Raw genomic sequence first — 57671 nt, forward strand, 5'->3', positions numbered from 1 at the left:
GAGCCGTACCACCGAAGGGCATGCTGTACTGATTACCGGAAGCTTATCCGGATTCTTGCTTAAATACTCCCGGGTTGCCTCACTGACCAGTTCCGCCGCCGCACTCACTTCAAATACATCATCAAAGCCCATGAGCAGCAGTGCATTTAGCACAATATTCACATCATCTAAGTTATTAAACTGGCTGTATAAGGATGGTGCCGGCAGGGCAACCGTGTATTCAAACTGCTTTAAATCCTCCATGGTATCGTAAATGGCATGTTTGGCGTGATGAGGGCATACACGGATGCACTCACCGCAGTCAATACAGAATTTACTGTTAATCTGTGCTTTTTTATTTCTGACCCTGATCGCCTGGGTGGGGCAGCGTTTAATGCAGTTAATGCAGCCCATGCAGAGATCCTCATCAAGTCTTACAGAATGATAAAATTTATCCAATGGCTCACCTCTTTTTAGCAATCCATATTTTTTGCGGCTACAGATTCACCACCATCCGAATGGTGGTTCCTTCTCCTATCACCGTATGTATCTCCATCTCATCGGAATACTTTTTCATATTGGGCAGTCCCATTCCCGCACCGAAACCAAGGGAACGCACCGCATCCGGAGCAGTGGAATAACCCGCCTGCATGGCAAGACCAATATCCGGAATGCCGGGACCAACATCTTCTAAAACCATCTCAATCCGTTCGGTTGATATATGTACCGTGATCTCCCCGCCTTTGGCATGTATTACCATATTGATCTCTCCTTCATACATGGCAATGGCAACCTTGCGAACGGCTTCCGGTGTAACACCCATTTTTTTCAATTTGCTCTTTACATCGCTGCTTGCCTCTCCCGCTCTTGTAAAATCATCCGGAGAAATCGTATAATGAAATGTAATGACATCCATAATTAAATCGCACCTCCGTGTAGTCCTGCCTCATAGAGCATTCCGCAGGCAGAAAACATGCGGTGCCCGGTGGACAGAAGAATAATCCCCCTCTCAGCCGCCAGCTGGAGCATGGCTTCATCCGGCTTTTTCCCTCTTACAAACACGATGCACACAATATCAAGCATTTCAGCAGTCCGAACTACCTGGGGGTTACATAGTCCTGTGAGCAGTACAGAATGATCCTTTGAATAAGCAAGCACATCACTCATCATGTCAGAACCGCAGGCGCTCTTCACCTCCTCAGACAGATGCTCCTCTCCAACCAGCACTTTTGCACCCAGTATTTTCCTGATATCTTCGACTGTCATATGGCCCTTTTCCTCCATCCATTCACGCTATTCACACAATTCAAGACATTATTAATAATTATATCATAAATAGTGCCTCAAGTGTATAAATTTCCCACGTAATGTTTGTTATTTTTTTGTCGAATCTTGATTAAAACTATAGATTTTTTCTCAATAACATGATAAAATATCAGTTACATTGCATAAGCAACATTGAAGGAGGTTATCAAATGACTTGTAAAAAACAAGGCGTCCAGTTTAACGGGACAAAAGAGCAGGAAGTTGCTTTGAAAGAAATGATTTCCCAGCTCAAAGATACAAAAGGATCTCTTATGCCTATCATGCAGAAGGCACAGGATATCTATGGTTATCTTCCAATTGAAGTTCAGACCATAATTTCTGATGAAACGGGTATTCCCCTTGAGAAGATTTATGGTGTTGCCACTTTTTATGCCCAGTTTGCACTTCAGCCTAAGGGCAAATATCAGGTATCTGTCTGTCTTGGAACCGCATGCTACGTAAAAGGCTCCGGTGACATTTTCCATAAAATTGAGGATATACTTGGCATCACCAACGGAGAATGCACTCCGGATGGAAAGTTTTCTTTAGACTCCTGCCGCTGCGTAGGCGCCTGCGGTCTGGCTCCTGTCATGATGGTGAACGGAGAAGTTTACGGAAGACTGACAGTCGATGATGTTCCAGGTATTTTAGCCAAATACGAATAATTACATACGCTTATGATGACAGAGATTTCTTTAAATATTTTGGATGTGGCAGAGAACTCCACACGGGCAGGCGCCAGCCTGGTTACCATTCTTGTTTCTGTGAATACCTCTACAGATGAATTGACCGTCCAGCTTTCTGACGACGGCTGCGGAATGACAAAAGAACAGTTAGAACACGTAACAGACCCGTTTTTTACCACCCGCCAGACCAGAAAGGTCGGTCTTGGTATTCCGTTTTTCAAATATGCAGCGGAATCCACGGGAGGGAGCTTCTCCATCGAATCGAAACCGGGTATCGGAACGAAGACAACTGCTGTTTTCGGACTCTCCCACATAGACCGAATGCCCTTAGGTGACATGAACAGTACCATTCAGACACTGATCACCTGCCATCCGGATACAGATTTTCTCTATATCTATCGTTATAACGAAGCGTCCTTTGAGCTGGATACCAGACTCTTTCGGGAGATTCTGGGTGAGATTCCCTTTGACTCACCAGAGGTAGCCGCTTACATAAAGGAATATTTATTTGAAAACAAATTGGAGACTGATGGAGGCGCGGTCATTTAGACCCGTCAGAATTGGAGGATAAACATGAAGACTCTTGAAGAATTAAAAGCAATTCGGGAGAAGATGCAGAGTCAGGTCAGCATGCGCGGAGAGGATCACGCCCGTACCCGTATTTTAGTAGGTATGGCAACATGCGGAATTGCAAGCGGAGCAAGACCTGTTCTTAATAAATTGTCAGATCTGGTTCAGGAGAACCATATGACAGACCGTTTTTCTGTTACCCAGACAGGCTGTATCGGTTTATGCCAGTACGAGCCTATCGTAGAAGTGTTAGAACCGGGCAAAGAAAAAGTAACCTACATTAGGATGACAGCGGAGAAGGCAGAGGAAGTTTATAAAGAGCATCTTCTGGGCGGACACGTTGTTCAAAACTACACATTATCATCTGCTGATATCAAATAAGGAGGAATCAGGATGTATCGTTCACATGTATTGGTTTGCGGCGGCACCGGATGTACTTCCTCCGGAAGCCAGCAGATTATGGTTAAATTAAGAGATGAATTAGGAAAGCAGGGTCTTTCTGAAGAAGTATCAGTGGTACAGACAGGCTGTCATGGTCTTTGTGCTCTGGGTCCCATTATGATTATCTATCCAGATGCTACTTTCTATGCAATGGTAAAAGAAGAGGATATTCCGGAGATTGTCAGCGAACACTTATTAAAGGGACGTCCGGTTGAACGCCTTCTTTATGATGAGACAGTAACTCCTACTGGAATCAAAGCCTTAAGTGATACAGATTTCTACAAAAAGCAGCACAGAATCGCTTTAAGAAACTGCGGTGTTATTAATCCGGAAGAAATCGAAGAATACATAGGTACCGGCGGATATCAGGCACTTGGTAAGGTTCTTACCGAGATGACTCCTGATGACGTAATCCAGGTTCTTTTAGACAGCGGATTAAGAGGACGCGGCGGCGCTGGCTTCCCTACCGGAATGAAGTGGAAACTGGCGAAGCAGAATGATGCTGATCAGAAGTATGTATGCTGTAACGCAGATGAAGGTGACCCAGGCGCATTCATGGACCGTTCCGTATTAGAGGGCGATCCTCATGCATTGCTGGAAGCCATGACCATTGCAGGTTACGCAATCGGTGCATCTCAGGGCTTTATCTACGTTCGTGCTGAGTACCCAATCGCTGTTGACCGTCTTAAAATCGCCATTGAACAGGCCAGAGAGATGGAACTTTTAGGCGATGACATCTTCGGAACAGGCTTTTCCTTTAACATTGATCTTCGTCTGGGTGCAGGTGCATTCGTATGCGGCGAGGAAACTGCACTGATGGTATCCATCGAAGGAAACCGTGGTGAACCAAGACCAAGACCTCCTTTCCCTGCTCAGAAAGGTTTATTTGGCAAACCAACCATTTTAAACAATGTTGAAACTTATGCAAATATCCCACAGATCATCTTAAACGGCCCGGAATGGTTTGCAGCCATGGGTACAGAGAAATCCAAGGGAACAAAAGTATTCGCTTTAGGCGGCAAGATCCACAACACCGGTCTGGTAGAAGTTCCTATGGGTACCACACTGCGTGAAATCATCGAGGAAATCGGCGGCGGCATTCCTAACGGAAAGAAGTTTAAAGCTGCTCAGACCGGCGGACCTTCCGGCGGCTGTATTCCTACCGAGCACTACGATATTCCAATTGACTATGACAACCTTCTTGCAATCGGCTCCATGATGGGTTCCGGCGGTCTGATTGTAATGGATGAAACCGACTGTATGGTTGATATCGCGAAGTTCTTCTTAGAGTTCACCGTAGAGGAATCCTGTGGTAAATGTACTCCATGCCGTATCGGTACCAAGCGTATGCTTGAGATACTTGACAAGATTACAAAAGGACAGGCAAAACCGGAAGATATTGACCGTTTAGAGGAACTGTGCTATTACGTGAAAGCCAACTCTGCATGCGGACTTGGCCAGACAGCTCCAAACCCGGTACTTTCTACCTTAAAGTACTTCCGTGACGAATACAACGCCCACATTTATGACAAGAAATGTCCGGCTGGTGTATGTAAGGCACTTCTTTCCTACTACATCGATGCTGACAAGTGCAAGGGCTGTACGCTTTGTGCAAGAAACTGTCCTGCTAACGCCATTACCGGCTCCGTTAAGAACCTGCATGTGATTGATCCTGAAAAATGTATCAAGTGCGGCGTTTGTATGGAGAAATGTAAATTCGGCGCTGTCTATAAAAAATAATGGAGGGAGATTGTATCATGGAGAATATCACTATAAAAATCAATGGCATGGACGTAAGCGCTCCGGCAGGCTCCACCATTTTGGAAGCTGCCAGACTTGCCCAGGTAGAGATACCGACTTTATGCTTTTTAAAAGATACCAATGAGATTGCAGCCTGCAGACTCTGTACCGTTGAGATCAACGGAGGAAGACTTGCTGCTTCCTGCGTATACCCAATCAATCCGGGCTTAGAGGTAAAGACCAATACTCCAAGCCTTCGTGAATACAGAAAGAAAACACTTCAGCTGATTCTTTCCAACCATGACCGTTCCTGCTTATCCTGCGTACGCAGCGGAAGCTGTGAACTGCAGACTTTATGTAAGGAAATGGGCGTGGATGCAGATGACTACTTTGACGGCGACAAGACTCCTTCCGTTCTGGACGAGAGTGCCGCTCACATGGTCAGAGACAACAGCAAATGTATCCTCTGCCGCCGTTGTACTGCAGTTTGTGAGAAAGTACAGGGAATTGGCGTAATCGGACCAAATGATCGTGGATTTGCCACATTTATCGGTTCTGCCTTTGATATGGGACTGGGAGAAACCAGCTGTGTTTCCTGCGGACAGTGTATCGCAGTATGTCCTACAGGAGCTCTTTACGAAAAATCCAGTATTGATGAAGTAACTGCTGCCATAGCAGATCCTGCAAAGCATGTTATCGTTCAGACTGCACCATCTGTACGTGCTGCTCTTGGTGAGGAATTTGATTACCCGATCGGAACCAACGTTGAAGGAAAGATGGCTGCTGCTCTCAGAAGACTTGGCTTTGATAAAGTATTTGATACCAACTTCAGTGCAGATTTAACCATTATGGAAGAAGCACACGAGTTCATCGAGCGTGTACAGAACGGCGGCGTTCTCCCTATGATTACTTCCTGCTCTCCAGGCTGGGTTAAATACTGCGAGCACTACTTCCCGGATATGACAGAGAACTTATCTTCCTGTAAATCTCCGCAGCAGATGTTCGGTGCCATTGCCAAATCCTACTATGCAGAAAAGATGGGCATTAAGCCGGAAGATATCGTTTCTGTCAGCATTATGCCATGTACTGCAAAGAAATTTGAGATCGGCAGAGAAGATCAGGATGCCAACGGCGTTGCTGATGTAGATTATTCCTTAACTACCAGAGAATTAGCCAGAATGATCAAACAGGCTGGTATTCGTTTTAACAATCTTCCTGACGAAGAGTTTGATGCTCCTCTTGGAATTTATTCCGGTGCAGGCGTAATCTTCGGTGCTACCGGCGGCGTTATGGAAGCTGCTCTTCGTACTGCTGTAGAGACATTAACCGGTGAGGAACTTAAGAAGCTGGATTTCACTGATGTCCGCGGTACAGAAGGGATCAAGGAAGCCACCTATCATGTTGGCGATATGGATGTAAAAGTTGCTGTTGCTTCCGGCCTTGGCAATGCAAGAGACCTTTTAAACAAGGTTAAATCCGGCGAAGCTGATTACCACTTCATCGAGATCATGGGCTGCCCAGGCGGTTGTGTAAACGGCGGCGGTCAGCCTCAGCAGCCAGGATATGTGCGCAACACCACAGATATCCGCACACTGCGTGCAAAAGTACTCTACGATACCGATGCAGCTGCACCGATTCGTAAATCTCATGAGAACCCTGCGATCAAGGAACTCTATGCTACCTATCTTGGGGAACCTGGAAGTGAAAAGGCACATCACCTGCTTCACACCAGCTACGTAAAAAGATCAATTAATAATAATTAGTTCATTTTTAAACTCCTTCTGCCTGGTCAGAAGGAGTTTTTTTGTCATAAAAAGGAAATGAAATGAAAAATGCATGGATCGTCTTAAATTCTCCATACTATGACTGGAGGTGATGAGACATGAGCCCAAAAGAATTAAATTATATTGAAGACGCTCTCGGACATGAAAATTTCTTAAAAACCCAGTGCCAGGATGCTGCACAAAATTTACAGGATCCTGAATTAAAAGCCTGCGCACAGCAGCTGCAGCAAAAACACCAGCAGATTTTCGATAACATCTATAAATTAGTGTAAGGAGGAAGCAAGATGGACGATAAGTGTATTATGGAAAACTTACTCAACGTCACAAAGGGTGCCTGTGATTTATATCTGCACGGAACCATCGAGTCCCCTACCATGAATGTACACCAGGCATTTGACAATGCGTTAAATGATACGCTGTGCATGCAGGACGATATCTATAAAAAGATGTCCGCCAAGGGATGGTATACCACAGAGCAGGCAGAACAGCAGAAAATTTCCAAAATAAAGAATCAGTTTGCAGGAATGTAAGCAGATATATGATTAAAAAAGTCCCTGCCGGGTTATAATCCGGCAGGGTTACTTATATCTGTTACTCTTATCTTATTTAGTTGTTTCTATGCATCATAACAGCCTCAAGACCCTGATTTTTCAGATTCTCGTGCACCATTCTGGAATCGGCCTTGCCAAGAAGTAAATCCCTTGCCTTTTTGGCCTCTCCCTCACTCTTATGCTTGCTTGGGCCTCCTACGCAGCCGCCCACACAGGCCATTCCTTCCACGAAGTCTGCAGGAAGCTTTCCAACCTTTAGAAGCATCAGCGCTTTCTTGCATTCCGCAGCACCGTTGCACTTCATGACCTCAATCTCTGTATTTTCTCCTGATTCCTTGAGACATTCTAATACAGCAGCGGTAACTCCGCCTCCATTGCCAAACCGCTTTCCAAAAATAGAACCTGCCTGATATGTATTCTCCTCCGGCTCCAGCTCTACTCCCTTGGCCACCATCATGGCATGAGCCTCTCCAAGGGTTAACACGTAATCCGCATTTCCCTTCACATTCAGATCCAGAGCTTCACTTTTTTTGGCAATACAGGGTCCAATAAAGACAGCGATGGTTTCCGGATCTTTCTCCTTCAGCATTCGTGATACCGCGCACATGGGAGAAACCGTTGTGGACATATTCTCCAAAAGCATGGGGTAATGCTGCTTTATCATATTTACAAATGCCGGACAGCAGGAAGTAGTCATCTTCTTCCCTTCCTTATAAGCCTCTGCCCATTCTGCAGCTTCTGCGGCAGCTGTTAAGTCTCCCCCAAGGGCAACCTCAACCATATCTTCAAATCCGATCTTCTTAAGCGCTGTTCTCCAGCTTGCCATGGTGATATCCGCTCCATACTGACCCTCTGTTGCAGGCGCCACCATAGCCACTACCTTTTTCCCAGCCTTAATCAGATTAATTACGTCTACCATAAAGGTTTTTGATCCAATTGCGCCAAATGGGCAACTGTGAATGCATGCCCCGCACTGAATACATTTACTCTCATCGATTACAACGATTCCGTTATCATCCATGGTAATTGCATCTACCGGACAGCTTCTTTTACAGGGTCGTGTTAAATCTGCGATAGCATTATAAGGACATGCCTGAGAACATTTTCCGCATTCCTTACATTTGTCAGGATCGATATGGGCCCGGTCGTGCCCCATGGTAATGGCTCCGAAATTACAGGAATTCTGGCAGGCCTTGCCCATACAGAGCTGGCAGTTATCTGTCACTACATATCTGGCAATGGGGCATCCCTCACAGGCAGAATTAATTACCTGCACTACATTTTTAGTGTCTCTGCCACTGGGACAGAACCCCTCTGCCAGCCTGACTCTCTCTCTGATAATTTCCCTCTCCCTGTAAATACAGCACCGAAACTGTGCCTTTGGCCCCTGAATCATATGATAGGGAATCTCATCCCTTTTCTGTTCCAATGTACCTTCCCAGGCAAGCTTCGCCACTTCATTTAAAACCTGATGCTTGATGCGAAGTAAGGTTGCATCATTCGTTACCATATCGTTCCTCCTTGAAGCTTCCACAAAATGTGGCTGTGTGAATATTCTCTATTAATAATAAGCAACTGTAACCGTCTTCCCCATCTCTTCCACCGCATGCTTCAACTGCTCTACAAGATTTTGCCGGATTCCCAAATCAAAGGGAAGCCCCGGATTCTGGTAAGCGCTGTTAATCGCTTTTCCCACATACAGTTTTAATTCCGTACAGTCCTCAATAATCATCTTTGCTACCATGGATGCGCCGTTTGGTTTATCCAGTTCCAGGAAAAATTCCTCCGTTACTGATTCATTTTTAACATACCGCTTTAAGAGTTTTAAAACACGGTTTAAAGTCAATACCCCTTCTGTGACAAGTTCAATGCCGTCAATGTAAGCCACTGGCGGTAAATCCGGATCGTTATACTCCAGGGATACCGTCAGCTTCTTATCCATGGTCCTGGAAACAATATTGGCACTGGTTCCTCCGCAGACAATCCTCTTGGTGGTATCATCTCCGGATAAGAAATCCGTTACCATACAAACATCATCTTCCGGGTCCTTTGGCGGTCCTGTCATTAAATGAACCGGTTTGCTGTCTATGATCCGCATAACAGCAACGGTTGTATCATCTCCGGGCCGGTACTGGTAAAGTTCATCACACGCTCTGCATAACGCATTGGCCAGACGAACAGCCGATATGGTCATACGATACTGTTTTACCGCATAAGCAGCCACATCTTCCCAGAGCCAGCCAAAATTTAAAAGCTGCCCTACACCTGCATGAATGGTTCCGTCACTAAGCAGAATCAAAGCATCTCCTTTTTTTACCCGGAACCGGTATTCATTAATTTTCTTATCCCGTATCACCCGCATGCTGTGTGGAATGGGAACCAGACTCCCGTCCCGGATAAAGATACAGCCCGGGTTATCAAACTCCACCAGATAGGCATCTCCATTGTGGAATACCTGAAGTATACTGAAGGTAGAATATGCAATCTGTCTCACCTGACAGACAGGAAGGGTCTCTACAATGGTCTCCACACACTCTTCCAGGGTTGCACCGTTTAAAAACATGGTGCCCAGTATCTTGGAAGTCATGGTTGCCAGTATGTTTGCCTTTACTCCACTTCCCATACCGTCGGCAAGGATCATAATATTGGAGTCATCCGTATGAAGGAGCTCCACCTTATCCCCACAAAGTACTTCACTGAATTTATTTAAGCTTTTATAAGCAACGTCGACGGTAACTCCCATTATTTAACCTCGCTTTCGCTGCCCTCATCTAACAGAGACTTGCACAGCTTGGTCAGTGTGGTTTTCGTTTCTGCCGTAGTCTCTCCCAGAAGCCCTGCGATTTCCTGGGCCACCATCATCTGCTTATGAATTACCTTCTGAGCCAGATCAATGGTTTCTAACTTCTTTTCATACTCCTGTCTGGCCTGTTCTTCTTCCTTTGTAATATCAATAAACGTAGCCAGCACCACATCTTCCTTGTTTACATAAACAATGTTCTGGAGAGTAGAAATTCTGTATTCTCCATATGTTACCTTTTTTCCATGAATTTTCTGATGGGTATCATACACCCACTGAAAATCAGTGGTATCAATCAATTCATACAGATACATGGTTAAAGCTTCCTGTCTGGTCTTGCCAAAATACTTTTCACCAACTGCAGAATATTCCAGAATCTTCATCTCCTTATCAACAATAAGTACAATGTTGGGAGACGTCTCCATAACAAGATTGGATAAAGATTCTGCCTTTTCATGCATAAACGGGATGCACATATTTAATTCCGCTTTTTTCTGTATAACAGCTACGGCCTTCTCTCTGCATGTGGAATAACCGCATGCTCCGCAGTTTAGTTCATCTTCTGGTCTTGTCTTTCCCGTCTTCTTCAAAATCTCCTGGATCTGGGCTTCCGTAGGAACAATATCCCTGGGAGCACGGTTTAAGAAACGCTTTCCAAAGGTAAGGGAATCAAAGATTTCCTGGATCTCTTCATCGGGAACCCCGTCTTTTTCAATGGTTTCTTCCATATCCAGCTTTATCCTGAATCTGGACACATGTTCATGATCTGCAGCAGGACCCTTGATACAGCCGCCTGAACACATGTTCATCTCGATGAAGCACCCCGTAATCTCACCCCGGAGCATGCTTTTACACAGGTCAATACAGTTGCGGCATCCATGGACATAAAACTTCCGGTATCCATCCCGTTCGGCCTCTGTTGCCAGCACTGAGCTTACGATACCGTTGGTAACCGGATAGAGCCGGTTCACTCTTGGATTCATATGAACAAAAGGGATATCCTCGCAATCCCCTATGGTAATCTCTTCCTGTGCAAGCCACCGTTCTATATCATTGAAATTTAAGACAGCATCAATATAATCCCCATGTCTTAAATCCTCAGCTTCTTTCTTCTTGGCAATACAGGGTCCCAGAAAGACCACCTTGGTATCCCTTCCGAATTCTTCCTTTAACATCTTGCCATGGGCAACCATAGGGGAAACTACAGGTGCCAGATAAGGAATCAGTGACGGGTAATAAATTTCAATCAGATCATTGACACTGGGACAGCAGGTTGTGATTATATTCTCCATACTGCCTTCCTTTAAAAGTCTGGTATACTCAGCAGTTACAACTGCTGCCCCTTCCGAGGTCTCCCGCACATCAGAAAATCCCAGCTTTCTAAGGGCTCCGTTCACCTGACCTGCCGTTTTATAGTTTAACAGCCCCATATAGGATGGAGCCAGTGAAATCACAGTTTTATACCCAATATCAAGAAATCCTTTGACCAGATCCAGATCACTGATAAGCGTTTTGGCAGACTGAGGACATACCTGCATGCATTTTCCGCATAAAATGCACTTATCAGACATGATTTCTGCCCGTTCATCTTTAATCATGACCGCCTTGACTTCACAGTTACGAACACATTTATAGCAGTGCTTGCATTTGGTCGCCTTGAAATCAATAATTCCCATGATTAAAGCCTCCCCAGAATTTCTTTATCAAAAAACTCCTTTGTATCTTCCGGTTTTAATGAATAGATCTGACCGTCAACCGTTACGCAGACTCCATTCACACAATTTCCGCTGCAAAAAGAACCATTTAAATCTACCTGCTCCTCCAGATGCTTCTCTCTCACCAGATTCTGAAGCTGGGCTATGATCTCTCTGGATCCTTTTAAATGACATGCACTTCCGATGCATATTGTTACTCTCATGAATATTCTCCCTCCGAAATAAATCCCCTGCATGAACTGTCTTTTCGACCATTATCGCATATTGTTATATTTATATCAATACTTATTTACTGATTGTATGTATTTTTTGAAGTACTGAAAAATATAGTTTTTACAACTTCCTGCCGTTGTACGTCAATCAGACCACAGGTATTTAACCGCAGCATGGGAATGACTGGAAGACTGGCAAATGCAAGGGTCATAAAAGGATCAATTCCCGTTCCGATACCGAGCTGTTGCGCATGTATCTTCAGCCTCTCCAGCCGCTCATCTACCCATATCGCGGACTCCGGGCTCATAAGTCCACCGATTGGAAGAGCCAGCTCTGAAAGAACCACTCCGTCAGCCACAACCGCAATGCCACCCTGGTTTTTCCTCACTGTATTCCCTGCAAGCGCCATATCCCGGTCATTTGTTCCCGCTATGATCAGATTATGGGAATCATGGGCAATACTGGTTGCCACAGCCCCGCGTTTTAGTCCGTATCCGCCAAGGAAACCAAGGCCTGTATGTCCGGTATTCTTATGCCGCTCCAATACTGCCATCTTTACAATATCCATGGCAGCAAGAGCCTCCGGATCAGCTCTCAGTTTTTCAGTCCATGGCACAAGTCTCTCTTTTGTAGTCAGTTCTCCGGGAGTTAAACATAAGACCCGTATGGTATCTCCCTCTTCCTTCATAATAAAGTCTTCTGGAACAATCTCTTTTAACCGGAAGGAGTTACCCACTTTATCCGGTATCTGCCTGTGGGCATTTGTTCCAGCCTCTTTGGATTGTACCAGCCTTCCATCTTCTGCCACCAGAATTCCTTTCCGGTAAACCTTACTGACTGTAAACTCCTTAAGGTCAGAAATAACAATGAGATTTGCCTGATAACCGGGTGCAATGGCTCCTGTCTCACTCAGTCTGAAATACCGGGCAGCCTGATAAGAAGCCATGATTACGGCACGCACCGGATCAGCTCCCAGCCTGATTGCCATTCTGATAATATAATCCATATGGCCAAGCCTGGACAGCTCGCCGGGGTGCCTGTCATCGGTCACCAGCATGCAGCGGTGAAAATAGGGCTCCTCAAACAGGGGAAGGAGGGCCTTTAAGTTTCTGGCCGCAGTTCCTTCCCGTATCATCACCCACTGTCCCCGTTTTATTTTTTCCACCGCTTCTTCCATGCAGGAGCACTCATGATCCGAGCCAACACCGGCCGTAATATAAGCATTTAACTGCCGGCCGCAAAGAAGAGGGCCGTGACCATCGATGATCCGGCCGTGTTTTTCGGCACTCACTATTTTTTTCAAAATATCCGGATCTGCCTGTATGGTTCCATGGGAATCCATCAGTTCTGCAAGTCCAAGCACATATTTTTCCTGATAAAAGGGGGCCAGATCATCTGCTGTTAAAACAGCTCCGGACTCATCAAGCTTTGCCGCCGGAACACAGGAAGGGAGCATGAAGTACACATCCAAATCCAGATTCCTGGAGCGTTCCATCATAAATCTTATCCCTTCTGCTCCTGCCACATTGGCAATCTCATGGGGGTCCGTAATGACTGCTGAAGTACCATGAGGAATTACGGTTTTCGCAAATTCTTCAGGGGAGAGCATGGAACTCTCCAAATGGATATGTCCGTCAATTAAACCGGGACACACCACCTGGCAGCATAAATCCACCTCTGTTTCCCCCTCATAAAAACCAATCCCCACAATATATCCGCCCTCAATGGCAATATCACCATCTTCCAGCTCTGAAGTAAATACATTCACCATCCTGGCATGTTTCAATACCAGAGATGGCTTTTTTCTTCCTGACGCAGCAAAAATCCGTTCCGCCAGCATACGATCCATAGGCCCCTTCCTCCTTTATTTACCGGCTATCTTGGTAATGGATGCCGTAATCAGCTTTTTAAACAGCGGTGCCACCCGGTCTGCAGTCTCCTGAACTTCTGCATGGCTTAAAGGCTGGTCGATAATACCGCATGCCATATTGGTGATACAGGAAATACCGCATACCTTCATACCCATATGGTTGGCAGCCAGCGCCTCACAGGCTGTACTCATTCCAACCGCATCCGCTCCCAGTATCCGGCACATCTGTACTTCTGCAGGAGATTCATAGGCAGGTCCTGTCAGCTGCAGATAAATTCCCTCCTGCAGTTCAATCCCCTCTTCCTTTGCCGCTTCTTTAATTACTGCTCTCAGCTCTTTGCGGTAAATATCGCTCATATCCGGAAATCTGGTTCCCAGCTCCCCAATGTTGGTTCCAATTAGAGGAGAAGGAACAAATGTGGCAATGTGATCCTTAAGAAGCATAAAATCGCCCGGTTTGAATTCCTTGTTGACGCCGCCGCAGGCATTGGTCAAAAATAAGGTCTTTGCACCCATAAGTCCCATAAGTCTTGTTGGGAGAACTACATCCGTCATGGGATATCCTTCATAAAAATGAACCCGTCCCTGCATAATGACTACCGGAACTTTATTTACATAACCAAAGATGAATCTTCCTTTATGACCGGCTACAGTTGAAACCGGAAATCCCTCAATGTCTTTATAATCTATGGTGGCGGCTACTTCAATCTCCTCCGCATATTCCCCAAGTCCGGAACCAAGAATAAGGGCAACCTCGGGAACAAAATCAGTTTTCTCCCGTACACTTTTTAAACAGCTTAAAAGCTTCTCATATACATCATTCATATTGTTTTTTCTCCTTTCACAATCCTGACAGAGTCACGCTCTTCAGGTGTTACAAGTATAACACATTTCCATGAGATTCTGCATAATATTTTGACAAACAAGACTGAAAAATGGTATACTTTACCTGTTCGTACTAACCCGGAAGGAACACCTGACGGAGAAGGCGAGGAGAATACGTCAAACCGGAAATCCCATGCCTGTCGGCGTGGTTTTTTTTCATCTGTTTGCATAAAAACCAATATAAAATGGTACGGACAGAAAGTGAGGATTATTATGAAAAAAGTTTTATCAGCACTTGCAGCACTTGCTATGACAGCCGTTGTCTTAACCGGCTGTGCAAAAAGCAGTCCACAGGCTTCCGCTCCAGCACCGGAAAGCACATCTGCGGCCCAGACTACAGCGGCACCAGAAACCACCAAAGCACCGGAGCCTTCAAAAGCAGAGGGTTCAAAAGACTCCTACACCTTAAAAATCGGCTCTTTAAAAGGCCCTACTTCCATGGGACTGGTAAAACTGATGGACAAGGCTAAAAATGGAGAAACCGGGAATTCCTATGAATTTACCATGGTGACTGCAGCCGATGAGCTCCTTGGTAAAATTGTGAGCGGAGAACTGGATGTAGCCCTGATCCCTGCCAATATGTCATCCATCCTTTACACCAAAACCAAACACAATGTGACCGTTCTTGACATCAATACCATGGGCGTTCTTTATGCTGTGTCTTCGGATGACTCCATTCATACCACAGCTGATTTAAAGGGGAAAACTGTTTATTTAACAGGAAAAGGAACCACTCCTGATTATGCCTTAAATTACGTCCTGAAGGCGAACGGGCTGACTGCTGATGATGTAAAGCTGGAATATAAGTCAGAAGCTGCAGAAGTAGCTGCCGTATTAAAAGAGAAACCGGACGCAGTAGGTCTTCTTCCCCAGCCATTTGTGACAGCCGCCATGGCTCAGAACGATCAGCTGAAAATGGTTCTTGATTTAAACAAAGAGTGGGATGCCGCTGCAAAAGAAGGAAACGGAAGTCTGGTAACTGGCGTTACTGTCTGCAGAAATGATGTTTTAAAGGATCATAAAGAAGCCATTGATCAATTTCTTGCAGATCACAAGGAATCTGCAGAATTTGCCAATAATAATGTAAGCGAGGCCGCTGCATTAGTGGCTGCCGCTGGAATTATTGAGAAAGCACCTGTTGCAGAAAAAGCAATACCTTTCTGCAGCATTACCTATGTAGACGGTGAAAAAATGAAATCTCTTTTAAGCGGATATTTAAATGTTCTTTATGAAATGGAACCTCAGACAGTGGGAGGCGCACTGCCTGGTGATGACTTCTACTATATGCATCAGTAAGCACCTTAAGGAGATCCGATTATGAATGCAGGCATTCTCCGCTTAAAAAAAGCCGGAATCATCCTGTTCTGGCTTTTGATATGGCAGGCCGCCAGTTTGGCCGTCCACAACAGCATTATACTGGTAGGTCCGCTGGACGTCATATTGGCATTGCTCAACCAGATCGGTCTGGCAGACTTTTGGAAAACCATAGGTTACTCCTTTGGAAAAATCAACCTTGGATTTCTTTCTGCTTTTGCAGCCGGAATTTTAGCCGGTACAGCTGCCTGCCGATACCCCCTCATCGGGGATTTTCTGTCGCCTCTTATGGCACTGATCAAGTCGGTTCCGGTTGCCTCCTTTGTTATACTGGCGTTAATCTGGGCAGGATCTGAAAATCTCTCTGTGATTATCGGGTTCCTTGTTGTATTTCCCATAATCTATATACAGACCATTGCAGGAATCAAAAGCACAGACCGTCATCTGCTGGAAATGGCTGATGTTTTTAAGATGTCAGAAGCAAAAAGATTTTTTTACCTTTATCGTCCGGCGCTGCTTCCCTATCTGGCAAGCGGCTGCCGGGTGGCGCTGGGTATGAGCTGGAAGTCAGGAATTGCCGCAGAAGTAATCGGCGTTCCTCTCCATTCAATCGGTGAAAAGCTTTATCTTTCCAAGATTTATTTAAGTACTGCTGATTTATTTGCCTGGACGCTGGTGATCATTTTACTCAGCGCGATTTTTGAATCCTTTTTCCTGTGGCTTTTAAGCCTGGCATCTCCCGGAATCAGACAGAAAAAGAAAGAGGTGGAATGAATATGGAACTTGTAATCAGAAAGCTTTGCAAGTCCTTTGACGGACACCTCGTACTTGATCAGGTCAGTCTTCATCTGGTATCGGGTAATATTTACTGTCTCATGGGACCATCCGGATCAGGGAAAACCACATTGTTTCATATACTGCTGGGTCTTGTTTCAGCCGATTCCGGAGAGGTAAACGGTCTTGCCAAAGAAAGAATTTCAGCCGTATTTCAGGAAAACCGGCTCTGCGAAGCGTTCACTCCGGTAGAAAATGTAACCATGGTAATGCCTTCTTCTGGAAATAATAAGAGGAAGGCCAGGGAAGCCCTTAAACGGCTGCTGCCTGACGAATCTCTGGACCGGGCAGCATCAACCTTAAGTGGTGGAATGAAACGCCGTGTGGCCATAATACGCGCTCTAATGGTACCTTTTGATATGGTAATCATGGATGAACCGTTTACAGGCCTTGATGAGGAGACAAAACAACAGGTGATAACCTATATAAAAGAGCAATCGGCAGGAAAGCTGGTTTTAATCAGTACACATCAGGAAGAGGATGTCCAGCTGTTAAACGGAATAAAGATTCACTTATAAAAGCAGGGGCGGTAACCATGTTTAACTGGTTACCGCCCCTGCTTTCATTCATTCTATTATTGTTTTTTATTTCAGTTTAAGAGAATCCAGAGCTGCTTCGATCTGTCCTTCTACACCGCTGTCAGTTGAACCAATGGTTCCTGCTGCACTGATATAAGTTTTTGTAGCTGCGTTATAAGAACCGGAGATGGCATAATAACGAACTCCATCCTGAGGTGTCTTATACCGAAGTGCATAACGGAAGGTCTGGCTGCCGTCGCTGCCGTTTTTAACATCATAACGAACAAATTCCATATCCTCACCACGGCTGATTAACTTCTTATATTCATCCATGGTAGCCGGATAAACTTCTCTGGCTCCATCTGCATCATCACCCTGTACATAAGTAACTTCCAGGTAATCTTCGCCATTCGGTGAAGATATTGCTACCACACTCTCGTCACCGTCTTCGTCCAGTGACCAGCCTTTTGGCGGCATAATCTCATATTTGCCTGATTTGGAAGTAAATAAGCCTTCCTTAATATCGCCTGCATCATTGGCTGTAATCGGCTGTGTTTCTTTTGTTTCCTCTTCTTCCGATGTCTCCTCACCCTCTGATGTTTCCTGCTCCGATGAAGCCACTTCTGCGTTCACCGCTGTGGTTGCCTCAGTGGATGCTTCTGCCTGCTGCTTGGTTTCCTGCGTCGATTCCGCTTTAGTATTATTCTTTCCGCAGGCTGTCGCTGTCATCATCACTGTCATCGCAATCAAGATTCCTGCTAAGATCTTATTTTTTCTCATAGAATCACTCCTCATCATAAAATTCTTTTCTGGTGACGTGGAGGATTATAACATGAACAGTCGGGAAAGTATAGCATTTTAAACGAACCGAAAGAATCACAATGAAATCTTAATAATTTTTCCAGGTGACACCAGAACTCTCCAGATTTAATAACTTCACTTTAATATTCAGTCCTCCCCCATATCCCACAAGACTTTTGTCTGCACCAATTACACGGTGGCAGGGGATGATTATGGAAATGGGGTTGCGGTTATTTGCCATCCCCACTGCACGGCAGGCTTTTTCATTCCCAATCTGTATGGCAATCTCTTTATAACTTCTTGTCTGTCCGTAAGGAATGGTGCAAAGCGCCTCCCATACCTTTTTTTGAAATGCAGTTCCCTCAGGCTTTAACGGAAGATCAAATTCTGTTCTTTCTCCTATTAAATACTCATTCAGCTGAAGAACCGTCTTCTTTATCAGGTCTGTGGATTTTTTTAATCCCTCTTTTGGGGCTTCACTCCCAAATTCCACGCCTAATACTCCTTCCTCATCACATATTACCTGAATAGGACCCAGTTCACTCTCAAAAATTTCCCAGTATTTCATAACTGCACCTTTCTCTTTCGTCTTTTCTGTTTTACGGTCTGTAACAATTATATCATAAGAAGCATTACACATATCCTCTTTATATGGAAAAACTTTCTGTTTTTTCAAACATTACTTAGAATTCTTTTAGTTTTTTTATGAAATCTTTATCGACTGGTCAAACTTATGTCATAATTCCAGGGTATACTGATATTTGTAAAGGAACCCCACCCTTTTAACATTGACTTTTTATTTTTCATACTCAAACCGGCAGGAACATTTATGTACCTGCCGGTTCCTCCCATTTTAAGGCTATTCTTTCTGCTTTTCTCCCCTTACGAAATCCCGCAAATATCAGCTTTTTTCGATTTTTATTTTTTTTTGAAAATATTGTTGACAAATCTATATCCATCATATATAATAACTCTTGCGTTGCGGAAAACAAGAAAAAAACAAAGACGCAAAAAACCTTCGGGGTGTGGCTCAGCTTGGCTAGAGCGCCTGGTTTGGGACCAGGAAGTCGCAGGTTCGAATCCTGTCACCCCGACTTGAGATCAAGTCATCTATTTCTCAAAAAACCTTTGCGGGTGTAGTTCAATGGTAGAACACTAGCCTTCCAAGCTAGATACGTGGGTTCGATTCCCATCACCCGCTCTTGAGTCTGTAGCTCAGTTGGATAGAGCAACGGCCTTCTAAGCCGTGGGTCGGGGGTTCAAATCCCTTCAGGCTCGTTTCACACTGTCAACCAGCAGTGTGAAGCTTTTTATGGTGGGTATGGCGAAGTTGGTTATCGCGCCAGATTGTGGCTCTGGAGGCCCAGGGTTCGAATCCCTGTACTCACCTTTCCCTTGAAGGGAATTTTTTTTTATCAGGAGATGTTATTGGGCTATCGCCAAGCGGTAAGGCACAGGACTTTGACTCCTGCATTCGTTGGTTCAAATCCAACTAGCCCAGTATGGGATACTAGCTCAGGTGGTAGAGCACTTGACTTTTAATCAAGTTGTCCGGGGTTCGAATCCCCGGTGTCTCATTTTATTATGATCTGTTTGCTATCAGCGGGTATGGCGGAATTGGCAGACGCGCCAGATTTAGGTTCTGGTGGGAGACCGTGCAGGTTCAAGTCCTGTTACCCGCATGTATAATGAATTGATGGAAACACCGGAATCCCTTGTTAATACAAGGTAATCCGGTGTTTTTGTTTTTGGGCAGAATTTTTCATAACTAATTCCCTAAGGCATAAGATATATTACAAACCTGTCGAAACAGAAGGGGAATAATCTTGTTAAAAATATTGGATGATGATTATTATGATTTAATCGTAAATAATGTTACCGTCTCTTCCTATGGAAATGATGATATTACATTATTAAATAGTCTCCACTCATTGCGGCATGTTCTGAAATATAATATAGAAGCCTGCGGCCTGGAGCAAAGCCCTTATGAAGCCCTTCCTGCTCTATTTACACTTACCTCATCAATCAGCATGGAAAAATCAGGCATTGAAGCGGTTCAAAACAACCCTGAATTTGGTCTGTTCGGCCAGGGTATTATCGTTGGTATTATAGATACCGGTATTGATTATCAACATTCCGCATTTATAAATAATGATAAAACCACCCGCATTTTGTCTATATGGGATCAGACAATTCAGGAAGGCTTACCGCCTTCCGGCTTTACGTTTGGTACGGAATACAATAAAAGTCTTATTAATAATGCATTAGTTTCGAGAGATCCAGCCTCAATTGTCCCCTCAATGGATACAAATGGGCACGGAACAGCGATTGCAAGCATCATTGCAGGCAATCCTGATTCAGACCATTCTTTTTCCGGAATAGTTCCACAATCAGAACTGGTAGTGGTAAAGTTAAAAGAAGCAAAGCATAACCTTAAAAATATCTTCTTCGCTCCTACAGATTCACTATGCTTTCAAGAATCCGATATCATGCTTGGCATACGTTACCTTATAACAGTATCTCAAAAGCTGAACCGCCCTCTCGTCATATGCATTGCTCTTGGAAGCAGCCATGGAGGACATGATGGTTATGGTCCCTTAAGCACTTATCTGGACAGCATTTCACGTTTTCCCGGGATCGGAATTTCTGTTTCTGCCGGAAACGAAGGCAGCAATAACAGGCATTACTTTAATAACACTTTATCCGAGCCGTTCTATAATAACTTCGCCTTAAATATTGGGATCAGTGACAGACGGTTTTCTATGGAAATCTGGCCGTATGCTCCTCAGAGATTCTCTATCGAAATTACTACACCAACTGGTGAAACAACGCAGATTGTTTATCCATCACTCAAGGAGTGCCAAGGATTTATTTTAGGAAGCAGCCATAGTTATATCTGGGTTAATAATATCGCCTTTGAGAGCACTACCGGAGATCCTGTCATTTTAATACGGTTTGATAATCCCCTTCCGGGTATCTGGAATCTTCTTGTGCGTAATAATGAAAAGGAACCATTCTCTTTTCACTCCTGGCTGCCATCTGGAAATCTGATTTCCGATGAAACCTTTTTCTTAAAAGGAGATCCGAACACTACAATTACCACACCCGGAAACACCATGAGTGCTCTGACTGTTACCGCCTATAATCAGTATAATGATACAATACTGGTTGAATCTGGGAGAGGTTATACAAGAAGCGGTCTTATTAAACCAGATATTGCCGCTCCCGGATACCAGCTTCCTTGTGCTATTCCTAAAGAGCAGTACGGTACGCTTACAGGAACAGGTGCGGCTGCGGCACATACCGCCGGAGTGATTGCCATGATTCTGGAATGGGCTTATAGTAAAGGGAATTTTACAGCTGTCACTGGTATTCAGATCAATCGTATGATTATACGGGAGGCCCAGCGCAACGATCTATATATCTATCCAAATAATATTTGGGGATATGGGCAGATAAATATATACAATATATTTAATCGGCTTTCTGGTATTAAGCGTACTTGATTTTTTAGCGCTTATGTTTTCAATTGGCGGGACCGAACACCGGATACCCGCCATTATCCTTTGTCAATTGTTCATAATACTACAGTAAACTCAATATTTTCTATATAGTTTAATATCTAATTCATTTATAATTCACCTGGAGGTGATAATTATGAATCTCAAGAAGGAAAAAAAACTGGCTCAAGAATTCGACCGGCTGGAAACAGCAAGCAGAGATATAAAGACTCCTGCTGCTCCACCGGACGAATTTGAAAACATCTTATGTGAGATGAAACGCAGGGGCATTAACCCCAGAGTCAGAAAAGAATTAGGCGACGGGAAGTAGGCGGGCCGGGTTACCGATAACCCGCCAAATCAAACCAGGATATGCAGTCTGTTTAATCAGGCTTTCCCCACTGTTTTATCAGCTGGTTAATATACGTGCTGAGCCCCGCAACCAGTATGCCTTGTGTCATTGCACTGAATACAGCCATAGCGGCTTTCTGTACAGTATCTGTTTCACTGACTGCAAAAATATAAATTCCACAAAGAATGATACCTGCCGCCCCATTAATAAGCGGGATATACTTATCTTTAATCGTCTGGCTCTGCTTAATACCCTGTCCCAGAAGATACAAAACCAAAGCCACCACAATCAATTCCGGTTTCACATAACGAAGAATCTCCTCCATCATAACAGATCTCCCCCTTTCCTGTTTCGTGAAAGACAAACTCTCCCCTTTTTATTGGATGCATGATTTCCCGTAAAGGTTACAACAAGCCTCCTAACCAGAAAGTACTTCTTACCAGTCAGGAGGTAGTAGTTAAAAGTCTTCTAACTCATCAAAAATATTTTCAGGATTGATCTTTCCATACCCCCATATATTATTGGGATAGACAGCGTCAGGATCCCGCTCTGCCGCTCTCATCATCAGGCGACTGATCTGATTTCCAGTAATGGAGGTGTAATTTCCTTTAATGTATGCCCATTCTATGATCTTGACAGCGATCCCGGCAGCATATGCCGCAGCTACTCCGGTTCCTGTGGCTGTTCCATACTGAAAATCCGGTATTGCACATGGAATATTATACCCAGGTGCCGCCAGATCCGGTTTTATCCCTCCCAGCCTTGTATAACCTCTGCTGGACTGCGCAAGAATGGAACCGGTATTTTGATTATATGCCGTAACAGACAGAAGATTAGCAGTATCTCCCTGCATGGTAATGGTTGTATTGGGATCGGAATTTACAAAATAAGTCTCATTTGAAATCAAATTTCCAGATGGGAGCCAGCAATGAAATGAAAACGGTATCGCATCCTTATTATCCAGCCTGATATACCAGATACCCGGTTCCATATTCCGGAACCTTAGCAGGATGAGCTGATTTCCAGTCTCTGATTCAAATAAAATATTATTTATCCAGACATTGGTTTTAATGGATTGAAAACTTAGCTTGTGGCACTGTCCTAACGCAGGTTTTATAACCTGGGAGCTTTCCCAGGTGGGTGCTGTCAGCTGTATGGAAAGCCTGGAAGGAATATAGGGCCAGATTTCTATAAAGTATTCGTTGTCAATTCCTCCTGAGTTTAACTGGAAACTGCCAGAATACGGTTCTTCTGTGACCTCCTCATAATAGTGCCTGCGACTGTTTCCTTCATTGCCCGCCGAGGTAATGATACTTATTTTAGGCAGCAGCATCAGGTTGTCTAAATAAGTACTTAAAGCTCCCCGTCCGTCATGTCCGCCCTGATTGGTTCCCAGCGTCAGACAGATTACCAGGGGACGATTTAACTTGTTTGAAACGTTCAGTAAATATCTGATTCCTAATATAATATCTGATTCCTGATAGCACAGGGCACCTGTTGGAACGCAGAACAGTCTTTTTAAATTTTCTTTTGCCTCCTTTAACTTTACCACCACTAAATCAGCCTGTGGCACTACTCCGCTGAATCCTTCCTTTTCGTTGGAGCGTCCTGCGATAATGCTTGCAATTGCAGTGCCATGCCGATAAGGATCATTGGTCGGTACAATGTTATTGGGATATTGGGAAAGAAGAGCAAAATTAATCAGATCCTTTGTGTATTCCGAACCAAAGGTAAAGCCTGACGGGGGTGTACCGTCCACTGTCTGGTCCCATATAGAAAGAATACGGCTGGTTCTGTCATTATTCATAAAGGCAGGATGACGGTAATCAATTCCTGTATCAATAATACCCACTATGACGCCTCTGCCGAACAGTCCCCGGGTGGCAGCGATCTGTCTTGATTCTTCACCGGTATTTTCCATACTGATAACCGATTCCAGTGTATATAGTTCCGGAAAGCTGTGATAGGCATTTACTCCAAGATCACAAGGCTCCATACGATCCTTTGGGATATGAAGCAGAGAAAACAAATCGTTCAGCATGGTAATGTTATCACCGGTATTATACGAAGTGACCAATGCATTGCTAATAATTAAATCGTAATATCGATTGTCCAGAATTTTTTCCATTCGCACCTCCCGCAATCATAGATGGAGCATATGGTATAATCTATGCAGCAACCTATTCAATATGAAATTAATTTTCAACTGCATAATAACACGGTTGTTCTAACATATATAATCTCAAATACCCATTGTTTTTCTTAAGTTTTCACTAATTTATGAAAAAATTTACATATTTATCTTTACTTAACCGTTTTCTTGCGTTATACTTTATGTAACTCTTCTTAGGAGTACCGTATTTCCCCAATCCTGCGGTGCTCCATTTTTTTATCATGTCTTCCTATCAAAGCATCAGGAATTACTCCCAGACCTCCCCTTCAAATAGGTACCGCAATTTTTACGAACTTTTGAAATCAAATTGGCAACATCTGCATTGTCCCGCTCCCACTCCCGTGATACAATAAAAACGGCAAAGACTTAAGCCGCAGACTGCGGAGAATGGAGCATCTATGAAAAAACATTACGAAAAAATCATTTTATACAGCGACCGGAAAACAGAAGAAATATTGAATCAGCAGGTCATGGATGAGACCTCAGAATTCTATGGAGGTTTTCGTGATCATGACGGGCTGGTAGAACCAAAGCTTGCCATCTTTCAGGTGACAACCATGACCGCCTGCTTATTTAACAGTAAAAGCCGTTTTTACGGCGATGAAAATATCTACAATAGAATATCCATCGCTCTCTCCTATATTGCAAACGGTCAGCGGGAAAACGGATTTTTTGACCTGATTAACTGTAATTTTTATTCTGGTGCAGATACGGCATTTTGCATTGACGGACTTCTGCCCGCTTATATATATTTAAACCGGCTGTCAGGGAACGAAAACTGCCCTTCTATGGAAAGGACCATGATTTCTGCTCTTATGCCTGTTATGGAGTCTATTCTGATCAAAGGCGGAAAGGCCATGATAAACGGGGGTTTCCACACTCCCAACCACCGTTGGGCCATTGCTTCCGCTTTAATGATGCTCTATCGCCTCACTTCTGATGAATCCATGAAGAAAGGGGCAGAAAAATTCTTAATCGAGGGCTGCGACTGCAATGAAGACGGAGAATACGCAGAACGGTCAGCAGGAGGATATAACCTGGTTAATAACAACGCGATGATCATGCTGGCAATGGCAACCGGTGACGATTCCTGGTATGAGCCTGTTAAAAGAAATTTAACCATGATGCTTCACTATATGGAGCCGGACGGTAGTATCTTTACCAATAACTCCACGAGGCAGGATCGAGGCACAAGAGTTTACCCAACCGGATATTATCTGGAATACTTATATATGGGAATTAAATTCCACAACGAGACCTTTTTGCAGGCCGCCTGCTTTATTATGGATCAGGCTGTTGCAAAAGGAATCGGACCTTTGGACTGGCTGATTCATTTCATGCTTCTTCCTGAACTGGGCGAGTTTGAATATGAGGATAGCAAGATTCTGACTAACTACTGCCACCACTATACTGATTCTGGTATTGTACGGCTTCGCAGAGAAGCTTATTCCTGTTCCATCCTAAAAAGCAGCCCTTCCTTCCTCTATTTTGTGCATGGAGATTTATGCGTCAGTATGAAAATTGGTGCAAGCTTCTGTGAACACAGATACTTCGTTCCGGAGAACCTTATTCAGCTTCCCGGAGATGAGGGATTTGTACTGAATCAGAAAATGGCGGGCTGGTACTACCTTCCCTTCCAGGAACCTCAGGACACTGCGGACTGGTGGAAGATGGATCACTCTAAGAGAGAAAAATTGCATGGACCTGACATGAATTTTGTACTGACTGTTACGGAGGCAGCGGATGGGGTTGATATAACCATAGAAACTGCTGGAATTGACCGGGCTCCCCTCCGTGTGGAACTTGCATTTGATGCAGGCTGCCGGGTGGAATCCCCTTATTTCATCTCTGAAGGAAATGCAGGTGGTGGAATTGTGGCAAGAGAAGGTACCGTTACTGCCTCCAAGGGTAAATATGCCATTACGGCCGGACCTGGCTTTGGTGCACATAACTATGTAGCAGGCAAGTTCGGAAGTCAGGGACGTTCACAGGACTGTTATACGGTCTATTTTACAGATTTTACCTGCTTTAAACATACGATATCACTTCGTGCGGTTCCAGCCGCCTATTAATATGAAATGAGGGTGCATTCCTGCACCCTCATTCATTATTTGTGAAAGTAATCTTTAATCACTGCAATCTGTTTGTTAACACGGTCAGGAATGGATTGTTTCAATTCCTCCCAGGACATCAGCTTCTCATTTTCCAGGGTAAATGGTACAAATTCCATAGAAGGCTTAAACCCAAATACTTCCTTAATATATGTCTCAGTCATTTTCTGCAGATCCTCATCGGTATGGATCTGATCCGCAAACATATCCTGAACCAGGACACCGTCTGCCCCTGCCATCTCCTGGCAGCTTTCTAACCAGGCCGGTATCACTCTGATTACTCTGGGATCAGGCACAAGCGCGTGCTTGCCAGGCTGGGCATAGACCACCGGATGGGTACCGTTCTCCAGGATCAGTTCCCCATTATCCAGGTCTACCATGTTTAAAAACTTGCCATGGAAGCTGGCTTCCACTTTTATTACTCTGCCATGATAGTCAACATAAACCCAGACATGTTCCAGCTCGTATAAATGCTGGATATCAAAATCATACCAGATGGCATATTCGATTGCAAAATCCACTTCTTTCTTATTAATTACAATCTCACGTTTTGGAAATGAATCACTTTTCTTTGTCTCCCGAAAAATAGTACATCCCATGGCTGTAATTATAAAAGGCTCTTTTTTATCCTGCATGATGACTGGTTTATAGGCTGCCAGTAATTCTAAGTCTGTGCTCATTTTTTCCTCCATAGTAAAAGAGCGGATTGCCGTAAAATGGGTCCGCCCTTTTTCTTTATTATTTTGATGCTTCTAACAGGAACAGCATAGCCATTGCCTGTCCGTATGGCATTGGGCGAAGTTCAATATCTTTATAGAACTGTACACTTTCCCTTCCCATTGGTGTTCCATAGGATACCTGGTGCACCACACCTTCCGTATCAATACACTGAAGAACGGGAAGAAGAGCCTTTCTGGCACTTGCCTCAAAAGAGGCATCCACAAGTCCTAAATGAACCGCTTTTAATATTCCATAACCAAAACCACAGGTTGCACTGGCCTCAACGTAAGAGGTATTGTCATCAATGACTGTATGCCACATGCCGTTTTCGTTCTGGTAGGAAACCAACGCATCAATCTGATTTTTTAATACTTCTGTTAAATAGTGTTTAACAGCACCGCTGCAGGGAATGATGCCGAACAGTTCCGGAATCGCCATTGTGATCCAGCTGTTGCCTCTTCCCCAGAATGCACCGGCGAAATTATGGCAGCCATGGAACGTCCAGCCATGATACCAGAGACCGGTCTTTTTGTCGGCCAGATATTTCACATGGATGAGGAACTGATATTCAGCCTCATCAATCCATTCCTGTTTCTTAAGAATCACGCCCATACGGGCAAGGAATAAAACGGACATAAAGAGCGTGTCATCCCAAAGTTCCTGCTCATTTAAAGTATCAGAAGTCAGGTGCTGAAATCCGCCTTCTTCTGTTTTGGGAAGTTCATCCACAAGCCACTGTGCCCAGTCCCGGCAGATTTCCATATAAGTCTCATTTCCGTCTTTTTCAACCAGATAGGTTAAAGCCAGAAGAGGAGCTGTTGTGTTAATATTACGGGCAGGCAAACCAATGGTCAGCTGTCTTTCATAATACTTATTCAGTTTCTCTATGATTTCTTCTTCACCGGTTTCCTCATAGATCTTCCATAAACCGAATAAGCCTACTCCCTGTGTCCATTCCCAATAGCGGTACCGTTCCGGATTGTCTCCAGCCAGATTATTTGTCTGCATGTTTTTCAAAAAGATATCATCTTCATCATACAAAATCTTTTCAAAGCTGGATACAAGCAGGTTTATTTTTTCTTTTAAATTTTCCATTCTTTTGCCACTTCCTTTCTGCTGCCAGCCAACGAAATAGTTGGGGCACATTGCAATCTCTACAATATTTTTCTTTTTTATTTGCCAATGTATTGCACATCTTGTCATCATTCTGCTATAATGAATATCCGATACATGACTACTCCATAGAAAGTATAAAGGTGGTTCCTATGACAAATCCTGATGATACACTGCTTTATAAGAAAAGACATAATATCACCATTAACGATATCCAGCACTCTCTTTATTATTACTTTGATTATGATGAACGATCCTTTGATATCAACATGCCGTTTCAGCATTTTCATTCCTTTTATGAACTGATGATACTGATCAGTCCCCAGGCATACCATCTGGTAGAAGGTATCCCCTACTCTATACGATCCGGCGATATCGTACTTCTACGCCCATCGGTGCTGCACCGCTCCGAATATCAGAAAGGTGCCCCCAGCAAACGGCTGATCATCGGTTTTTTGTACCCCCCTTCACTTTGGGGAATGCCTGAAACCTATCAGAAGCTTTTTGAACCGTTTTACTCACCGCTGCCGATTTTCCGTTTTCCTTCCAAACAGCAGCAGCTGGTTAATGAAAAACTAAACCGTATTTACCGCTACTCCTTTCAGGACGAAGAACCGGAACTGAAATCACTCATTGTCCACGGAATGTTTGTGGAATTTCTCTATACCTTGCGGCAGCTGGCACCTTTTAACACCTATTCCAATGAACCGTTAAAAGATGAAGCTTCTCAAAAAATATACACCATTGCCAACTTCATTCATAATCATTATTCAGAAGAATTAACACTGGACTCCCTTTCCAGGGAATTTTATATCAGTCCTTACTATCTGTCCCATCAGTTTAAAGATGTGACTGGTTACACCCTGACCCAATACATACAGATGACACGAATCCGAAACGTGCAATACCTGCTGTTGAACACGAAAAAGAAGATTTCTGAACTGGCGGAAGAATGCGGATTTACAAGCTTTTCACAATTTAACCGAATCTTTCAAAAGTATTGCAGCCAGTCGCCCTCTGAATTCCGTAAAGATGGAGGCGGAAACAGCATTCCGACAATTCTTTAACGATCAGATGGGCAGAAAAAGCCCGTTACAGCTTCCCGGCATCATCCTTATTTCGATGAGAAAGAGCTGTAACGAGCTTCTTATAGCCTGCTGCCCCGTTAAGGAATTACTTTATTGTGTCAAAATATTCTGCTCTTGCGTCAAGAATCTTCTGCAGCCCTGCATTTACAAGGTTGTCATATTCTGTCTTCTGCAGACTATCGAACTGATCCGGTGTACAGCTGATCAGCTTGTAAACATAAGCTACCATTAAGTTCTCAACATTCTTACCGTAATCAGCTTCTGCCTGTGAAATGTTAGCATATACAGGGAAACGGAACTTTCCTTCGGAACGAACATCATAGAAATTAGAGAACCAGTCAGGGGTTTCCCACTCAACAGACTGATCTTTCACCCATTTAGAAACGATTGAATCCTTATTTTTAGTCCAATCCATAGCCAGGTTAACGATATTTAAGTCATCGCAGGTTCCTGGATATCCCTTAGAAGAAAGCTCTTCACTGGATAACTTAATCGGAACTCCGTTTTCATCTCTCTTGTGTTCTGCGGTGAATACGATATTTTCAGCAACTGCCGGATCTGCCATCCAGTTTAAATACTTCATGCAGGCATCTGCCTTCTTCTCGCTGCTCTTTGGTACCATTACAAACATACCGTATCTTGGCTCAAATGGTGTACGATAAGAACCATCAGCCAGTTCAAAGCACTGTACAGGAACGAAAGTTCTTCCGCCTGCGCTCTGATTTAATACAGTGATATAGTTCCATGGACTTTCTGTATCGTCAAGGAAGAAACCAACGTTACCAGCTGTTACCTGAGCCTTATAAAGATCTTCGTTTGTATCAGTTGCAAAATCTTTATTAATAAGTCCTTTGTTATAAAGTTCATTTAATTTTTTAATACCATCAACAGCGCCAGGAGCTACAGCCATATAAGCCTCACTGTAAACATAAGCATCCTTATCGCCTGCAAGGTTTACATAAGAGCCAAGGTAATTGATATAGCCCTTTTCAGTATCATTACGTCCGCTCATCGCCCATGGAATTACATTGTCTACTCCACCAGGGTTTTTGTCTTTTACTGCCTGTAAATAAGCGGTAAGCTCTTCTTTGGTTTTTGGCATCTGCATTCCAAGTTTATCCAGCCAGTCCTGACGGATATAAGCTGTATGACGAGGAGATTCAACACCTCTCTGTTTCATAATTGCAAACTGCTTTCCATCAATCTGTCCCATGTTCTGAGCATCTGCAACGAATTTCTTAATATCTGCGCCGTTCTTTTCATAAGCCTCAGTTAAATCGGTAAGACCGCCGGCTGTGGCAAAGCTGTTAAAGAGACCCTGATTATAGGTAAATACGATATCAGGAGCACTTCCGCCGGACATCATGATATTTACTTTTTCATCAGAAGAAGATCTTGGTACGGAAACGTACTCTACGTTAATATTGTACTTTTCTTTCACCTGTTTCTTTACCCATTCTGTCTGGGTATTATTCTCTACAGTTGTACCGGGAGCTGCATCACCTCTGTCCCAGATCATAACCTTAATTGTTACTTCTTCGCCCTTATCAGCGGAAGAGGAAGCCTCTGCTGCCTTTGTTTCTGTACCGCCAGCTGCTGCGGTTGTTGCGGTTGTTGCATCTTTTGCTGCGCCGGAACCACATCCGGTTACCAGAGATGCTGCAGCTAAAACAGCTACACAGCTCTTTAATAATTTTGCTTTTTTCATTATAAAACCTCCCTTTCATAATCGTTTTTATTATTTAATTAATAAATAATCAACCTTTAACGGCACCAAGCATAATGCCCTTTGTAAAATATTTCTGAATAAATGGATATGCAATTACCATTGGTGTCATGGAGATTACAATACTTGCTGATTTAATGTTATCTGCTACCAGCTGAGACTGGATACCTTCCTCCTGGGTCAGCTTTACTGCTTCGATCAGCTGTTTTAATACCATCTGTACGGTATAGAGCTTTGAAGAGTTTACATAGTAAAGAACATCGCTTAAACGGTTCCATCTGCCCACTGCATAAAACAGTGCCAGTGTTGCCAGTGTTGGATAAACCAATGGGAGCGCTACTTTGAATAATGTCTGTACTTCATTACAGCCATCAATCTTTGCTGCTTCGTAAAGGGATGAATCCAGTCCCTTAAATGCGGTACACATAATGATCATGTTATAGGCACTCAGTGCTTCCGGTATGATCAAAGCCCAAACGGTATCGATAAGTTTCAGGCTTTTTACGTTTAAGTATTTCGGAATAATACCTGGATCTAAATACATCGTCAGTACAAACAGGGTCATAATGACTGCTCCGCCCTTTAAGTTCTTCTTAGAAAGGGGATAAGCTGCAAGTACGGTCATGACAATACATACGAAAGTGGATCCAAGCATCAGGAATACTGAGTAAATAAATGAGGATACGAAGCTTCCGCTGTGAAATGATCTGACATAAGCTTCCACGGTAAACTGGACAGGATAAAGGAAAACTTTACCACCCAGAATGGCATCCTTGGAACTCAATGACATGGATACAACCCTGATTATGGGAATCAATGCCACGATGCTGATTACTACGAAAAATGTGTTCCAGAAGAGCTGGAACCTTCTGTCTGCTTTGCTCTTTAATTCGCTCATTACATAATTCCCTCCTCTCCCATTTTTTTAGAAATCTGATTCACTGACAGAATCATAATGATTCCGACAACGGACTGGAAGAGACCCACGGCAGTAGCGAAATCGAAACGGCCTGCCTGAAGACCTACACTATAAACATAAGTACTGATAACGTCGGATGCACTTTTAACCAGTGTATTTCCCATCATAAATGGACGGTCAAAGTCGATGGAGACGATCTTACCAAGCTGCATAATCAGCATGATTGAAATGGTCGGTCTGATCTGCGGAATGGTCACATGCGCGATTCTCTGCAATCTGGTTGCACCATCGATATAAGCTGCTTCTCCAAGAGATGGATCCGTAGCAGTAAGCGCCGCGAGATAAATAATCAGAGAGTAACCGGCTGACTGCCAGATTCCTGCAAACCAGTAAACAAATCTCCATATAAAAGGACTGCTTAAGAAGTTTACTTCCTTAGCTCCTACTTTGCGGAAAATATCATTTACAAGACCGCTTGTAGAGAACAGCTGGGTAATGATACCTGCAATAATAACCCAGGAAAGGAAGTTTGGAAGATATAAAATAGTCTGTGTCGCTTTTCTGATATGCACATTTCTGATTTCAAACAGGAATACAGCAATCAGTACCGGCACCGGGAATCCAATAATCAGGTCACCGATATTTAATATCAATGTATTGACTAACGCATTCCAGAAATCTTTAGAACCGAACGCCTCTTTAAAATGAGCAAAACCAACCCATGGGCTATTCCATATTCCTGCAAATACGTTAAATTTCTTAAAAGCAATAATTCCTCCGATCATGGGCTTATAACGGAACATAAGCATATAAATAACCGGAATCAGAAGCATTAAGTAAAGCTGCCAGGTATTGCGCGCATACACCTTAAAAGGAATCTTACGTGCCTTTTCCTTAATTCTCTTTTCTTTCATAATATCCATACCCTCCTTCTATTCGTTTCCGTCTTTTTGAAGCTTAGCCTCCAGACTCTCAATCAGTGCCAGAAGCTCTTTTGGCTCATGGACGGTATAGTCCGGCGTTTCCCACTCATCAGCCGGATTCATATCATAGCGCGGAGACCAGTCAATGAGAATAGAGGTAATACCAAAGCGGTTGGCTCCGGCAACGTCCTTTCTCACATTGTTTCCAATCATAACCACCCTTTTTTTATCTTCTTCTGTCAGGTGATTTTTCTCCATGGCATCTATAAACATTCTCTCGGAAGGTTTCTGGACCCCAACGATCTCGGAAATTGTTCTGGTGTGGAAGCAATAACCAAGGCCATTTTCTTCATAAACATTGGTGAAGGACTGTTCTTCTCCGTCAGCCACCATAGCAATGACATAACCGGCGTCGTAAAGAGCTTTTAAGGTCTCCCCCGCCCCGGGAATTAATTCTGCGTGGATCACAATATCCTCATCATTGCGAATTTCAGTACCTTCGTCAATAATGGTATCCCCACTGTCTGTAAAAATGATTAGCTTCTTTTGCATTTTGTTAACTCCATATCAAATTTTGGTGTGTTTTTTCTTAAAGCTGATGAAAACATTATAATATTTTGGGTACATTGTTGCTATGCGTAATTTGTTTTTATTGAAACCATCTTACTCGCATTTTTTGCGTTTATAAAATTAAACGCAATGTTTTTATTTCAAATGGAGCAAAATTCAGGAGGATCTCACTTTTATTCTCTAAAAGTTTCACAGGCAGTGTGGTTGTGGATGATATGGTTTCTTCCATTGTAGTTTCCCACAATTTGCTGATTTTAAAACCAGCTTTTATCGAGCAGGATGTATGCCTTCCAAATGCCTCATAAAATCTTAAGATCAAATGATTTTCCCCGTCTTCTGCCATTTTAACGGTCTCCAGAATCACATTATCTGACGAAATACTGAAATATTCTTTCCTACCTGCCCCTTTTCCCCAGAATTTAAGCGGACTGTTCAGCTGCATTCCTTCACGAACCACACCGCTGTCCGCAAAATCACTGCTTTTTACATAAAAGGAGTAAGTAAATTCCTGCATCCCTTTATCTGCATACATATCCGGCCATACAGGTGCTTTTAACAAGGTCAGTTCCATCGCATTCCCGTCCGTACTGATTCCGTACTTGGAATCATTGAGCACGGCTGCTGTTCTTCCGGGCTCTGTCATTGCAGTATAACGGTTGTTGCACACCTCATACCGGTCTGCATCATAACGGCGGCTGCGGTGAGTGGGCCGTTTCACATATCCAAACTGTATTTCTTCCAAAGCTTCCTCTGCCCGGATCGTAACCGGAAATGAAGTCTTTAACAGCTTGTGGGTTTCCTGCCAGTCAATCTCTGTTGCGAAATCGATCCGCCTGCTGTGATAAGACAAAGAGATTCTCTGGGTCATGGCTGACTTATGAATCTGCCGTTTTACAAGAAGAACCACTTTTAAAGGGCCTGTCTCCTCAATGGTGATCACTGCATCCTGACTGAGTTTCACTGGCACATCTTTATAAAAAGAGCTGATTTCCCATGCATCATAATCCACATTGATATCCTGATAAAGAAGAAATTCATTTGCAATTCCGTCAACAAATTCCGTTTTGCTATCCCGCTCCAGTACGCTTCTTACCTGGCCAATGTCATCAATGGTTACTCTTAAAAGCTGGTTTTCCAAAATAAAGAATCCGTTTTCTTCATAGATTCTGCAAGTATCTTTCAAAATTGCACCGCTGTTTTCTTCAATCTGGGCATAACCGCAGGAAGGTACCTTTACGGGTATCAGCAATTGATCTCCCATTCTCTGGCTTACCGGCAATCTGCCACAGCTGATTAACGCTTCTCCTTCTTCCAGGGGAATCTCCACCAGTTCTTCCCGCTCCCAGGAAAGTGAGTTAAACACCAGGAGACCGTCTGCATTTGGACCAGTGAGCTTCTTCTTTGCTTCCTCGTAAAGACAGAGTGTGCTTTCTCCAGCTTCTTTTAACTGGGCTAGTGCATCCTCATAAACTCTGGTGATGGAAGTTCCCGGTATAATATCATGGAACTGATTAAACAGAAGGACTTTCCACAAGGCTTCCAGTTCTTCTCTTTTATTCTCACCGCTCTTTACAATACATGCAATGGCATTAAGCATCTCCGCCTCCCGGAGCTTCCGTTCCATCAAACGGTTTTCCTTCTTAATCCGTGCCTGGGACGTATAGGTTCCTCTATGCCACGGAAGGTATAGTTCCCCTCTGTAAACCTCTTTTACAGAGTTTTCTTCTTCCAGTCTTTCAAAGAATTTAACCGGACTTTCCATGCATGTGCGGGGCGCGCCTTCCAAATCCTTCACCCGTTTTGCAACCTCTGCCATCTCTCTGGTGGCTCCGCCGCCGCCGTCGCCGAATCCAAACGGAAAAATAAAGGTATCAATATTTTCCTGCTGCACCCGGTCTTCCTCCCATCTGGTAATCAGATCAAGGGGATCCAGCCTTGCATTGTTCTTTTTATAAAAATGGGTCAGGATTCTGGTTCCATCGATTCCTTCCCACCAAAAATTATTATAAGGGAATACATCGCAGCCCTTCAGTGCTCTGGCCATCTTCTGAGTTGCAAAATAACGGATTCCACAGCCTTTCATAATCTGGGGCAGCTGTCCGTTAAAGCCGAAGCAGTCCGGCAGCCAGACCATAACACTTTCTATCCCAAGTTCTTTTCGAAACCACTTTCTTCCGTACAGGCACTGGCGTATGAGGCTCTCTCCCGATACCAGATTGGTATCAGGTTCCACATACATGCCGCCCTCAGGGATAAAGGATCCCTCTTCTACTTTCTTTAAAAGGCGACCATACAACTCAGGATAATGTTCTTTCACATTCTCCATAATCGGTGGCTCACATAAGAGAAATTTATAATCCTCATATTCATCGGATAAGGCAATCTGGGTGGATAGCGTTCTTGCACATTTGCGCTTTGTCTCTTCCCATGGCCACAGCCATGCCAGATCCAGATGGGATTGTCCGAAAATGGTAAACTCCGGAGCCGTTGATCCGTTTACACAGGAAAGAAGTGGCGCCAGTTTTTTTCTGGCCTCACGAAACGATTCATTTCGCCCTTCCCGGTCCAGTTCAAAGTCAGCTGTAAATGTAAATTCCAAAAGTCCCTGATTTATTTTCATTGCTCTTAAGGATTTAGGATCAAGCCCCTCAGAAAGCTTGCTTAAGGTAAATACATCCATAAGCAGCTGAAATGCATCTTCGTTCCAGATTCCAAAATCCGAATCTCCTACTTTAACCTGAAACTCCGGTGGTTCCGGAACCGCAGTACGAAAATCAGGGCATGGTCCGCCCTTTTCCAGTCTCGGTCCATGCCCTGCATAGCTTTCTGCCACAACAAAAAAACGCTCACCTGCCATTGCATGGCGTGTCAGTGTAATTCCATCGTGCTTTAAATCTCTGGAACCTGCCGTTTTCCCATTTACCCATAAAAGCATCTCACCGCCTACCTCCGGGTGAAGAAAAATCCGCTTTCCCTCCGCCTCTTTCGGCATAACGATCTCTGTTAAAAACCAGCCGTATTCCCATTTGCTGCCCCAGGGGGTTCCCTGAGGCATGGGGTAAAACTCCTGTTTTAGTGCCTCCTCATAAGAGAAATGCTCTTTTGTCGTAAAACCGGTAAAAGTCACTGATGAAAGTCTTTCAAATAAATGGTTTTTTAATTCTTCCATCCATATTTGAATCCGTCCGTTTCGTTCTGCAGCAAGCTCCATCTGCATATCCTCCCTTTTCTCATACAGTTATATTGCACCATTATATGATATCTCACAGGCAGTGACTATGCATAGTTTGTCAAGTTACTGTATATCTTTTGCAAATCTTGCAAAAATATAATTCCTACAATTGAATCTTTATGGTTTTTATTTCATATGGCTTAAAGGTAAGTGCAATCCGTCCGTTTTCTGCCGGAACCTTATTAGTCTCCTCTTCCATACAGTTGCATTCACTGATCTGTGCACCCTCTGTCATGGAGAATGTTACGTGGGTATTGGTCCGCATGCCATAAGACTCATAGAAACGTACAATCAGTCCATCCCCATCTTCGGAACGCTTCACTGTATCAGCCAGTATATTTTCATTCTCAATTTCTAAGAAGGAACAGGACAGAACACCATTTCCCTTAATTTCAGTAGAAATCAGAGGACAGTTTAAGTCATACGCTTCCTGTATTACTCTGCCAGTACGGAAATCTCCTTTATGAGGCAGCAGAGAATAGGTAAATGTATGCTCTCCCTGATCTGCATCCGGATTTGGGAATATGCCGGATTTTAATAACGTAAGGCGGATAACAGAATCATGAACGTCATAACCATATTTGCAGTCATTTAAAACAGCGGCACCATAGCCTGCTTCTGAAACATCCGCCCATTTATGGGCACATACTTCAAATCTTGCCTGATCCCAGGTGGTATTTTTGTGAGTCGGCCGGCTTACATTACCAAACTGAATGTCGTAATTGGCCTCGTTGCACAGAATGTCCAGAGGGAAGGCAGTCTTTAACAGCATCTGATGCTCATTCCAGTCAATTCTGGTCTTGAAATCAATTCTCTTTGTATGGCTGTAAAAGCAGATCTGCTGTTCAATAACAGAATCCATGAATTTCCGTTTTACAAGTACCACTGCTCTGACCGGGCCATTTTCTAACAGCTTCATTTCTGTTACATCATTTACCTGCCACTGTTTCTCCTCAAAGGTAGAATCAATATTCCATGCATCAAATTCCAGTGGCCGGTCTTCAAATACAAGCAGCTCATTTCCCGCTTTTCCTTCCTTTAACAGACTTCGTTCTTCTGTTCTGTCATAGATTCGGGATAGATTTCCTGCCTGATCAAATTCCACCTCATAGTATGGGCTGACTGCCTTTATCACAGCTCCCTCTTTCCCGCAATCCACAGAGGTAAATACGGACTCTGCCTTCTCCAGGGAATCACCTGCAGAAAGTACCGTCACACCCTTTGATGGCACAGCCTCAGCCAATGCGATCATGTGCCCATCAAAGGTTTGCTGGGTGAGCGCTGAAAGATTCTTAACCCCAGTCTCAAACTCAACAATTCCGGTTCTTTTAAAGCTTAGAGAGTTCCACACTGCAAGGGCAGTGGGGTTCTTCCTGTCGCATTCAAATCCAGATATCTTCAAAATACTGTCATGGCTCTGATTGATTATATCAAGATCAGATTCCATGATTTTCTTGTACTGAACCTCAGAATCCTCATATACCTCCTTGATGGATGAGCCTGGAAGAATGTCATGAAACTGGTTTAACAACAGAAGCTTCCAGTTTTCATCCAGCTGACTCTTGGGATACTCCACGCTTTTGGTAATAAGAGATTGAAGAACTGAGTAAAATTCTGCATCGCCGTTTAAAAACTCACAGGTTCTGTTGTATTTTTTATTCTTTGCCATGGATGTATAAGTTCCCCGGTGGAATTCCAGATACAATTCACCTGCCCAAACAGGAAGCCGTTTTTTATCCAGTTCCTCTTCCAGCTTGTGAAAGAAGTCCTTAACAAAGGTCTGTTCGGTTCTTGGACAGCGGGCCACATTCCGTTCCATTCTCCGGCTCTGTTCCAGCATTTCTTCAGTTGGGCCGCCGCCTCCGTCACCGTATCCATAACAGGTCAGTACTTCACGGCTGACATCCTTGTTTTGAAATCTCTGCCAGGTCCCCATAATCTGTTTGGGATCCTGTCTGCCGTTGTAGGTGGTACTGTAGCCTCTGGATGGCTGGCCGTTTTTATAATAATCCTTGGTTGATATCAGATAGGTTAAAACTTCACTGCCGTCAATTCCGCGCCAAACAAAGGTATCATAGGGAAACTGATTATACTCGTTCCAGCCAAGCTTTGTTGTCATAAAATAAGACAATCCCGACTGCTTCATAATCTGTGGAATGGCAGCGCTGTAGCCAAATACATCCGGAAGCCAGAGCACTTCGTTTACAGGGCCGGAAAGTTCCTTTTCGAAGAATCTTCTTCCATACAGAATATGACGGACTAAGGATTCACCTGATGCTAAGTTGCAGTCCGGTTCCAGCCACATGGCACCTTCCGTCTCCCAGCGTCCCTCTTTTATTTTTTCCTTTATTTCTTCAAAAAGCTCCGGAGCCTCTTCTTTTACAAATTCGTAAAGCTGGGGCTGGCTGGACATAAATTTGTATTCCGGATACCGCTCCATCAGATTCAGTACTGTGCGGAAACTTCTGACTGCTTTTTGTCTTGTCTGTTTTAACGGCCATTTCCATGCGACATCGATATGAGTATGCCCGATGCTGTGAACAGTCACCGGATTTTCCGGTCTGTCTTTATAGTAGGCATTCATAAGGAATTCATCTGCTTCTTTTACGGATATAAAGAACTGTCTGGAATGGGGTCTGGTAAAGTCAATCCGTTTCACTGCCTCTGACAGAACCTTAAATCCCTCAATCTGCTCTAAGTCATCTTCTTCCAGAAGATCAGCTGCTTCAAATGGTACTGCAAGATCATAATAGAGCTTTGCTACCTCTTCTTCGTAGGCTCCGATTTCCAGATGAAAGAAATTAGTACGGCCGGAGCTGTTGGAATAGGCATAAAATGCCAGCTCGTGTGTTTCTCCCTCGTTTGCATGTTCTGTCACAATAAAATCCTGATGGTTCATATCCATGGTTCCGGAATGCTTTCCGTCAAAAAACACCATGATTTGAGGATTGTCTGTGTTCCAGATATCGGTTGCTCCCGTGTTTAAAACGGCTCTTACCTGCGCTCCTTTTAAATCAGACGGTACCGTAATACGGGTCTTAAACCAGTAATGCCGATCCGATCCTCCCCAGGTCTCATCCCTGCCAAAAGACTCCCAATTTAAAATGCTGCTGTCAAACTCTTCTTTCCACTCATAACTTCCGGGGCTGATCCACATTTCTTCTGCCGGTTTTAAATTGGAATAGCATAGCGGTTTCAGTGCTTCCAGCGCCGCCAATAATCTGTTTCTGATCGGATTCATTCGTCATTCCACCTTTTGTCTTAAATTTTAAAAAAGGCAGGAAACACCGCATATGCGGGTCTCCCACCTAAAAAGCCTTATTAGCCCTTTATTCCTGTAGAGGCGATTCCTTCCACCAGATATTTCTGCATAGTCAAGAAAATAACGAAGATCGGAATCAAAGATAAAGTTGCCATTGCAAACATTGCACCCCAGTCGGAACCAGCTGTCGGATCTGAGAACATCTTTAATGCATAGCTGACCGGATATTTTAATGGATCGCTTAAATAAAGCAAAGCTGCAAGGAAGTCATCCCATCTCCACATGAAGGAGAAAATAGCGCTTGTAACCAGAGATGGCTTCACGAGGGGAAGAATGATCCGGTAAAATATGGAGTAGATCGTACAACCGTCCATTCTGGCAGCCTCGTCCAAATCAATGGGAATACCCCTGATAAACTGAACATTTAAGAAGATAAAAAAGCCCTGTCCAAAAAACTGCGGTACAATAATGGGAAGATAACTTCCAACCCAGCCCATTTTATTAAAGATAATGTACTGCGGAATCATGATAACCTGGAAAGGCAGCATCATTGCGAGAAGCATACACGCAAACCAGAAGCCTTTAAACTTAAAGTCAATTCTTGCAAATCCGTATCCTACAACAGCAGAGGAAATAACGGCTCCTACTGTGGATAAACCTGCAATTACAAAGGAATTCTTAAAAAATGTTCCAAAACCATAACCTGCAAAGCCTTTCCAGCCCACCTTATAGTTTTCAAAAGAAAAGTGTTCGGGCAAAAGGCTGGCAGCAGTCCGGAAAATCTCATTGGTATTTTTAAAGGAACTCATCACCATCCATACAAGCGGATATATCATAACACATGCAAATAAAAAGGTAAATACATGATAAATCGCTGTGGTGACAAATTTTCTTTCCTGATATCCTGTTTTCATATTTCATCACCCTTCCGCTTCGTAATGTACCCACTTTTTCTGTGTTTTGAACAGTACCAGTGTCAGCATGCCTACAACGAATACCATAAACCAGGCCATTGCACAGCCATATCCAAGCTTATTATAAGTAAAGGAATTCTGATACATGTATACGGTATAAAACAATGTGGTATCTCTTGGCTTTCCCTGGGTAATAATATAGCTTTGTGTAAATGCCATAAACCCATTGATCAGCTGGTTAATGAGATTGAAGAAAATAGTGGGTGTCAGCATTGGAATTGTGATTTTGAAAAATCTCTGAATTCCATTGGCACCATCAACGGTAGCTGCCTCATAAAGGCTGACTGGAATCTGCTTTAAACCGGATAAAAAGATGAGCATGGAAGAACCAAACTGCCAGATTGCTAAAATAATCAGAGTCCAGATCGCTGTATCTGCTCTTCCCAGCCAAGCCAGGTCAGAGGGAAGTCCGACTATCCCTAACAGTGCGTTTACAACACCATCGCTTGCAAACATTCTCTTCCAGAGAATTGCAACAGCCACACTGGATCCGATAATAGAAGGCAGATAATATACCGCCCTGTAAAAACCGGATAGTTTGGTGCTTTTTACTAAAAGCATGGCAACTGCTAACGCCATGATAAGCCGGAGAGGAACCGAAAACAGAACATAGTACATGGTAACACCAAATACTTTCCAGAACTTTGGATCCGCCGTAAACATCGTTTTATAATTTTCCAGTCCTATAAAAACCGGTGATTTTAATATATTGTATCTGGTGAATGAAAACCCTAAAGATAAAATCATTGGAATTGCCATAAAGGCAAGAAATCCTATAATGAAGGGCAGGATAAATACATATCCTGCAACCTTCGGTGTGTTTAAGATCTGGCCCACTGATTTTTTTCTTTTCGGGATCATTTGATTGTTCTTCATCTTATCCCCTCCAGAATTTTACCTGTTATTTTGCCGCTTCTTCAAGTATTTTCTTTGCTTCAGGCACAAACTGGCCAACTGCGTCGTCTGCTGTTGCATCTCCGTAACGGACTGCTTCAGAAACTGTTTTTCCTAATGCTTCTACTTCACCTTTACCAGATGGGTCTGGAGCATCGATTGGAGTTGCGATTTCAGTTACTTTTGCAACATAATCAAATACGGTCTGAGCTGCTGCATCTGCCTTTGGTTTGATTGCATCTGCAACTTCTGTATTGATCGGAATTCCTCTTTCAGCAAGAAGGATTTCATTACACTCTGTGCTGTTTGTGAACCAGTCAATGAATTTTGCTGCTTCTTCTTTATTCTTGGAAGATTCAGCAATAGAGAAGAACATACTTGGTTTTAAGTACAGTGGCTGTACTTTAGCATCTGTAATGGTTGGGAACATGGTAATTCCAAGTTCTCTGCCTGCTGTTTTGGAGATACTGATGAACTGGTTGGATAAGCTTAAATCATTCCAGGTTGTTCCATCAATGATTGGCTTTGTCTCTACAACATCAGGATTCTTCTCTGCTAATAAATCTGCGGAAATGCTTGCATCAGATTTAGCAAATTTTTCAATGGTGTTAAAATAAATCTTCATGGAATCTTCTTTACCAGTGCTTAATTCATCAAATAAATGAGAACCATTGGCTCTTGCCATGATCTGCATCATGTTGATTCCGCCGTCATAAAGAGTTTTAGCACCGGTTTTCTCGCTGATGGTCTTGCCAAGGTCATAAAGCTGGTCCATTGTCAGCTGATCAGGAATGGTAACTCCTGCCTTTTCAACGACTGCTTTGTCATAAACCATCATAGGAGCGTTGCTGCCAAGGCTGAGTGCATAAGTCTTTCCGTCAACTTCTCCACTCTTAATGATGCTTTCCGGAATCTTGGAAGTATCAATCACGCCGCTGCTCATGAATTCAGATAAATCAGCAAGCTGTCCGCTCTTCTGATACTGATTTAAATAGGAGTAATCCATCTGAATGATGTCAGGAAGGTTTCCGCCTGCTGCCATAGCAGAAAGCTTGTCCCAGTAACCGGACCAGTCAGTAAACTCAACTTTGATGTCTACATTTGGGTTTTTACTCATGTAAAGATCAACTGCTTTTTTTGTTACATCGTTTCTTGTCTGATTTCCCCACCAGCAAAGGCTTAAAGAAACTTTGTCACCTGATGCTGCTGCTTTGGTATCAGTGGATGCTGCTGTGGTAGCTGCTGTGGTAGCTGCATCTGCCTTGGTTGTTTCTGTTGGCTCTGTTTTGGAGCCACAGGCAGCTAATGATGATGCTGCAAGAATTGCTGCAAGTGTTGTTGCTAAGATTCTTTTCTTCATTTTGCAAAACCTCCCATTTGATTTCATTAAGATAACCACATTTTATGTCAAATATGCACAAACGTAAAGTTAAAATACGGCTTTTTATGGTTGAAAAAACAGCTTTGTGTAATTTGAGATCGTTTACCAATTTCTTTTTTTGATCTTTTACTATATAATACGATTATCTGAGAAAGGAATTCTGAATATGAAACGATGTACAGTCTGGTTTAACAATCTGTCTTTATACAAAAAAATACTGACGGTTTTTCTCCTTGCTCTTTTTGCCCTGTGCCTCACTATCTTTATCAGCATACGAATTCTGGCCAACCGCTACAACGAAGTACTTTATCAGGCAAATGCCGACTCTTTAAGCCATGTAACCACCTATCTGGAGTCGGAAATGCAGATGGTTGAAAATGTTACGGATAATATTATCGGAGATGCTGTTCTGCAGGAGAATTTGTCGTTTCTGATTGACAATCCATACAGTGACCGGCGTTCTCTTGCAAAAAGAGACATTTATCAACAGCTCTACTCCTATATCTATCAAAGCAGATATGTGAAATCCATCAATATCGTGTTAGATGACGGATCCAATATCTGTATGGGGCGTTCGGATGATATCTTTAAATTTAACCGGGCGGAACTTGACCGTTCCATTGACCAGTTAAAAGGAAAAGCGGTATGGTCTTCTGCAATTGAACCTGGTGATGATACCGTGTGTGCAAGACAGATCTTAAAGCTTAAATATTTAAGCCTGAAAAAACTGGCAGGACTCTATGTCACCGTTGATATGGAACACATGATCGAGGATGGTTTAAAAAGCTCCGGCAGTATGGCGGATAATTCCAGGTTTATCTTAATGACAGGAGAAAAGCGGATCTATCCGGCAGATGCCTATCACCAGGAATACTGTCTGAAACTCATTGCGGACAGGCAGGGCAGGGAAAATGCCTATACCATTACATCTCTGGATAATAAAAAGGAGTTTATTATCAACGGATATATTCCCAATGTTGGCTGGGACTATCTTTATTTCAGAGATTATAATCCCTTATTTCGCAACGTACGCCTCATTACCATGCAGATTCTTTTATATACCTTTTTCATTATTCTGGTTACGGCAATCCTGGTAAATTTACTCTTCCGTTATATCTTCCGCCACCTGGACTACTTAATCGAGAAAATCCAGCGTTTTGGGAATGGAGAAGCACCTGTCAGCCGCATCAAGTCCTATGACTATGAGAACAGACAGGATGAAATCGGACAGCTCCATCGCAGCTTTGATGAGATGACCCACAGTGTAAAGGTATTAAGAGATGAAAATTATGATAAACAGCTCCTTTTAAGGGATTCTACCATTAAGATGCTGCAACAGCAGATTAATCCTCATTTTTTATACAATACGCTGGATACCATTAACTGGATGGCTCAAAAATACGGAGCTGACGATATTTCCATGATGGTTCGCTCCCTGGGTAACTTATTCCGCGCTTCCATTGCGGGTCAAAAGGATATCATTCCCCTATCGGAAGAGCTGGAGGTGTTAAATGACTATATCCGGATTCAGGAAATGCGTTTTAAAGACAGACTGAATTTTGAACTGGAGGTCCCGGAGAATATCTCCCACATCTTCGTTCCCAAGCTGTGTATTCAGCCTTTGGTGGAAAATGCGTTAAAGCATGCCATGGAAGCCACCGACGAAATGTGCTGTATCCGGGTTACCATTAGAGAAATGGAGCTGGATTACCAGATTAAGGTATCCAATACCGGTTCCATTTTTGATCCTGATTTACTTACCAAAATTGAAAACAAGGAAATCCAGCCCCAGGGTTCGGGTGTTGGACTGGTAAATATTAATTCCAGATTAAAATTACTTTATGGCAACAATTACGGGCTGAATTTTTACAATAAGAGCGGAATGGCAGTGGTTATGCTGTCCATTCCCAAAGAACAGGAGGTTTGACATGCTGAGGTTAATGATTGTAGATGATGAACAGATTATCAGAGAAGCCCTTTCTCAAATGATTGATTATGAATCTTTGGGATATGAGCTGATCGCAACAGCCAAAAATGGAATGGAGGCCTATGACATCATATGTGATGAATATCCGGATGTAGTGATCACTGATATTCGAATGCCCATTTTAAACGGGCTGGATCTCATAGAGCGTTCCATTAAAACAGACTCTAAGATCTCGTTTATTCTGCTTTCCGGTTATAATGACTTCGAATATGCCAAGCAGGCGATGAAATACGGAGTCCGGTTTTATTTATTAAAACCAACCGATAAAAATGAGCTGATCGATTCTCTTGTCTCCATTCGAAAGGAACGACTTCAGGAAGAAGAGCGCCGCAAATCCCAGCAGGTGGATCTTTTAAAGACTTTGCACATTCCGCTGGAACAAAGTTTCATCATGGAACTGCTGGAGCATCAGGACACTTTTTCAAGTGTATTCCATAAATATCAGGAGCTGTTATCTCTGCCTGAAAGCTGCCTCTATGCATGCATCTGCTCCTTTGTAGAAGAACCGTATTTGAAAAATTTCGCCACTGATATAGTTAAAATCCTTAATCTGGAAGGGCTTCGTCTGGATTTTTCCATACTATATGTAAAGAATACTGCTGTTCTGATTTTTCCTGCTACCACTCTTGCAACACAGGAACGGATTAAGAACTCCATTTTAAAGCTGCATTATCCCAATCAGTCCGTTACCTTTGAAACAGAATTTATCCATATGGAAACATCGGAAAAGTTATTTTACTATGTAATTCAGAAGATCTCCCGTTTTGAGCGGATTCTACTGCTCAGTGAAAAAGGAGAAAGCTATGAGATCAGAAACCATATTACAGCTCCATGGATGATCAGTCATCTGGAAGATTCCATTACCTCTGCACCGGATATCATTCAGGCAAACGAGCTTTTAAATTCCGTTTTTATCGACTCCATGCCCCCGGCAACTGCCAGAAGCCTTGCCCTTGGCCTTTTCCTTCAGGCCGATTTAAGCCAGGAAAAGCCGCCCATTGATGCTGCCTGTGACTTTTTCCGCCGGCTCTATTCCTGTGATAACGTAACGGAAATCCGGAATCTTCTTTCTGTGGTTCTGGTACAGAAAGAGCATGAAACAGGGGGACATAAGGCCAGCTCCAACATCGCGCTGTTAAAAACCTATATCAGGGAACACTTAGACTCAGAGAACCTGTCTTTAAAATGGCTGGCTGAGAATTATCTGTTTGTCAGTGTGGGGTATTTAAGCAAACAGTTCGTGAAGGAAGAAGGCATGCGTTTTTCCGATTATTTAAACAAAGAGCGCATGGAGGAAGCCATACGGCTGATGACCTACTATCACAATGACAACATCAAACAAATCGCAAGGCAGGTGGGATTCGGAAGCAATCCCCAGTATTTCAGCCAGGTATTCAAGCGTTACACAGGTCTTCCACCCACAGATTTCATCGAAAAGCTAAAAAACACAAAACATAAAGGAGAATGACAACAATGACAAACGAGAGGCTGCTGGAAAAAATCCATCTGGTTGTGGAGAAACTCATGAATCTGGGAGGCTGTGACTATGACAAAGACAAATCAGTCAGCTCCACAGACACCAAAAAAGGAATTATACAGAGGGATTTCGGCATTGAAGAATGGGACTGGCCTCAGGGTGTTGGTCTCTATGGCTTGTACAAACTACAGGATTTCTATGGAGATGACCGGTATCTTTCCTTTTTTGAAAACTGGTACAGCGGACATATGAAAAATGGTCTGCCCTCCAGAAACATCAATACAACGGCTCCCTTCCTCCCCCTATCCTGCCTTCATACCAGTCTGAAAGACTCAGAGAGCTTCTATCAGCTCTGCACAGAACAGGCAGACTGGCTGATTAACGGGCTTCCAAAAACCACCGACAATGGATTTCAGCATGTAACAAGTGCAATTGGTGACAGGAACGGAGTAACCTTAAATGAAGGACAGATATGGATTGATACTTTATTTATGTCTGTGCTTTTCTTAAACCGAATGGGTCAGCAGGCAGAAAATCCAGTTTGGAAAAACGAAGCCATTCATCAGTTTCTGGTACACATCAAATATTTATTTGATAAACAGACCGGACTCTTCCATCACGGGTTCAGTTTTGAGCGTATGGATAATTTTGGAGGCATTTTCTGGTGCCGTGGAAACTCCTGGTTCACCTATGGAATCATGGAATTTTTAGATACCTGCGGATCTGATTTAAACGAAGGGGTAAGAACTTATCTGATTGACACCTTCCGTTCTCAGGCAGCTGCTCTCTTAAAGCTCCAGGCTCCCTCCGGATTGTGGAGAACTGTACTGACCGATGAAACCAGCTACGAAGAGGTATCGGGTTCCGCCGCCATTGCCGCCGGTATTTTAAGAGGTGTAAAGGCGGGAATTTTAGATGGTACCTGCAAAGAAGCGGCAGACCGCGCAATCTCTGCTATATGCGATAACATTTCTGAAGACGGAACCGTCCTCAATGTTTCAGCAGGGACTGGAATCGGTATGGACGGCGACCACTATAAAAATGTTCTAATCATGCCTATGGCCTATGGTCAGGCACTTGCTCTTACAGCATTGTGTGAGGCACTTGAAAAATAAAACTTCCCTGCTATAAAAAGAGGCGAAAAGAACGTTACTGCTCCGTTCTTTTCGCCTCTTTTCTATATTTCAAAGGCGTTGCATCCGTATGCTTTTTGAATACCCGTTCGAAATAAGTAACACTTTCAAAGCCCAGAACTTCTGATATCTCTGTTACAGAATACTCACTGTTTAAAAGCAGTTCCCTGCCTTTCCGCACCCTTGCTAAATTTCTGTATTCATTAACTGAAAACCCTGTCACTTCCCGAAAAATACGGCTTAAATAGGATTTACTGATAAAGAACCGTTCTGCCAGTTCTTCCAGACTCTCTGGTGTCTCACAATGGAGAGTAAGATATTCCGCCACCTCATGCACTTTACCATGCTTTGAGGTCTGAACCGTAACAGGCATATCCTTTAACAGGTTTTTTTTGCGGCTTCTGTAAACCATAAGAAGAATTCTGGAAATCATAAGGCGAACCATGACTTCATACCGTTCTCTCCTGCCTTTTATTTCATCTCTGATTGACAGGAGCAGGGATTTCATCTCCTCCCATTCCTTTTCAGAAAGTCTTGCAACCCCATAATAATCGCCAAACAGCTTTTCCAGCGAAGTAACCCCTGCATGATTTAACCATGACTCCAGATACCTGCCGTTAAGCTGGAGCAAAATACGGTCATGGCTTCCGCTTCCGGCCTGGCTTGTCTTATGCACCTGCTGCCGGTTGACCAATACCACATCTCCGGTCTTTACGTAATAGGTTTCTTTTTCAATAAAATAATAACGTTCTCCGCTTAAGAGAAAATACAACTCATAAGTATCATGAAAATGCTTCATTGTCATGGAAAATCCGTCATCTCTTGCCACCTCATCGATAACTACGCCTTCCATACTCTCTTCAAATATGATTCGTTCCATTTTCCTCTCCTGATCAGTAGCCAAAAGTATGATTATTGCAAAATAAGCATCTATTTTATTAGTATTATAATACTATAATGCATTATAATATGCAATAGAGAGTGATACGAACCTATTCAATATTTCTTAGTTTCAGGAGGAAACCTTTATGAAATACGAAAACAACAAAGTAAGTGATATTAAAATCGCTTACATCGGCGGCGGTTCCAGAGGCTGGGCATGGACATTTATGACTGACCTTTCCATGGATGATTCCATGAGCGGAACAATCCGGCTTTACGACATTGATCCTGCTGCTTCAAAAAACAATGAAATTATTGGCAGCCAGCTGAGCGCCCGCAAGGATACCATCGGAAAATGGGATTATGTCCAGTCTGATTCTTTAAAAGATGCGCTGACAGGCTGTGATTTTGCTGTTATCTCCATTCTCCCGGGAACCTTCGACGAGATGGATTCTGATGTCCATCTTCCGGAAAGACTTGGTATCTATCAGTCAGTTGGTGATACAGCCGGCCCTGGCGGTATGATCCGTGCACTGCGTACCATCCCAATGTTTGTTACCATAGCAGAAGCAATCAGGGATTACGCACCTGATGCCTGGATTATTAACTATACAAACCCAATGTCACTGTGTGTTAAGACCCTTTATCATGTATTTCCACAGATTAAGGCATTTGGCTGCTGTCACGAAGTATTCGGTACCCAGAAGGTGTTAAAGGGTATCTGTGAGGAAACCCTGGGACTGGAATCCATTGACCGCAGGGACATTCATGTCAATGTTCTTGGTATTAACCATTTTACCTGGTTTGATGAGGCCTCTTATAAAGGAATCGACTTATTTCCTGTTTACCGGGATTATATCAATGCTCATTATGAAGAGGGCTATGAAGAGCCGGATAAAAACTGGGCAAACAGCACATTTGAATGCGCTCACCGGGTGAAGTTTGACCTGTTCCGCCGCTATGGTCTGATTGCAGCTGCAGGAGACCGTCACCTTGCAGAATTCATGCCTGGAACCGATTATCTGAAAGATCCGGAAACGGTTAAATCCTGGAAATTCGGTCTCACCACCGTTGACTGGAGAAAGAATGACTTAAAAGAACGTCTGGAAAAGAGCCGCCGTCTGGCTGACGGAGAACAGGAGATTGAGTTAAAACCGTCAGGAGAAGAAGGAATTCTGTTAATTAAATCCTTATGCGGTCTCGAACGAACCATCAGTAATGTAAATATACCAAACTCTTTCTTACAGATTGCAAATCTGCCTAAAGATGCAGTTGTGGAGACAAATGCAGTATTTAGCCGCGACAGCATTAAACCCGTAATCGCAGGTTCCATTCCTGAGGAAGTGCTGGAACTGATAAAACCCCACGTTGCAAATCATGAGCGCATTTTAAAAGCAGCTCTTACCTGCGACCGCACACTGGTTTATGAAGCTTTCTTAAGCGATCCTCTGGTAAAAGGCAGAGCAAGCGACGAAGAAGTGAAAAAGCTGGCGGATGATATGATTGAAAATACCAGAATTTACTTGCCGGAAGGCTGGAATTAATGAATGAGGAACATGGCCGCAGATAGTTTCACACTGCGGCCATGTTCCTATCCAACTGCAAAATCAGTCAAGGATATGCTTGCTGAAATACCGTTCTGCCCTGTCCGGCAGAATCACAGCAATCCGTCCGAAGGTTATACTGTCTGCAAGTTTTCTGGCAGCCGCTAATGCAGCTCCAGATGAGGAACCTGCAAAAATGCCCTCATACCTGGCGATATTTTTCACCTCATCAAACGCCTCCGCATCACTAATTTTAATCACACGGTCAACAAGAGACATATCCATGGTATCAGCAACAAAATCATTGCCAATTCCCTCTATTTCGTAGTTTGCGTGTTCCCCTCCCCCCAGTGTGGAACCGATGGGATCCGCCAGTACTCCTTTTATCTCAGGATTCTGCTCTTTTAAATATTTCATAATACCCGTAAATGTACCCCCGCTCCCTGCACCGGCAACCACATAATCCAAATTTCCATTTAGATCCCGATACAATTCCGGACCGGTAGTCTCATAATGAGCCAAAGGGTTTGCCATATTTTTAAACTGTTCCAGGGTCACCGAATTGTGAATGCTCTTTCTCAGCTCTTCCGCTTTTCTTGTTGCACCAAGCATTCCTTCGTCCAATGGAGTCGAAATAATTTCTGCTCCCAGCGCTTTTAAAAGAATCTGTTTCTCCTGAGAGAATTTTTCTGGAATGACAAAGATAAGACGATACCCAAGATTAAGGGCAGCAAATGCGATACCAAGCCCTGTGTTCCCTGCTGTAGCTTCAATGATCGTATCTCCTGGTTTTAAGACTCCCCGCTTTTCTGCATCCTGGATCATATAGGTCCCGATCCGGTCCTTAACGCTTCCGGAAGGATTATAAAACTCCAGTTTTCCATAGATCTGCACCTTATCTGGAAATCCCAGATGATCCAGTCTGACAAGAGGCGTATTGCCAATTAGATCCTTCATAGAATCGTACAGACTCATTGTTTCGCCTCCCGGATTGCCTGTTCTAAGTCTGCGGCAAGATCCTTTCCATGTTCTATTCCAACAGAAAGCCGGATAAGCCCATCTGTAATACCAACCTTTTCCCGAATCTCCCTTGGAATTGAGGCATGGGTCATGGTTGCTGGATGGCAAACCAAAGATTCCACACCCCCCAGACTTTCTGCCAGAGCAATCAATTTCAGGCTTTCAAAGAATCGATTGATACTGTATCCTTCCTTAAGTTCAAAAGATATCATAGCTCCCCCGTTCTTCGCCTGCTTCAAGTTTATATCATAGCCCTGTGCATCCGGAAGTCCGGGATAATAAACCGTTTTTACTGCTTCATGTTCTTTTAATAATTTTGCAAGCTCCACAGCATTTTCCACATGCCGGTCCATTCTGACACTCAGAGTTTTGATGCTGCGGATCAGCAGGAATGAATCAAATGGCTGCAGTACTCCCCCTGTCGCATTCTGAATGAAATGAAGCCTTTCTCCAAGTTCTTTTGACCGGACCACAACAAGGCCGGCAATTAAGTCACTGTGGCCTCCAAGATATTTAGTCGCCGAATGAAGGACAATATCAGCTCCCAGTTCCAGTGGACGTTGGATATAAGGAGTCATAAATGTGTTGTCAACTACCAGCAATGCTTCCCTTTTTTTCACAAGTTCCGCCACGGCTTTTATATCTGTTACTGTCAGAAGAGGGTTTGCCGGACTCTCTATAAGAACTGCTTTTACATCCGGAGTGAGTGCCTGGGAAAGTGCCGTAAGGTCTGTGGTATCAGCGATGGTATAGGAAAATCCAAAATTCTGAAAGACCTTATCCAGAACGCGGAAAGTACCCCCATAGACGTTGCTTGATATAACAATTCTATCGCCGCTTTTAAAAAGACTTAGTACCGCAGTAATAGCAGCCATTCCAGAAGCAAAGGCAAATCCTGATTCTCCATTTTCCAGTTCTGCAATCAACAATTCCAGTGCCTCGCGTGTAGGATTTCCCGTACGTGAATATTCATATCCTCTGTTTTTTCCCAATCCATCCTGCATATACGTTGATGTTTGATAGATCGGAGTATTTACCGCACCGGTTCGTTCATCTCCATAGATACCTCCATGAATCAGAGCTGACTCTATATACTCATAATTTTTCATGATAAGACCTCCTATTAATGAAATAATTTATTAAATATTATATTCCACTTGTGGTATGGTACTGGCAAGATGAAGTTTTTCCAGTATGCTGCTGCGCATTACCATAAAGTCCTGGCTATTCTTCTGCCTGGGCCTTGGTAGTGAAATATTAATTATTTCACTTATTTTTCCGGGGCGGGGAGACATGATCACGACCCTGTCACTCAAATACAACGCTTCCTCTACATCATGTGTTACCAAAATCATAGTCGTCTCATTTTTCTTCCACAGTTCCAGGATCTTATCCTGAAGATCCGCCCTTGTAAAAGCATCAAGAGCTCCCATTGGCTCATCTAAGAGCAATGCCACAGGATGATTGATCAATGATCTCGCAATGGCTACACGCTGGGCCATGCCTCCTGAAATCTGATGAGGAAACACTTCTTCAAACCCGTCAAGCCCGATCATGTTAATATATTGGGCAATTTCATTTTTATGCTTCTTATACACCCCTCTCGCCTTAAGTCCTGTGGCTATGTTCTTCTCGACCGTCAGCCATGGAAAAAGACTGCCTTGCTGGAACACATATCCCCGGTCAGGATGTGGCCCCTTTATCTCCTCTCCTTCCAGTGTGATTACTCCGGATTCAGGTACATCTAACCCTGCCAAAAGACGCAGTAGTGTGGTTTTACCACATCCAGAGGGGCCAATGATGGATAGAAACTCCCCCCGTCTGATAGAAAGATTAATATCTTTAAGAGCATCCACCGTATGATTGTTGGCATCTACATAAGTACGGTCTACTGATTTTATTTCCATAAGTATTTCATTGCTCATTTTACCAGCCCCCTTTGCCACCGCAGAACACGGTTTTGTATGAAACCAATTCCCTTCATGATGGAGGAAAACAGCACTGCCATCACAATAATAGCTGCAAACACCTTATAATAAGCAGACCATACTTTTGATGCGTTGATGTAATAGCCAAGTCCTCCTGGCTGCCCCATCATCTCAGACATGACCAGGGTCGTGAAGGCAAAACCATTTGCCGTTGAAATACCTGTAAAAATCTGGGGCATTGCATGAGGGATTGCCACATGAAAGACCAGATACGGCGTTTTTGCCCCAAGGGTCCTGGCAACTTCGAAATGCACCTTTGGCGTACTTGCGATCCCCTGTGCCGTTAAAAATGCAACGGGAAACCAGGCGCAGATGACGATGAGAAATGCAGCCGCAGAGAAAGGATTGGGAAAAAGAGTCAGCGCAAAGGGCATCCATGCTACTGCCGGTATGACTCCCGTAATCTTTAAAACCGGATACACCCAGTAATAGACCTTTGGGAACCAGCCTATTAAAATCCCGGTTCCTACACCAAACACGACACCAGATACGAACCCTACCGTAAAAAGTCGAAGGGAGTACAGAGTATTCTGAAAAATATAATCTCCCTCCATAAGAAACGACTCTATAATTTTAGTAGGTCCCGGAAAAAAAGGCTGAGGCAAAAGCAAAAGCTTCGTACCCAAAATATCCCACAATGCCAATGCTAACCCCATCGCCAGGCGAAATGGGACACGGCTTAAATATCTTTCCCTTAATTCCCCACGAAAAAATGAGTAAACTCCAATTGCCCCATAGAGAAATATAAGTCCGGCCAGCACCAGCCGGTATGCCTGATCGCCCGTAAGACTGACCGAATTGCTGACTGCATAGGATTTTATTTCAACAGATGCAGCCTGGGGAAAAAACAAATTAACCAGTACTGCGGCAAAAAATCCCGCAATAGAGACCAGAGTCAGTAAAAAGTATTTTTTTAAAAATTGAATCTTATTCATCCTTCTATCCTCCTCCAAAAGCATATTGTATACTTATTTCACTTCTACCTTCTGGTATATCTGATCTGCAAATGCGTCTGCATCATCTGTTTTAAGATATCCGATGTTTTTAAGCTCCGTTACAAAATACTTAACATCTTCTGCAACGTGGGAACCTCCCGACTCCCGCTCCTTTATTGTGGGATACGCATAGCTGACTACAAGTTTTTCTGCCAGTTCTTTATCATCAATGGCAGAGTATTTTTTATCAGAGATAATGGAAACGGCTTCCTTGGGGTTTTCAGCTATCCAGTTCTGGGCCTTTCTATAAGCACTTAACAGAGCAGATATCTTTTCTGGTTCAGAATCCAGAACTTTGGAAGAAGCATAGAGAAAGCAGCAGTATTTCCCTGCAAACGCAGGATCTGTGGATAAATCGAATACTACCCGATAATCTCCGCTCTTTTCTGCGATGGATCCAAGAGGATCCCAAAGTGCAGCAACATCTACCTCACCGCTTTTTGCAGCTTCCAGTTCCAGATTCCCGTCTGAATAAGGCAGGAATGTAACATCTCCATCCTGTGGTTTTGCTGAGATACCGGCCTTTTCCAGCCACAGACTGGCTACCTGGTGGGGAGTTCCTCCAACTTCATCGATTGCAATTTTCTTACCTTTAAAGTCTTCTACCGTTTTGATTGGAGAATCCTTTGGAACAACAAATTTAATACAGCCATTGTGCAGACCATCCACGACCTTTACTTTAACTCCCTCCTCAATGGAAGGAAAAAATTGAAAGTCTCCGTTTACAATTGGAATTGTGCCATTATTCAGTCCGATCTTACGTGTTTCACTATCTGCAGATATTAAGTTTACGTCAAACCCCTCCTCTGCAAAGAATCCTTTTTCATAAGCAATGTAGATAGGAGCACCGCAAAGAGCACCGTCTTTTCCAGGAATGTCAATTTTTCCATATTTGTATTGCGTCGTTCCTTCTGACGTATTGGAAGCATTCTTAGAACCACATGCCGTGACCCCTAATGCAAGGGCCAGAAAAAGTGCAAAAATACCAAAATCCTTCTTTCTTGTTATCATACTAAATTTCCTCCTTTTTTCCCCTCTCTGAGGCATTTAAATATACATCTGCAGCTGAAGCCAAAAAATCTTTATGTCTGCTATTTTCCTGGCACAAAGACAGTCGGCCTTTTTCCATTAGAAAAGTCCTGCTGCCAAAGTCCAGAACCTCCAGCTCATGAGTGACCATAATAATTCCCGTTCCATTTTCTGCTATTTCTTTTAACAATTTCATGATCTCCAGCGTTGTTTCTGCATCCAGATCACCGGTAGGCTCATCGGCAAGCAAATAGTCCGGATTATTGATCAGGGCTCTTGCAATGGCAACCCTCTTTAATTCTCCTCCGGAAAGGTGCTTTGGATATACATCAGATAAATGAGATATCCCGGTTTGTTTCAGTCTTAACCATGCCGGCTCCATTGAATTTTTTCCTCTGTTCCATAAATGAAAGGGTATTCTCACATTATCAAGCACGTTCAGGCTGGACAGTGCGCAGCTGCCTTGAGGAACATACCCTATTTTTGAATTGCGAAACGCCGATGCTTCATGATCCTTCATGGAAAAGATGTTGTTTCCATCTATCTCAATTTCTCCAGAGGTGGGAGTCAGCAGACCTGCAGCCATATTAAGCAATGTGCTCTTTCCGCTTCCGGAACGACCTATGATATTAATAAAATCCCCTTTATCCAGACTAAGATTTACCTCATTGACCGCTTTAAATAATTCCTTTTTTCTTGCATACTCTTTGGTCACTTTTTTTAATTCAATGGCCATTTTATTCTCCTTCTCTTATCAAAACACAGGTTTCTGTCCTGCTCACCTTTCCCGCAGAATATATGGCTGCAAGGGGACCAGCTGCAATTGCGAGAACAAGATTACCCGCCAGCAGGCGTATGGAAGACATTAAATCCGGGAGCAGATAAGGGAGATGCAGCGACTCCCCAATGTATGTACTGAATGGAAAAACAACCAGCGAGGCCAGGAAAGCCCCCAGTACTCCTCCAAGTATGCTGATCATCAGGGATTCCGTCAGTACAATTTTGCATAATTTCACTCTGGCAGCTCCCAGAGAACGTAAGAGCGCAAACTCTTTCTTCCTGCCATTCATAATAACAGTGAACATCACTGCCAGAACAAATACCGCTATGATCCAAAGAGCGCAGGCAACTGTATTAACAAAAGTGATCAGAACAGAGATCTGATTTGCTGCAGAGAGAAACATATTTTTTGATTTTACTATGCTGATTCCTGATACCTGGCGCCTGATATTGGTCGTTACGGTATCCACATCATAGCCCTTCTTAAGCTTCACCAGTACAGTAGAAATTGATTGATCAATGTCTGTGCCATAAACATTAACGCTCAGATTCATTCCCGTTTTTTTTGCTCCCTCTAACAACATCCTCATAGTATCCATATTGGCATATATGGAATAATCCATGCCCGTAGAAGTTTTTTCAAGCTGTGCTGCAACCGGGTAGGTGTCGTTAAAAAACTTTAAGGTTCTGCTGTCATTTATTACAATATCACTGCCTGCAATCAGCTGTCCGGTCTCCAGCTTTCTGCCATATACTTTTGTAATCCATGGCTTTATTACAAAATCTGAGTCCGGATCAAACCCAATTACCTGAACCGGAACCGAACAGCAGGCTGCGGAAAGAGTGGATAAATACAATTGGGGCGATACCTCCTCAACTCCCTGTATCTCCTTAATCTGTTGTTCCATTGACCGGTCAAAATAAAAACGGCTGGGCTCCCCGGAAAGAATAATTCCTTCATACTGTGATTCATGTTCAAGCGGCACCACCGCCAGATCTGCTCCAAGCCGGTTCTTTAAGCTGTATAACCCGTTTTTCAGGCTCTGTGACAAGATGGCGCCTCCATACATGGTAAAGGAAAGCACGGCTACAACCATCACAAGACAGACAGTTCGGAAAGGATTACTACGCAGATTATTCTTTGACAGCTGCCTGGTGGTCAGAGGTTTCAGGCCCATATGGTCTTCCTCCTATCCTGTTTGTTTTATATAGATTGATTCCATTCATAACAGAACAAACAATTACCGAGACACTAATAATAACCAGTGCAGGAAGAGTCAGTGAACGGCAATCCATTCGTGTGCTGCCGCAAACTCCTATCAGAATCGTGGGAAACAGCAACGATAAGATCCCACTTAGTCCAATTGCTGCATTCAGTCCAAAACGTGTCTGCCTACTGTCAAAAAGAGTTAATAAAAATCCTTCAAATGCTATCAGCAATCCCACCCCAAGCTCTGCCCTTGCGGTCCAATGACATTTCATGGAAGTAGTTTCTTTCATATTTCCCATGTGAGGTTCACTCATATCCTTGTTTTTCTCTGAACCAGTTTTTGTTGCTTCTTCGCCGAACTCCGTAATCCTGCAAACCGGAAAAATCGTTTGTGGCCCCAGTGCAATCAGTAACCCTAAAGCTAAAAAAACTATTCCAGAAACTAATCTATTTTTCACACTATATCCTCTCTAAACTGAAAGGCACATACCAAAGAAAAACCCCTTTGTACCTGCCATCTGCCAGCTGGTTTCATTGTAGAAACAAATGCTGTCATGGTATTCCAAGCAGACAAATATAGCGTATGATGCGCTTCCCCTTAAAATAAAACCATATTTTCATCTCATATCCCTCATATACAGAAATAAAAAAAGGCAGCCCGGATAATTCTGTTCCGGACTGC

At 43.4% G+C, this 57671-nt stretch carries 52 protein-coding genes and 7 tRNA genes (1 of these 59 only partly in view); 25 read left to right on the plus strand and 34 right to left on the minus strand.

The window, feature by feature from the left end:
* The 3 genes in view from BXY41_RS17995 to BXY41_RS18005 are tightly spaced (at most 37 nt apart) and all read right to left on the minus strand, a layout consistent with a single transcriptional unit that may run on beyond the window.
* Positions 1–438, minus strand: partial view of a [Fe-Fe] hydrogenase large subunit C-terminal domain-containing protein gene (locus tag BXY41_RS17995; protein WP_104438257.1) — the start only. It extends 975 nt beyond the left edge of the window; the window shows 438 of its 1413 coding nt (coding positions 1–438); the start codon lies at positions 436–438; the stop codon falls past the left edge of the window.
* Between the two features lie 37 nt (positions 439–475).
* Positions 476–895, minus strand: coding sequence for an ATP-binding protein (locus BXY41_RS18000; protein ID WP_104438258.1), 420 nt, complete (start codon positions 893–895; stop codon positions 476–478).
* A gap of 2 nt (positions 896–897) precedes the next feature.
* Positions 898–1245 carry a DRTGG domain-containing protein gene (locus BXY41_RS18005; protein ID WP_104438259.1) on the minus strand — a complete coding sequence of 116 codons (348 nt, stop codon included), beginning with the start codon at positions 1243–1245 and terminating at the stop codon, positions 898–900.
* A 209-nt stretch (positions 1246–1454) separates the two neighbouring features.
* Between BXY41_RS18005 and BXY41_RS18010 the strand changes: the two genes are divergently transcribed.
* From BXY41_RS18010 to BXY41_RS18035, 7 genes are all read left to right on the plus strand, one after another.
* Positions 1455–1949, plus strand: coding sequence for an NADH-quinone oxidoreductase subunit NuoE family protein (locus BXY41_RS18010; protein WP_104438260.1), 495 nt, complete (start codon positions 1455–1457; stop codon positions 1947–1949).
* Between the two features lie 12 nt (positions 1950–1961).
* Positions 1962–2519 (plus strand): sensor histidine kinase, encoded by a 558-nt coding sequence (locus BXY41_RS18015; RefSeq protein WP_104438261.1) that lies wholly within the window; start codon positions 1962–1964, stop codon positions 2517–2519.
* Between the two features lie 24 nt (positions 2520–2543).
* Positions 2544–2921 carry a (2Fe-2S) ferredoxin domain-containing protein gene (locus BXY41_RS18020; RefSeq protein ID WP_104438262.1) on the plus strand — a complete coding sequence of 126 codons (378 nt, stop codon included), beginning with the start codon at positions 2544–2546 and terminating at the stop codon, positions 2919–2921.
* Positions 2922–2933: 12 nt separating this feature from the next.
* Positions 2934–4721, plus strand: coding sequence for an NADH-quinone oxidoreductase subunit NuoF (gene nuoF / locus BXY41_RS18025; RefSeq protein ID WP_104438263.1), 1788 nt, complete (start codon positions 2934–2936; stop codon positions 4719–4721).
* Positions 4722–4738: 17 nt separating this feature from the next.
* Positions 4739–6484: an NADH-dependent [FeFe] hydrogenase, group A6 gene (locus BXY41_RS18030; RefSeq protein ID WP_104438264.1), complete on the plus strand. Its 1746-nt coding sequence runs from the start codon at positions 4739–4741 to the stop codon at positions 6482–6484.
* 119 nt (positions 6485–6603) lie between these two features.
* Positions 6604–6777 (plus strand): hypothetical protein, encoded by a 174-nt coding sequence (locus BXY41_RS26840; protein WP_170072454.1) that lies wholly within the window; start codon positions 6604–6606, stop codon positions 6775–6777.
* Positions 6778–6789: 12 nt separating this feature from the next.
* Positions 6790–7035, plus strand: a complete 246-nt coding sequence (locus BXY41_RS18035; protein WP_104438265.1) for a spore coat protein — start codon at positions 6790–6792, stop codon at positions 7033–7035.
* Positions 7036–7111: 76 nt separating this feature from the next.
* Here BXY41_RS18035 and BXY41_RS18040 read toward each other — a convergent pair whose 3' ends face one another.
* The 6 genes from BXY41_RS18040 to BXY41_RS18065 all read right to left on the minus strand — a co-directional run bounded on the left by BXY41_RS18040 (position 7112) and on the right by BXY41_RS18065 (position 14479).
* The gene (locus tag BXY41_RS18040; RefSeq protein ID WP_104438266.1) at positions 7112–8566 is read right to left on the minus strand and encodes a 4Fe-4S dicluster domain-containing protein; all 1455 of its coding nucleotides are present in this window, start codon (positions 8564–8566) and stop codon (positions 7112–7114) included.
* Between the two features lie 51 nt (positions 8567–8617).
* The gene (locus tag BXY41_RS18045) at positions 8618–9799 is read right to left on the minus strand and encodes a SpoIIE family protein phosphatase (RefSeq protein WP_104438267.1); all 1182 of its coding nucleotides are present in this window, start codon (positions 9797–9799) and stop codon (positions 8618–8620) included.
* The gene (locus tag BXY41_RS18050; RefSeq protein WP_104438268.1) at positions 9799–11532 is read right to left on the minus strand and encodes a [Fe-Fe] hydrogenase large subunit C-terminal domain-containing protein; all 1734 of its coding nucleotides are present in this window, start codon (positions 11530–11532) and stop codon (positions 9799–9801) included. The genes BXY41_RS18045 and BXY41_RS18050 overlap by 1 nt, the downstream gene beginning before the upstream one ends.
* A gap of 2 nt (positions 11533–11534) precedes the next feature.
* The gene (locus BXY41_RS18055) at positions 11535–11774 is read right to left on the minus strand and encodes a (2Fe-2S) ferredoxin domain-containing protein (protein ID WP_104438269.1); all 240 of its coding nucleotides are present in this window, start codon (positions 11772–11774) and stop codon (positions 11535–11537) included.
* An 86-nt stretch (positions 11775–11860) separates the two neighbouring features.
* Positions 11861–13633, minus strand: a complete 1773-nt coding sequence (gene ade / locus BXY41_RS18060) for an adenine deaminase (protein ID WP_104438270.1) — start codon at positions 13631–13633, stop codon at positions 11861–11863.
* A 15-nt stretch (positions 13634–13648) separates the two neighbouring features.
* A complete protein-coding gene (locus BXY41_RS18065) occupies positions 13649–14479 on the minus strand; it encodes a purine-nucleoside phosphorylase (protein ID WP_104438271.1) in 831 nt (276 codons plus the stop codon).
* Between the two features lie 273 nt (positions 14480–14752).
* Between BXY41_RS18065 and BXY41_RS18070 the strand changes: the two genes are divergently transcribed.
* Genes BXY41_RS18070 through BXY41_RS18080 form a run of 3 tightly spaced genes read left to right on the plus strand, consistent with a single transcriptional unit; the run spans position 14753 to position 17205 of the window.
* Positions 14753–15835: an ABC transporter substrate-binding protein gene (locus BXY41_RS18070; protein ID WP_104438353.1), complete on the plus strand. Its 1083-nt coding sequence runs from the start codon at positions 14753–14755 to the stop codon at positions 15833–15835.
* Between the two features lie 21 nt (positions 15836–15856).
* Positions 15857–16627 (plus strand): ABC transporter permease, encoded by a 771-nt coding sequence (locus tag BXY41_RS18075; RefSeq protein ID WP_185140370.1) that lies wholly within the window; start codon positions 15857–15859, stop codon positions 16625–16627.
* Positions 16628–16629: 2 nt separating this feature from the next.
* On the plus strand, positions 16630–17205 hold the full coding sequence (locus BXY41_RS18080) for an ATP-binding cassette domain-containing protein (protein ID WP_104438354.1): 576 nt from the start codon (positions 16630–16632) through the stop codon (positions 17203–17205).
* 66 nt (positions 17206–17271) lie between these two features.
* Here the strand turns inward: BXY41_RS18080 and BXY41_RS18085 are convergent, their stop codons facing one another.
* From BXY41_RS18085 to BXY41_RS27350, 3 genes are all read right to left on the minus strand, one after another.
* Positions 17272–17985: a hypothetical protein gene (locus BXY41_RS18085; protein ID WP_104438273.1), complete on the minus strand. Its 714-nt coding sequence runs from the start codon at positions 17983–17985 to the stop codon at positions 17272–17274.
* Between the two features lie 109 nt (positions 17986–18094).
* The gene (locus BXY41_RS18090) at positions 18095–18574 is read right to left on the minus strand and encodes a methylated-DNA--[protein]-cysteine S-methyltransferase (protein WP_104438355.1); all 480 of its coding nucleotides are present in this window, start codon (positions 18572–18574) and stop codon (positions 18095–18097) included.
* Between the two features lie 259 nt (positions 18575–18833).
* The gene (locus BXY41_RS27350) at positions 18834–18968 is read right to left on the minus strand and encodes a hypothetical protein (RefSeq protein WP_278321427.1); all 135 of its coding nucleotides are present in this window, start codon (positions 18966–18968) and stop codon (positions 18834–18836) included.
* Positions 18969–19025: 57 nt separating this feature from the next.
* Between BXY41_RS27350 and BXY41_RS18095 the strand changes: the two genes are divergently transcribed.
* The 9 genes from BXY41_RS18095 (at position 19026) to BXY41_RS26845 (ending at position 21837) form a co-directional block, all read left to right on the plus strand.
* Positions 19026–19100: transfer RNA gene (locus BXY41_RS18095), tRNA-Pro, on the plus strand.
* Between the two features lie 36 nt (positions 19101–19136).
* Positions 19137–19207 (plus strand) — tRNA-Gly (locus BXY41_RS18100).
* A gap of 3 nt (positions 19208–19210) precedes the next feature.
* Positions 19211–19284: transfer RNA gene (locus BXY41_RS18105), tRNA-Arg, on the plus strand.
* Between the two features lie 36 nt (positions 19285–19320).
* Positions 19321–19396: transfer RNA gene (locus BXY41_RS18110), tRNA-His, on the plus strand.
* Positions 19397–19435: 39 nt separating this feature from the next.
* Positions 19436–19507: transfer RNA gene (locus tag BXY41_RS18115), tRNA-Gln, on the plus strand.
* Positions 19508–19510: 3 nt separating this feature from the next.
* Positions 19511–19583 (plus strand) — tRNA-Lys (locus tag BXY41_RS18120).
* Between the two features lie 25 nt (positions 19584–19608).
* Positions 19609–19688, plus strand: a tRNA-Leu gene (locus BXY41_RS18125).
* A 144-nt stretch (positions 19689–19832) separates the two neighbouring features.
* Positions 19833–21512, plus strand: a complete 1680-nt coding sequence (locus BXY41_RS18130; RefSeq protein ID WP_104438274.1) for a S8 family peptidase — start codon at positions 19833–19835, stop codon at positions 21510–21512.
* 151 nt (positions 21513–21663) lie between these two features.
* Entirely contained in the window at positions 21664–21837 is a 174-nt protein-coding gene (locus BXY41_RS26845) for a hypothetical protein (RefSeq protein WP_170072456.1), read from the plus strand.
* Positions 21838–21889: 52 nt separating this feature from the next.
* On the opposite strand, the gene BXY41_RS18135 is transcribed toward BXY41_RS26845, so the two are convergent.
* Positions 21890–22186 (minus strand): phage holin family protein, encoded by a 297-nt coding sequence (locus tag BXY41_RS18135; protein ID WP_104438275.1) that lies wholly within the window; start codon positions 22184–22186, stop codon positions 21890–21892.
* 129 nt (positions 22187–22315) lie between these two features.
* Entirely contained in the window at positions 22316–23986 is a 1671-nt protein-coding gene (locus tag BXY41_RS18140; protein ID WP_104438276.1) for a S8 family peptidase, read from the minus strand.
* A 443-nt stretch (positions 23987–24429) separates the two neighbouring features.
* Here BXY41_RS18140 and BXY41_RS18145 point away from each other — a divergent pair, with 443 nt between their 5' ends.
* Positions 24430–26103, plus strand: a complete 1674-nt coding sequence (locus tag BXY41_RS18145; RefSeq protein WP_104438277.1) for a prenyltransferase/squalene oxidase repeat-containing protein — start codon at positions 24430–24432, stop codon at positions 26101–26103.
* A 35-nt stretch (positions 26104–26138) separates the two neighbouring features.
* On the opposite strand, the gene BXY41_RS18150 is transcribed toward BXY41_RS18145, so the two are convergent.
* Positions 26139–26822, minus strand: a complete 684-nt coding sequence (locus BXY41_RS18150) for a hypothetical protein (protein WP_104438278.1) — start codon at positions 26820–26822, stop codon at positions 26139–26141.
* 58 nt (positions 26823–26880) lie between these two features.
* Complete coding sequence (gene bglB, locus BXY41_RS18155) at positions 26881–27957, minus strand: beta-galactosidase BglB (RefSeq protein ID WP_104438356.1); 1077 nt, start codon at positions 27955–27957, stop codon at positions 26881–26883.
* Between the two features lie 170 nt (positions 27958–28127).
* On the opposite strand from bglB, the gene BXY41_RS18160 reads away from it, so the two are divergent.
* Positions 28128–29042 carry a helix-turn-helix transcriptional regulator gene (locus tag BXY41_RS18160; protein ID WP_104438279.1) on the plus strand — a complete coding sequence of 305 codons (915 nt, stop codon included), beginning with the start codon at positions 28128–28130 and terminating at the stop codon, positions 29040–29042.
* 106 nt (positions 29043–29148) lie between these two features.
* On the opposite strand, the gene BXY41_RS18165 is transcribed toward BXY41_RS18160, so the two are convergent.
* The 9 genes from BXY41_RS18165 to BXY41_RS18205 all read right to left on the minus strand — a co-directional run bounded on the left by BXY41_RS18165 (position 29149) and on the right by BXY41_RS18205 (position 42923).
* Positions 29149–30771 (minus strand): extracellular solute-binding protein, encoded by a 1623-nt coding sequence (locus tag BXY41_RS18165; RefSeq protein ID WP_104438280.1) that lies wholly within the window; start codon positions 30769–30771, stop codon positions 29149–29151.
* Between the two features lie 49 nt (positions 30772–30820).
* Positions 30821–31687, minus strand: a complete 867-nt coding sequence (locus BXY41_RS18170) for a carbohydrate ABC transporter permease (RefSeq protein WP_104438281.1) — start codon at positions 31685–31687, stop codon at positions 30821–30823.
* Positions 31687–32622 (minus strand): ABC transporter permease, encoded by a 936-nt coding sequence (locus BXY41_RS18175; RefSeq protein ID WP_104438357.1) that lies wholly within the window; start codon positions 32620–32622, stop codon positions 31687–31689. The genes BXY41_RS18170 and BXY41_RS18175 overlap by 1 nt, the downstream gene beginning before the upstream one ends.
* 18 nt (positions 32623–32640) lie before the next feature.
* Positions 32641–33183 (minus strand): HAD family hydrolase, encoded by a 543-nt coding sequence (locus BXY41_RS18180; protein ID WP_104438282.1) that lies wholly within the window; start codon positions 33181–33183, stop codon positions 32641–32643.
* A gap of 130 nt (positions 33184–33313) precedes the next feature.
* The gene (locus BXY41_RS18185) at positions 33314–36412 is read right to left on the minus strand and encodes an alpha-mannosidase (RefSeq protein ID WP_104438283.1); all 3099 of its coding nucleotides are present in this window, start codon (positions 36410–36412) and stop codon (positions 33314–33316) included.
* Positions 36413–36536: 124 nt separating this feature from the next.
* Complete coding sequence (locus tag BXY41_RS18190; RefSeq protein WP_104438284.1) at positions 36537–39674, minus strand: alpha-mannosidase; 3138 nt, start codon at positions 39672–39674, stop codon at positions 36537–36539.
* 80 nt (positions 39675–39754) lie between these two features.
* A complete protein-coding gene (locus BXY41_RS18195; protein ID WP_104438285.1) occupies positions 39755–40609 on the minus strand; it encodes a carbohydrate ABC transporter permease in 855 nt (284 codons plus the stop codon).
* A gap of 6 nt (positions 40610–40615) precedes the next feature.
* Positions 40616–41545: a carbohydrate ABC transporter permease gene (locus BXY41_RS18200; RefSeq protein WP_330590520.1), complete on the minus strand. Its 930-nt coding sequence runs from the start codon at positions 41543–41545 to the stop codon at positions 40616–40618.
* A 25-nt stretch (positions 41546–41570) separates the two neighbouring features.
* Positions 41571–42923: an ABC transporter substrate-binding protein gene (locus BXY41_RS18205; RefSeq protein ID WP_104438286.1), complete on the minus strand. Its 1353-nt coding sequence runs from the start codon at positions 42921–42923 to the stop codon at positions 41571–41573.
* Between the two features lie 187 nt (positions 42924–43110).
* On the opposite strand from BXY41_RS18205, the gene BXY41_RS18210 reads away from it, so the two are divergent.
* The 3 genes from BXY41_RS18210 to BXY41_RS18220 are packed head-to-tail and all read left to right on the plus strand — an operon-like array spanning position 43111 to position 47523.
* The gene (locus tag BXY41_RS18210) at positions 43111–44871 is read left to right on the plus strand and encodes a sensor histidine kinase (RefSeq protein WP_104438287.1); all 1761 of its coding nucleotides are present in this window, start codon (positions 43111–43113) and stop codon (positions 44869–44871) included.
* Position 44872: 1 nt separating this feature from the next.
* Positions 44873–46399, plus strand: a complete 1527-nt coding sequence (locus BXY41_RS18215) for a response regulator (RefSeq protein ID WP_104438288.1) — start codon at positions 44873–44875, stop codon at positions 46397–46399.
* Entirely contained in the window at positions 46396–47523 is a 1128-nt protein-coding gene (locus BXY41_RS18220) for a glycoside hydrolase family 88/105 protein (protein WP_104438289.1), read from the plus strand. The genes BXY41_RS18215 and BXY41_RS18220 overlap by 4 nt, the downstream gene beginning before the upstream one ends.
* 34 nt (positions 47524–47557) lie before the next feature.
* Here BXY41_RS18220 and BXY41_RS18225 read toward each other — a convergent pair whose 3' ends face one another.
* Entirely contained in the window at positions 47558–48421 is an 864-nt protein-coding gene (locus tag BXY41_RS18225) for an AraC family transcriptional regulator (RefSeq protein WP_104438290.1), read from the minus strand.
* A gap of 148 nt (positions 48422–48569) precedes the next feature.
* Here BXY41_RS18225 and BXY41_RS18230 point away from each other — a divergent pair, with 148 nt between their 5' ends.
* Complete coding sequence (locus tag BXY41_RS18230; RefSeq protein WP_104438291.1) at positions 48570–49967, plus strand: family 4 glycosyl hydrolase; 1398 nt, start codon at positions 48570–48572, stop codon at positions 49965–49967.
* A gap of 63 nt (positions 49968–50030) precedes the next feature.
* Here BXY41_RS18230 and BXY41_RS18235 read toward each other — a convergent pair whose 3' ends face one another.
* Genes BXY41_RS18235 through BXY41_RS18270 form a run of 8 tightly spaced genes read right to left on the minus strand, consistent with a single transcriptional unit; the run spans position 50031 to position 57447 of the window.
* Complete coding sequence (locus tag BXY41_RS18235) at positions 50031–50942, minus strand: PLP-dependent cysteine synthase family protein (protein ID WP_104438292.1); 912 nt, start codon at positions 50940–50942, stop codon at positions 50031–50033.
* A complete protein-coding gene (locus tag BXY41_RS18240) occupies positions 50939–52096 on the minus strand; it encodes a trans-sulfuration enzyme family protein (protein WP_104438293.1) in 1158 nt (385 codons plus the stop codon). The genes BXY41_RS18235 and BXY41_RS18240 overlap by 4 nt, the downstream gene beginning before the upstream one ends.
* Before the next feature lie 30 nt (positions 52097–52126).
* Positions 52127–52912 carry an ABC transporter ATP-binding protein gene (locus BXY41_RS18245; protein WP_104438294.1) on the minus strand — a complete coding sequence of 262 codons (786 nt, stop codon included), beginning with the start codon at positions 52910–52912 and terminating at the stop codon, positions 52127–52129.
* A complete protein-coding gene (locus BXY41_RS18250) occupies positions 52909–53910 on the minus strand; it encodes an ABC transporter permease (RefSeq protein WP_242980238.1) in 1002 nt (333 codons plus the stop codon). The genes BXY41_RS18245 and BXY41_RS18250 overlap by 4 nt, the downstream gene beginning before the upstream one ends.
* Before the next feature lie 33 nt (positions 53911–53943).
* A complete protein-coding gene (locus BXY41_RS18255) occupies positions 53944–54981 on the minus strand; it encodes an ABC transporter substrate-binding protein (protein WP_104438296.1) in 1038 nt (345 codons plus the stop codon).
* 1 nt (position 54982) lies between these two features.
* Complete coding sequence (locus tag BXY41_RS18260; protein ID WP_104438297.1) at positions 54983–55735, minus strand: ABC transporter ATP-binding protein; 753 nt, start codon at positions 55733–55735, stop codon at positions 54983–54985.
* A 1-nt stretch (position 55736) separates the two neighbouring features.
* A complete protein-coding gene (locus tag BXY41_RS18265) occupies positions 55737–56957 on the minus strand; it encodes an ABC transporter permease (protein WP_104438298.1) in 1221 nt (406 codons plus the stop codon).
* Entirely contained in the window at positions 56914–57447 is a 534-nt protein-coding gene (locus tag BXY41_RS18270) for a DUF4418 family protein (protein WP_104438299.1), read from the minus strand. The genes BXY41_RS18265 and BXY41_RS18270 overlap by 44 nt, the downstream gene beginning before the upstream one ends.
* Positions 57448–57671 lie beyond the last annotated feature (224 nt).

The organism is Lacrimispora xylanisolvens (genome assembly GCF_002934545.1).
In the GTDB taxonomy this organism is placed as follows: domain Bacteria; phylum Bacillota; class Clostridia; order Lachnospirales; family Lachnospiraceae; genus Lacrimispora; species Lacrimispora xylanisolvens.

Excerpts from the sequence above, each read along its gene's own strand:
- BXY41_RS18215 (WP_104438288.1), top strand. The coding sequence starts at position 44,873 with ATGCTGAGGTTAATGATTGTAGATGATGAACAGATTATCAGAGAAGCC.
- BXY41_RS18205 (WP_104438286.1), bottom strand. The coding sequence starts at position 42,923 with ATGAAGAAAAGAATCTTAGCAACAACACTTGCAGCAATTCTTGCAGCA.
- BXY41_RS18235 (WP_104438292.1), bottom strand. The coding sequence starts at position 50,942 with ATGAGTCTGTACGATTCTATGAAGGATCTAATTGGCAATACGCCTCTT.
- BXY41_RS18260 (WP_104438297.1), bottom strand. The coding sequence starts at position 55,735 with ATGGCCATTGAATTAAAAAAAGTGACCAAAGAGTATGCAAGAAAAAAG.
- BXY41_RS18190 (WP_104438284.1), bottom strand. The coding sequence starts at position 39,674 with ATGAATCCGATCAGAAACAGATTATTGGCGGCGCTGGAAGCACTGAAA.
- BXY41_RS18085 (WP_104438273.1), bottom strand. The coding sequence starts at position 17,985 with ATGAGAAAAAATAAGATCTTAGCAGGAATCTTGATTGCGATGACAGTG.
- BXY41_RS18015 (WP_104438261.1), top strand. The coding sequence starts at position 1,962 with ATGATGACAGAGATTTCTTTAAATATTTTGGATGTGGCAGAGAACTCC.
- BXY41_RS18240 (WP_104438293.1), bottom strand. The coding sequence starts at position 52,096 with ATGAAAAATTATGAGTATATAGAGTCAGCTCTGATTCATGGAGGTATC.
- BXY41_RS18090 (WP_104438355.1), bottom strand. The coding sequence starts at position 18,574 with ATGAAATACTGGGAAATTTTTGAGAGTGAACTGGGTCCTATTCAGGTA.
- BXY41_RS18175 (WP_104438357.1), bottom strand. The coding sequence starts at position 32,622 with ATGAAAGAAAAGAGAATTAAGGAAAAGGCACGTAAGATTCCTTTTAAG.
- BXY41_RS18135 (WP_104438275.1), bottom strand. The coding sequence starts at position 22,186 with ATGATGGAGGAGATTCTTCGTTATGTGAAACCGGAATTGATTGTGGTG.
- BXY41_RS18080 (WP_104438354.1), top strand. The coding sequence starts at position 16,630 with ATGGAACTTGTAATCAGAAAGCTTTGCAAGTCCTTTGACGGACACCTC.
- BXY41_RS18165 (WP_104438280.1), bottom strand. The coding sequence starts at position 30,771 with ATGAAAAAAGCAAAATTATTAAAGAGCTGTGTAGCTGTTTTAGCTGCA.
- BXY41_RS18180 (WP_104438282.1), bottom strand. The coding sequence starts at position 33,183 with ATGCAAAAGAAGCTAATCATTTTTACAGACAGTGGGGATACCATTATT.
- BXY41_RS18035 (WP_104438265.1), top strand. The coding sequence starts at position 6,790 with ATGGACGATAAGTGTATTATGGAAAACTTACTCAACGTCACAAAGGGT.
- BXY41_RS18005 (WP_104438259.1), bottom strand. The coding sequence starts at position 1,245 with ATGACAGTCGAAGATATCAGGAAAATACTGGGTGCAAAAGTGCTGGTT.
- BXY41_RS26840 (WP_170072454.1), top strand. The coding sequence starts at position 6,604 with ATGAGCCCAAAAGAATTAAATTATATTGAAGACGCTCTCGGACATGAA.
- BXY41_RS18040 (WP_104438266.1), bottom strand. The coding sequence starts at position 8,566 with ATGGTAACGAATGATGCAACCTTACTTCGCATCAAGCATCAGGTTTTA.
- BXY41_RS18170 (WP_104438281.1), bottom strand. The coding sequence starts at position 31,687 with ATGAGCGAATTAAAGAGCAAAGCAGACAGAAGGTTCCAGCTCTTCTGG.
- BXY41_RS27350 (WP_278321427.1), bottom strand. The coding sequence starts at position 18,968 with ATGATGGATATAGATTTGTCAACAATATTTTCAAAAAAAAATAAAAAT.
- BXY41_RS18195 (WP_104438285.1), bottom strand. The coding sequence starts at position 40,609 with ATGAAAACAGGATATCAGGAAAGAAAATTTGTCACCACAGCGATTTAT.
- BXY41_RS18230 (WP_104438291.1), top strand. The coding sequence starts at position 48,570 with ATGAAATACGAAAACAACAAAGTAAGTGATATTAAAATCGCTTACATC.
- BXY41_RS18075 (WP_185140370.1), top strand. The coding sequence starts at position 15,857 with ATGAATGCAGGCATTCTCCGCTTAAAAAAAGCCGGAATCATCCTGTTC.
- BXY41_RS18265 (WP_104438298.1), bottom strand. The coding sequence starts at position 56,957 with ATGGGCCTGAAACCTCTGACCACCAGGCAGCTGTCAAAGAATAATCTG.
- BXY41_RS18220 (WP_104438289.1), top strand. The coding sequence starts at position 46,396 with ATGACAACAATGACAAACGAGAGGCTGCTGGAAAAAATCCATCTGGTT.
- BXY41_RS18070 (WP_104438353.1), top strand. The coding sequence starts at position 14,753 with ATGAAAAAAGTTTTATCAGCACTTGCAGCACTTGCTATGACAGCCGTT.
- BXY41_RS18000 (WP_104438258.1), bottom strand. The coding sequence starts at position 895 with ATGGATGTCATTACATTTCATTATACGATTTCTCCGGATGATTTTACA.
- BXY41_RS18010 (WP_104438260.1), top strand. The coding sequence starts at position 1,455 with ATGACTTGTAAAAAACAAGGCGTCCAGTTTAACGGGACAAAAGAGCAG.
- BXY41_RS18245 (WP_104438294.1), bottom strand. The coding sequence starts at position 52,912 with ATGAGCAATGAAATACTTATGGAAATAAAATCAGTAGACCGTACTTAT.
- BXY41_RS18140 (WP_104438276.1), bottom strand. The coding sequence starts at position 23,986 with ATGGAAAAAATTCTGGACAATCGATATTACGATTTAATTATTAGCAAT.
- BXY41_RS18250 (WP_242980238.1), bottom strand. The coding sequence starts at position 53,910 with ATGAATAAGATTCAATTTTTAAAAAAATACTTTTTACTGACTCTGGTC.
- BXY41_RS18145 (WP_104438277.1), top strand. The coding sequence starts at position 24,430 with ATGAAAAAACATTACGAAAAAATCATTTTATACAGCGACCGGAAAACA.
- BXY41_RS18210 (WP_104438287.1), top strand. The coding sequence starts at position 43,111 with ATGAAACGATGTACAGTCTGGTTTAACAATCTGTCTTTATACAAAAAA.
- BXY41_RS18225 (WP_104438290.1), bottom strand. The coding sequence starts at position 48,421 with ATGGAACGAATCATATTTGAAGAGAGTATGGAAGGCGTAGTTATCGAT.
- bglB (WP_104438356.1), bottom strand. The coding sequence starts at position 27,957 with ATGGAAAATTTAAAAGAAAAAATAAACCTGCTTGTATCCAGCTTTGAA.
- BXY41_RS18050 (WP_104438268.1), bottom strand. The coding sequence starts at position 11,532 with ATGGGAATTATTGATTTCAAGGCGACCAAATGCAAGCACTGCTATAAA.
- BXY41_RS18150 (WP_104438278.1), bottom strand. The coding sequence starts at position 26,822 with ATGAGCACAGACTTAGAATTACTGGCAGCCTATAAACCAGTCATCATG.
- BXY41_RS18045 (WP_104438267.1), bottom strand. The coding sequence starts at position 9,799 with ATGGGAGTTACCGTCGACGTTGCTTATAAAAGCTTAAATAAATTCAGT.
- BXY41_RS18030 (WP_104438264.1), top strand. The coding sequence starts at position 4,739 with ATGGAGAATATCACTATAAAAATCAATGGCATGGACGTAAGCGCTCCG.
- BXY41_RS18160 (WP_104438279.1), top strand. The coding sequence starts at position 28,128 with ATGACAAATCCTGATGATACACTGCTTTATAAGAAAAGACATAATATC.
- BXY41_RS18055 (WP_104438269.1), bottom strand. The coding sequence starts at position 11,774 with ATGAGAGTAACAATATGCATCGGAAGTGCATGTCATTTAAAAGGATCC.
- ade (WP_104438270.1), bottom strand. The coding sequence starts at position 13,633 with ATGGATCGTATGCTGGCGGAACGGATTTTTGCTGCGTCAGGAAGAAAA.
- BXY41_RS26845 (WP_170072456.1), top strand. The coding sequence starts at position 21,664 with ATGAATCTCAAGAAGGAAAAAAAACTGGCTCAAGAATTCGACCGGCTG.
- BXY41_RS18200 (WP_330590520.1), bottom strand. The coding sequence starts at position 41,545 with ATGAAGAACAATCAAATGATCCCGAAAAGAAAAAAATCAGTGGGCCAG.
- BXY41_RS18255 (WP_104438296.1), bottom strand. The coding sequence starts at position 54,981 with ATGATAACAAGAAAGAAGGATTTTGGTATTTTTGCACTTTTTCTGGCC.
- BXY41_RS18185 (WP_104438283.1), bottom strand. The coding sequence starts at position 36,412 with ATGGAGCTTGCTGCAGAACGAAACGGACGGATTCAAATATGGATGGAA.
- BXY41_RS18020 (WP_104438262.1), top strand. The coding sequence starts at position 2,544 with ATGAAGACTCTTGAAGAATTAAAAGCAATTCGGGAGAAGATGCAGAGT.
- BXY41_RS18065 (WP_104438271.1), bottom strand. The coding sequence starts at position 14,479 with ATGAATGATGTATATGAGAAGCTTTTAAGCTGTTTAAAAAGTGTACGG.
- nuoF (WP_104438263.1), top strand. The coding sequence starts at position 2,934 with ATGTATCGTTCACATGTATTGGTTTGCGGCGGCACCGGATGTACTTCC.